Raw genomic sequence first — 55,844 nt, 5'->3', positions numbered from 1 at the left:
GGAACCCACGCCGCCGCTTTGTCCGCTGCGTCCCAGGTGAGCCCAAACGCGTTTGAGCCCTCGATAAGATCCAGGGCAAGGAGTGCGTTCTCCTCGTACTGGTCGCTCGCGCCCAACACATCATTCTGCGCTCGCGACCTCTCGATGTGAACGACGAGATCGGTCTTCGACAACCCTCGACGCTGTAGCGCGCGCAGAATGACCGCCGCTTCTCGAGGGTCGAGCGGCGTTTCGGACGAGACCAGGTTGCGGAGCTTCGCTAAGGCAGTGGGAATCAGAAGCTCACTCATGAGCAATAGCCCAATGCGACACGGTTGCGTGAATGCGCGCAATGTAGACGCCGAGGGTCACTTTCTCGTCCGCTTCCACAATCTCGTGATTTGGCTTATCGCGGCGACTGCCCAAGCCCAACCCGGGAAGCATCGTCTGCTCGATCATCCAAACCGGGTGCTTGCCTGTTCCGCCAAGGGACTCCGGCCGGCGATGCCGTTGGAGGAGGCGCGGGTTGTCAGGAGCCGTGCTGAGTCCACCCGATCCCGGTCCGACGATTTCGTCATCCGCGGTCTGCTCCACGTCCAGACCGCGGCGGATATCCAGCCCTCTCGCGCCACCACCGACCATCGGCGACGACCCCGCTCTCTCCATCGCCCGAAATAGCCCCACCTGATGAACGTACCGGAGCACCGGTGAACGCGTACGCGAAACGCATATGAACGGTGCTCTCGGGCATCGTCATCAATGCCCGCACGGTGGGCGCCTAGCGCGGTCGCGGTTCGTTCGTAACGACGTCACCCACGAGTGCGCGCTGGTCATTCGAGAGTGCATCTCGAACGATACTGCGGAGAGCATATGCCGGCGGCCGTTGATAGCTACTTGCTCGCGCCCTCTCCCTCTGGGCCTCCGCTACGACCTCCCCTCAGTCCGCGACGAATACAGCTGGCGGGAGCTAGATCAACGCACGGCCGACAGCCCGCGAGCGATGCCACAAAAGGAGGGCGGGTGCGCGTACGGCCGCGCCCAACAGGGCCGTCACGCGCCAAGACTTGTCATGACCTCGACGTCCACTGCGAAAGGCGAGGCTGCCGCAGCCTCGCCGATGAGGTGTCTGACATCTGTTTCATTCCAGTGGTCCTGAGAAGTAGCCAACACGACTTTGTCAGCGCGTAGCACGGTCGCCACTTTCATCAACTTCTTGCTCTGCCGACCCCGTTCACCAGACTTGTAGGCGCCCGCCACCTTCGCTTCAGCGACCACCACCTCTCCGTCCACACTGGCGACAAGGTCGATCTCGGCAACGTTCTTCCCTGACACCCGGTCGTAGAACTCCAGTTCCGATGCGTCTGCGTACGAGTGTGATCCCTCGCGGAGCCGCGCGGCCGCCAACAACGGCACGTCACCATGGCGTAGGAGTAGCTCCCGGAATGTCGCGAAGAGGTCGTAGAACCACCTAGGTTCGGCCCCGCGCCGCCACCGCTCGGAGCTGAGAGTGTTCGGTGTTGCACACTGCGGGCATTCATAACGCTGCCCCAAGCGGTCCGCGTCGATGAAAGACGGTCGCTCACACTCCTGGCAACTCAGAACCAGCCCGCGACGCAGAAGCCTGGCCACCGCGAGCTCGTCGACCATCTGTATGGCCTCATCCTCCGTCAGCGCCAGCAAACCGTTCATAGCATCGAAAGAAAGGTACGGGTCAAGTCCGAGAACCACTACTTCGGGGTCCCGCAGTTTCGGCGCCTTGTCCCGCGGGATGAACGCGCGCAACAGAGGAAGCGCCGGACCCGACACGAGGTCCAGCAATGCTCGACGCGAGCCCAGCCTCCGTTGCACAAGCTCCGCTTGACGCCCGGGTCTTGAGAGACGAACGCCGAGACCTTGCGCTTCAGCCATGCCCTCAGCCCACGCCCGGATCGACAGCGCGCGCAGCCGCGGCCGGCCGATGCGACCGGGCAGGAGGGTTCCGCCACCGACGAACCCCATCGACGACGCGTCGTAGGACAGTCCGTCTCTGCTTGCTCGAAGGTTCACCTCGGGAAGGAGGTCGCCCTCAGTCGCGAGCAGCGCTGAAGCGGGCAGGTCCCGCGCGCGGGGGGCGGTGTCGTGGCCTAGAGACACGTCCACATACCAGTAGGGCAGCTTGCCCAAGTCCGAGTACAACAGGTCCGACGGTATCGGGCTCTCGAGCTTGGTGAGAGACTCCCGAGTGCCATCGTCGTGTTGCGTGACAGGCAATACTACGGACGCGCCTACGTGCTCAGCCACGACGAGCGCTTGAACGGCGTCGCCGAGTTCGGGCGCGCCCGCCACAAGCGTCTCGTGCTCTCGAATTCGCCCGTAGAGTCGCAGGCCACCGGGCAAGCCGTACTCCGAGAGGGAAGCCACGACGTTGTTGACCTCCGCATCGTCACGGGAGGCGGAGGTCACAAGAACTCGACGCCCGGAGTGCTCGGTCTCGGCAACGAGCGACCACACGGCCGGCCGAACAAGATCTTCGAACCCTCCGCCGTCTCGCATCGCGTCCGAGAGCCAAATGCCTCGCCCCACGAGTCGGTCGTAGGCAACCGCGAGGGCGAAGTCAGTTCCCGTGTCGCCAATGATCACCACTGCGCTGTCGCGCAGGTATCCCCTGCTAACTTGAATCAAACCCTGGCTGGCATCGAAGAGGGTGGCGACGCGGTCAAGGTCACTGAGTTGCTCACCAGTACTGCTCCAGAGCAGGGACCGTGGCACATCTCCCGTTGTGGAGATCAACCAGCTAAGAAGCTCATCCCCCGGGTCCGGTCGCTGATCGGGCGCACTTCCGGCGACACCGACGCGATATGCCGCGAACAGCGCCGCGTCTGACCCCCAGGCGGTTGATCCCGCCAACACCTTGGTACGCGCCTCGATGGGTGCAAGAGGGAGCCCGCGCCGGTAGCGATCCTCTCGATTCGGCCGACCGAGCTGTTTCACTAGCTCGTGCTGACGCACGCTGGCCTGTCGTCCCAGGCGAAAAGCCCGCAACGGTGAGCACCAGCTCACGACGCGCTCGCGCGCCCATTGCGCTTGGTTCTCGGTAATACCTCCAGAGATGGCGTTGACGAGCTCTATGCGGTGAGCCTCATCCCTGGCGCCTTGCACGGTCAGGGCACCGGGGTACAGCGCCTCGTAGTCAGAAGCAGGCATCTCGAGGGTCACGACGTGGTCGGGGTCGTACGCGCGCACGATCTCCGCGAACCGGTCTGCGGGCTCGGCCGTGTCACGAGAGTAGGTAACGAGAATGAAACCGCCTCCACCCCAGTACTCCGAAGCGACGGCAAGCGCGTGGCTGGCCCAGGTGCGCCAGTGCTCGTCGTCCGGTACGAGAATTGCTACGCGCGGTGGTCGCAACGCAAGTGTCGCGGGTAAGAAGGCGACGTCGCGGGAACTCATAACCGTATTGAACCTCACTGTATCCGCCGCCCAGCAAGGCGGACTACCGCACCCGCCAGTTTGTTCCAGAGACGGCCGAGAGCCGCGCGGCCGAGGAAAAGGCAGTTGAGGACGCGCTCATCCGACCGTATCGAGCACGCGAGGTCAGCCGTCACGACGTTGATAATGAATTGTGTCCTCGACCCCGCCCGACATTGACTTCGCACGCATACGACCTCACGGGCAGCCGGCCTCTCGAGCGAACGCGTTCGAGGAACTCGCTTCGCTGCTTATTCGAGTTGACGTGGTCAAGTGGCCGGTGGGCACCCGTTTCGCGAGGTTCGGAACTCCCGACGGCGGCCGAGAAGGCAGAGGAGTCGTCCCCGGCGGTGACGTCTGGGCCTGGCAAGCGAAATACGTGAGGTCCTATGACTCATCCACGGCCGCCCAGGTTAGAGAGTCCTTCCTGCGGACCTTAGAGACCGAGCCCAAACTCCGGCGCTACTTCGTGACGATGCCACTCGACCTCCCCGCCGGCGACACGCACAAGACGAAGTCTGCCTTCACCCGCTGGGAAGAAGAGGCTCGTAAGTTGGAGGAGGCTGCAGACGATCTGGACCGCGCTGTGAAAGTCGAGTTCATCTCTGCCCACGACCTCACGAACGCGCTCACCCTCGATCACAACGCCGGACGGGTCCGCTATTGGTTCGACGCGGGTGCGTTGTCGCAGACTCAACAACAGGAGCGAATCGACGACGTCGCCGCCAAGCTGGGCCGGCGGTACAGTCCTCAGCTGCACGTCGATGTCGACGTGGTGCAGGTAGTCGAGGGCGCGGGGCGCACTGCGGCCTACATCGCTCGGTGGCAACGGCTGTCAGCAGATCTGAGGTCAGCTCGCAGATGGTCATGGAGGGCACCCGAGGGCGATGAAGCTGCCTTTCATGAGGCACTTAAAATCTGTGAGTCGGCTCTCGACGCGGTGGATGCGGTGTTCGAAGGCATCGTTGCACAGCTGCGTACCCTCTATGCCGTCAATGTTGCAACTGAGCAGATAGACGCGGCCGTCGCTGCACTCGAAGGCGTGGAAAAATCCTTCGCCAGCGATCACGAACAGACGACGGTTTCTACGTCGGCGACGCTGGAACGCTATACGGGAACGTGCGCGAGGTAAACGCCGCACTATACGACGCCCAACGGCTATCGGCGTCCCCGGCGACCGCAGCCGCCATCCGGGGAGAGCTTCTCCTGACTGGACGCGCGGGCGTCGGAAAGTCGCACCTGTTGTGCGATGTCGCCATGCAACGGATCGCTGAGGGGCGTCCGACTGTCATGGTGTTGGGTCAGGACTTTGATGCGCGGAACTTGCTGACTCAGTTGCCGGAACTCGCGGAGACGCCCGAGAACGTCGACGGGTTGCTCGGGTTGCTCAACGCCGCAGCCGAAGCCTCGGGCCATCAAGCTCTCCTCATCATCGATGCCGTCAACGAGAGCGACCAGCCCGACCGGTGGTCGTCGGCCCTGCGAGCGATGAGGTCGAAGGCTTCGCGATACCCCGGTGTGGGCCTGATCGTTTCTTGCAGGACAGAGTTCGTCGAAGCGGTGGTCGGGGATCATGGCCTTCCCGCCTCGGAACACTACGGATTCGAGGAATCAACTGAGGCCGCCGTGCGGCGCTTCGCCGACGAATACGGCCTCGATGTCCCAACCTTCCCCCTGTTCAATCCCGAGTTCGGGAACCCCCTTTTCCTGCGGTTGACCTGCGAAGCGCTGACAACGCTGGGTGCGGGTCGTTTCACCCTCGGATCGGCTGGGCTCACAACGGTGTGCGAGGCGTTCATCGAAGCTGCCAACCTTCGCCTCTCGATGGGTAGCCGGTGCGACTTTGACACGCGCACGGACCTAGTCGGCGCGGCGGTCCGACAGCTAGCAGAGATCGAAGGCGGCAGAGTTCCGCGGTCCACCGCGGAGGACCTGTGTTCGGCGTTGCTGCCCAACCGGCTCTGGTCGACGAGCCTGCTGAAGGGGATGCTCGACGAGGGAGTCCTGGTGGAAGCGGGCAGAGACCACGTCAGCTTCGGATATCAGCGCCTCGGTGATGTCGCGCGCGCGAAGACTATCTCTAGTAAGACACCCGCAGAGGTCACGGAGTGGATGCGTTCCCTCGGCAACCGACTGTGGATCGAGCGAGGAGTCCTCGGCGCACTGTCAGTGCTGATGCCCGAAGTGCATAGCGTCGAGCTGGTGGATTGCACAGACCCCACGAAGCCTGCGCCTCACGAACTGGTGGACGCCTTCCTCGAAAGCATTTCACTGCGCCACCCAACAGCAACGGGCGACCGGGCCGAGGAACTTGTCCGAGCGCTACTGACCTCGGACCGCCACAGGGACGAGACATGGCGCCAGTTGATCAGAGTGGCCTGCGTGCCGGGTCACCCCCTGAACGCTAGGTGGCTCCATGCGCACCTCAGTTCACTCGAGCTTCCCCTTCGAGACAGGCTGTGGTCGCTCTCCCTTGTCGGTGCACTCGACCCCGACGAGCACTCACCCATTCGCACTCTCCTTGAGTGGGCGTGGCCCGTTGGGCAGGGGCAAGGGGCGCGCATCACTGGCGGAACCGCCGAACTGGCACTGCTCGCATTGGGATGGTGTACGAGCACTACTGACCGACGGGTCAGAGACGGAGCCAGCAAGGCTCTTGTCTCCATAGGAGAGCGGGAAGCTGATGCGTTCGCCTCCGCGGTGTCTCTCCTCGTGACCGTCAATGACCCGTACGTCGTGGAGCGTGTAGTTGCGGCGGCGTGCGGCATTGCCCTCCGCCGACAACCCCTTGCGCCACAACTCGCCGTCCCCCTCGCAGCGTGGGTGGCCAACGGCTGGCCCAACCACCTGCTGATCCGCGACTATCTCCGCCGGGTGCTCGAGATAGCCGCTGCAAGTGGATGGGATGGCCCCGCAGGACAGCCGCCCTACGGCGCGTCCTGGCCGATTCAGTCAACGCCGCGTGACGAGATAGAGCGGCTCACCGCGCGGCCTAAGTACGAATACGGCTCAATCTGGCATTCAGTGACGGGCATGGGCGACTTCGGCCGGTACAAGCTCGAACCTGCCCTGCGCAACTTCGTCACAAAAGATCAACGAGGCTTACAAGCGTCTGTTGAAGAGGCCATCTTCGACCGCGTGCGCACACTCGGCTGGACACCCGAAGCCTTCGACGAGATCGACCAACGGCTTTTGCGTGGCCGCTCTGGCGCACCGGTCGAACGAGTCGGGAAGAAGTACCAGTGGATCGCCCTGTACGAAGTGCTTGGAGTCGTCTCTGACAACCTTCCTCTCCGGGAGCGCTAGGGCTCCAATCCTCCGTACGCTTACACCCACGCCGAGCAGTTGATCTGGCGAGACATTGACGTAACGGTGCTGGTCCGAGAGCCAGAGGAACCTTTAAGCGCTGGCGACGCTTCATGGTATTCACCCAGCAGAGCCGCATTCCCGCGGGAGGTGGTGCACGACTATCCCGAAGATCTCGACGGCGTACCGGATCCGCTCGACCTGCTAGCTGTAACCGCCCCCGACACCACTCGATGGATCACTTTGCTTAGCGCTCCAGGCTGGAAACAAGAGCATCCGCCCGAGATCGCAGCCCTCCGCCCGCCTACCCGTGACTCATGGATGCAGCTGCATGCATACCTCATCCCTCTCGGTGCGGCGAGCAAGTGGGCCACATGGGCGCAGGAGAAGGACTGGCACGGGCGGTGGATGCCCGATTGGGCAGACATGGAAAACGTATTGCTGCGCGCACACCCGACAGCACCAGAGTGGAAAGCGGCTGAGGGTGACATCGACGACTGGGATGATCGATCCGGTGGCGAGCAGCCTACCGAGCTCTTCCAGGTCGGGGCGTGGTACGGCGGCACAGGAACAGACGGAGACGCATCCGCGGACGAGGAGACACGGGCCTTCCTGCCCTCTCGGAAGCTGATGGAAACGCTCAGACTCGAATCCCGTGGCGATTTTGAGTGGTGGGACGACGCGGGTGTCGCAGTGTTCGATCCGGCGCCTAAATCTGGTGCACCCAACGCGCTACTTCTGCGACGCGATCTTCTCCACCGCATCGAAGACGCGGGGTACGAACTGTTCTGGACCGCTCTCGTGGGGCACGAGCACTTCGTCCCCGAGCATGGCGCCCCTAGGGGCGACTACCGCTGGATCACTGCAAGCGCGTCCTACCGCGTAGCCGAGAATCAACTTGAACTAGTTCACTCGCTCGCGACGCTCTTCAAGGTCGGGCCGGAAAAGGTACGAACTCTCGCGTGGAACATCAAGACCCGAGAGAGCGACGTCCGCGGCTGACTTGCGAGGCTAGAACCGACCGCGACAACCACAAGCAGATGAGCCGACTACGGTCTGTTCATGACTGTCCCGCAGTTCTACCTAGTCGAAGCCATACCGATGAGGAAGCGAACACGCTGGCACGTGTTCGCAGCATCAGATCAGTTTCAAGCACCGAAATGGGCGCCCGAAGCGTCGGTCGACGACTCCGAGCACTGGGTCTCTGCGCAGCACGAAGGCGTGGAGCTTGGACGCTGCAAGTTCGTGCTCGACGTGCGACCCCAGCATCACCCAACGCTCGGTGCGATGCCACACGGCCAGCTAGACATTCTCGCCCTCGAGGTGGCGCGATGGGTAAGGAACTCTGGGGTCGGGCGAGAGATGCTTCGCGCGATACGAAACAGGTACCTCCTGCCGCGTCTGACGGCTTTGAATGACAGTGACGAGTCGCGCGGGTTCTGGGACAGAGTCGGCTGGATCAGGCACGAGCACCCGAGCCCGATGCTTCGCTCTGAGCGTGTCACCTATTCCGAACGATAATCAGAGGAGCGCTGCCCCTCACGCGTACGAGCGTTGTCCGCATAAACCCGCTGGCCAGGGGTTTATTTTCCCAGGTGTCTGAAGTAGCTTTGCACCCAAAGTCGTCACCGTCCGCGCAATTTAGCGGAATGACCAGTCTGGTGTTGCGCGCTCGAGTGGCAAACAGTCTGGTCTAGCGCTGGAAGTGACACAAAAGCCCTCACGGGTGGCCATCGGCCGCCCGGGAGGGCCTTCTTGTTGCCGTGCAGCGAACCCTTGGGTGGGCCCACGTCGCCGGAGGCTCTGCACACGCCCATGTCCGCCCTGCGGTGGATGCGAACACCCCGGCCGTCTGCTTACCGTGGGGCATGATGAAAACCGAGAATCCCTCGCAGGTCGCCGTCTGGCTCTTCATCGCCGCGACCTTCGCGTTCGCGTCCTCGTCGCTGTTCGGGCTCGAAGGGCTCTGGCGATGGAACCTCGGCGCGCTGGGGTTCCTGCTCGTCATCGTGGGGGGAGCGCGCCTCGGCGTCGAGATGCGCGGGCGCCGCCCGAACGCTCCTCCGAAGGAGTGAGCGCCGACCCTCAGCTTGCCCCGCTCGCGGGCGTCGGTCGCGATCCTCGATCTAAGGTCCGCCCGGCGGGGAGCGTCAGGTCCGGTCAGAGGCTGATGCGGCGCAGCAGAGGGACGGTGGCGAGAGTCGGGAGGCGAGCAGCCCTCCGAAGAGGAGTGACACCATCATCGCCACGATGACCGAGTTGAAGGCGAAGTCGAAGAGGACGTTGAGACGGACGAGGGTCCACGCCCGTCGGCTCGTCACGCGAGCGGACACCGTCGCGGCCATCGTCGACACCAGGACCGCGAACGTCAGGAAGTCCGCGAAGATCGGTCGCTCGCTCATCAGCGCCCAGGAGCACGACACGCACAGCAAGCCCAGAGCGACGAGGATGCCGTTGCCGCGGAACTCTGCAGTCTGGGCGAGGTAGATCGTCACTCCCACCGCGACGAACGCCCCCGTCATGGTCCACGTCGACGCCCCTCCGTGACCGAACAGGCGCCGCCAGAAGCTTCGGAGAAAGCGCGTCTCGCGTTGGGCGGCTGAGCGCATGCCCCGCGGACCTTGACGCGCGTAGGAGATGTGCGTCCATGCGAGGTACACCCCGACGAACACCGGCCAGGCCACCAGGAATCCGAGGAGGAGCGGGCTCTGCTCACCCGCGAACGCGCGACCGCTGTCCGGCAGCGCGACGAGCACGGCGACGCCGGCTGCGATCGCCACCGCCATGCTCACGTTCGCTCGCAGGAAGTCGCTGACGTACCGGCCGGCCATCCGCGTATCGTCTCATGCCCGACGAACGTCACCCGTCGCGCGGACACCCGTCGAGCGTCCGGGCGGCGACGCGAAACGGCGACGCCACCCGGACTGTCCGGGGCTCACACGTCGGGGTGATGAACCGGTCACGTCCGCCGTGGAGCCCTCACGCTACGTCGCCGTGCGCGGACGGCAGCCCGCTTGACGAGCTCCCCGGTCGTTGTGCATCCCTCGATGAGGCCTCACAACCGTTCGGGGCGGATGCCTCTTTTCGGGGCGGGAATCCGACGCCCCGACGGGCAGAACCTGCCCCGAACCGGATAGCAGGTCAGGCGCGGGTGAAGCCGTCGAGGTCGGGGTCCCAGAAGGCGTCGGGGTTGTCGGTGTCGGCAGCCTGCTCGACCGCGATGGCGGGAGCGTGCGGGAAGCGCTTGTGCTGACGGAGCTCCTCGGCCGCCCAGCCGAAGTCCGGCTCGTCGCCCGTCCAGTCGTGCGCGGGCGCACTCAGCACGTCGTTTCCGACACCGATGACCAGCTCGGCCTGCTCGGTGTCGCCGGCCCCGGTGACGATCGGGATGCTGACCGCCTCCGCCTGCCCGTCGGAGGCGATGGATGCCGTCAGCTGCACGAGCGCCTCCGCGACGTCGTCGGTCGTGGTCACGGTCTCGCCGGCGTACGTCACACATCGCATTCCCCTATCGTGGTCGCCGCCCTGCTCGAGAGAGGGACGCTTGCCTATCGGGCCGTCGTTCCTATATGGGCGGATGTCGGAGGGTCGCGCTACCGTCTCAGACACGACACGAGGAGGGCGATTCATGGCCGATATCCCCGAGCTCACCGTCGCCGACGTGGGGCGGTGGCGGGCGTGGCTCGACGACAATGAGAGCGTGAGCGACGGCGTGCGCCTCGTGCTCGCGAAGAAGGGCACCACCACCCCCACCACGCTCACGTACGCCGAAGCGCTCGACGAAGCGCTGTGCAGTGGATGGATCGACGGCCGTCGACAGTCGCGGGATGCCACGACCTTCTGGCAGCACTTCACCCCGCGCCGCTCCCGATCACTGTGGTCCACGCGCAACGTCGACATCGTCGCCCGCTTGGCTGACGAAGGACGCATGCGCCCGCGCGGCGCGGACGAGATCGCGAGAGCGCAGGCGGACGGACGGTGGGAGCGGGCCTACGCCGGTCCCGCGACGATCGAGGTCCCGCCCGACCTGCAGGCGGCCCTGGATGCCGCGCCCGCCGCCGCTCGCGCCTTCGCCGCCCTGAACAAGACCCAGCGGTACTCGGTGCTGCACCCCGTGGTGACGGCCGCGAACGCGACCGTGCGGGCCGCGCGCATCGCGCGTCAGATTGCGCGGCTGGAGGCGGTCGGCGAAGAGCCGCACGCGTGACGTCCCGGGCTCCTACCGACCACGGTTCCGAGCCGGGGGGCCGTCCACCGCTGAGACGGGGACGCGTGCCGGGCGTCGCTCGGGCCCTCCCGGTCGACCACGGAGCGAGAATGGGCACATGCGCGCGCGACGATTGCTGGGCCTGGGAGCCGTGGCATCCCTTCTTACGAGCCTCGTCGCGTGTTCCACCCCGAGCTCCGAAGCTCCCTCCTCGACACCCGTCCTCAACGCCGATGCGCCGGTCGTCGCGTTCTACGGCGATTCGTATACGCGGGGAACGGGCGCGAGCTCGCCCGAGAAGCGCTGGTCGACGATCGTGTCGGCCGAGCGCGGGTGGCGCGAGATCAACCGGTCGGAGAACGGTCTGGGCTTCGTCAATCGCCGGACGTCGATGGGGCCGGGACTCGACGACATCCCCACCCTGATCATCGACGACGACCCCGACATCGTGTTCGTCACGATGGGCTTGAACGATAACTTCAGCTACGACCGCGCCGCGGATGAGATCCACACCGCCATCGACAGCGACCTCGATCGCCTGCGCGACGGACTGCCGGAGGCGCGCATCATCGTCGTCGAACCGTTCTGGTACACCGACGACCGGCCCGCCTCGGTCGACGTCATCGCCGGCTGGGTCGAGGCCGCCGCCGAGCGCATCGACGCGGACCACATCGACGGCGCGAGCCACTGGCTCGACGGGCACGACGCCGACTCGTCCGACAGCTGGATGGCCTCCGACGGCCTGCACCCGGACGACACCGGTTACGCGGACATGGCGAAGCGGATGGATGCCGCGCTCCGCGCCCTCGACCCGCCCCTGTGACGGCTGGGCAGGGAGTCGTCGAGCTCGCTCGCAGGATGCACGGGAGCGGTCGGCTGGTCGAGAACCGACCGATGATCACCTCCCGGCGAGCAATGCGCTTGCGACCGTCCGCGCCCTCAAGGCGAAGCCCGGCCTCGGAATCTACCTCTGCGGGGGAGGCTCGCTGGCCGGCAGCCTTCTGCCCGCGATCGATCGCCTGATCATCAAGAGCAACCCGGTCGTCCTCGGTGGCGGCATCCCGCTTTTCGACGGGGTGACCGGTGCCGCCACGAGATTCACCCCGCTGAGTGCGGCGACCTTCGGATCTGGCGTCACGATCACCGAGTATGTGCGGCCGACCGCCGCGACGTCCGCCGGCTGAGCGCCCAGACCGCCGCCGCCGCGAGTATCAACAGCGTCAGGATGCCGACGACGTGCAGCGCAAGTGACGGCAGACCCCGCTCGGGCAGGAGGAAGCCGTAGGGCACCCACCCATCGGTCGCGCCCCGCAGCAGCACGACCGTGATCCACACGAGGGGGTAGGGCAGCACCCACCACACCTGCGTCCACGCGAGCCGCGGCCGGTCGGGCGAGAAGGCGATGTCGATGACCACCAGCACCGGGAAGACGACGTGCAGCACGACGCTGACCCACGCCGGCGCGGAACCTGTGCCCGGCACCAACGCGTTGTAGACCACGGCGACGACGATCAGGCACGCCGCTCCCACGCCCCAGGCCACCGAGAGCCACAGGGGAAGGCGGCGACCGTTGAGGGCGAGCGCACCCAGGGCGATGAGCACGAGCGCGGTGAGCGAGCTCGTCTGGTTCGTGAAGTAACCGAAGAAGTCGAACGGATTCACATCGCCCACCGCGATCCGCAGAACGTACGCGTACAGCACGACGAGCAGAACAGCGGATCCCCCGACGACGCGCACGAGCGGACGGGTGCGACCGGCCGAGCGGAGTGGCTCGGGGACAGCAACGGATGCGAGGGGCACCGGGCGACGCTATCGCGCGCGGGTCACCGAACGCCCGTTCGCGGTGCCGACCCGGCGGAATCGGTGAGATCGGGCACGCCGACGCGCTCGTCCCCCATCGCTCGCTCCGGGCACCGCCCGTGTTCGAGCCGCTCGGTCGACAGCATCCGCGGGTCACTCCCCCGCGGGACCCGCGTCAGGAGGTCGCGGCGTCGACGCGGCGCACCGTCTCGGCGATGGCATCCGCCACCGCGTCGGGGTGCGACACGTGCGGGGAGTGACCGGATGCCACCGACACCTGCGCATCGGCGGCGTCAGCCCACTGTCGCTGCTGCTCAGGCGGGAGCGCCTTGTCTTCGCTGGCGACGACGTAGGTCACCGTCACGTCGGGCCCGGGCTCGGCCGGGGCGGGCTGCGTGAAGGATGTGACGCTCTGCCACCCCACGCGGGTCAGCGCGGTCTCGACGACGGCCGGGTCGACACCCGAGTAGATGGTCTCGGCGACGTTGCCGATCTTCACGGCCTTGCCGTCGGCGGAACGCTCGTAGCCGGGCGGGAACTCGCCACCCTGCGCATCGAGCAGGGAAGCGCCGACCGGCAGAGAGAACGCGGCGATCATCACCAGTCCGCGCACGGAATCGACTGCCGCGGCTGCCGCGCGGGCCGGGACGCCGCCGTAGGAGTGCGCCGCGAGCACCACCGGACCGTCGATGTCGGCGAGAGCCGAGCGGATGGCCTCGACATCGTCGGTCAGCGAACCGATCTCGGCGGTGTCTGCGGAGCTGCTCGGCAGGTCGAGCGCGGTGGCCGACAGCCCGCGAGCGGCGAGCGCGGCGATGAGCGGCTCGAAGACCCAGGCGCCGTGCATCGCGCCGGGGATGAGGACGATGGTGGACATGGTGCTCCTCAGGTGGTGAAGGCTCAGGCGCCGACGCTGGAGCGGGCGCGGAACCACACCGTCAGCTCGCGGACGGCGCGGATACTGGCGTCGTCGTCGTCGGCCTCGAGGTCGGCGAACGTGTCGCGGAAGCCCTCGGGCGGCGGGGACGCCGGGACGCCGATGGGTTCGTAGCCCATCGTCCACTCCGAGAACCGGCGCTCGTCGACCTGCTCGGTCAACAGCACCCGTACGTCGGTGTGGCGCGGATCACGCCTGATCTTCGCCATGAGGTGTTCGACCGGGTCTCGGGGACCCTCGAGCACTTGGAAGAAGCGTCCGCGCCGGTACAGCAGCATCCCGGTGAGGTCGTGGTCGTGGTTGGACGCCCGGCTCTGCGCGAGCAGGTCGGCGAGCGCTGTGTCATCGAACGACTCCGCCGCCGAGCTGACGTAGGAGACGGAGACCAGGGGCGTGCTCACGCGACCGCACTTTCGTCGTCGACCGAACGGGGCGCGGGAACGCGCACCTGTTCGAGGGTGATCTGCGCGTCGAGCGGGGGCTGGCCGTTCGTGACCGCGGCCATCGCCGCCGTCAGGGCCTCGAACCGGCCGACGATACGGGAATGACCGTCGTGGGCCAGGAAGACGCCGTCGGGCTGACGGTCGATGTAGCCGAGGAAGACGCCGCTGCGACTGCCGACGTGAAAGCCCTCTTCGACGCGAGCCCAGACGACGCCCGCTCCGGGCCGATCGGGAGACACCATGGCCGCCCTCCTTACACCCGCTATGGAACCGGGCATGAGAGACCGTACCCGGGGCCTCCGACATCGAGCCGCCCTTGACAGATCACGCGGTACAGCGCACTCGTTCAGCCGATCGCCGCGCGGATCTGGGCGGCGTCATCGGTTCCGCTCACCTCGACGACACGACCCCGCTCGACCCGATACATGGCGAAGGAGGCGATGCTCACGCGACGGCGCGTGGCCGCGACGTGCGCGAAGGAGCCGCTGTGGGTGCCGCCGCCGCGCAGGTGCACCGCGAGACGATCGTCCTCGACCAGCAGCTGGATGCGCTTCCACTGCCAGTCGGGGAAACCGTGCAGAAGGTCGGCGTACTCGTCGATCCAGGCGTCGGCACCGGCGGGCAGATGCGCGCGGCGGACGGCGGGATGCAGGAAACCGCGCACATCGTCGAGGTCGTGCCGGTTGAGCGCATCGAGGAGGTCGCCGAACCACTCGCGCGTCTCCCAGGGCTCCACTCCCCCATTATCCGTGAGTCCGCATGCGCGGGACGGGACGGGACGAAGCACAGGGGGCCAGCTGCGCCGTTCCTGGAGCACGCGAACCCTCCTCTGTGAGGATCAACGAACGGCCGAGGTGTCCCCCCTCGGCTTCGGCGCCCCGACCGACGACGTCACCAGCCTTTCCTGTCCTCTCGCACGGATGCCGCGGCGCCCTCAGCGCTCCAGCACCACCGCGAGCCCCTGGCCCACCCCGATGCAGATCGCCGCCACCGCGACGCCGCCACCCCGGCGTTTCAGCTCGTGCGCGGCGCGCGCGATGATGCGCCCGCCGGAGGCGCCGAGCGGGTGACCGATCGCGATCGCCCCGCCGTTCTCGTTGAGAGTCGACGGGTCGAGCTCGGTCCACAGCTTCGCGCACGCGAGGGTCTGAGAGGCGAAGGCCTCGTTCAACTCGACGAACGACACGTCGGCCCACGTGCGGCCGGCGCGGGCGAGCGCGCGGTTGGCCGCCTCGACGGGGGCGACGCCGAACACGTCGGGGTCGTTGCCGAACGCGGCGCGTCCGGCGATACGCGCGAGGGGCTCGGCATCCATCGCCCCCTCCGCACCCAGCAGCACCGCCGATGCCCCATCGTTGATGGGCGAGGAGTTGCCCGCGGTGACCGAGCCGCCCGCGCGGAACGCCGGACGCAGACCCGCAAGCACCTCGGCGGTGGAGTCGTCGCGAATCCCCTCGTCACGGGCGAGCACGTGCCCCTCGACCTGCACGATCTCGTCGTCGAAGCGTCCCGCGGCCCAGGCTGCCGCGGCGAGGCGGTGGCTGCGCGCGGCGAAGGCGTCCTGCTCCTCGCGCGAGATGTCGTAGATCTCCGCGAGCTTCTCGGCGCTCTCGCCGTTCGAGATCGTCCAGTCCGACCGCAGGCGCGGGTTGGTCATGCGCCAACCGATGGAGGTGTTCCACATCGTCTGATTCGACGCGGGGAAGGGACGCGGGCTCTTCTCGACCACGAACGGCGCGCGCGTCATCGACTCGACACCGCCGGCGAGGATCAGCTCGGCGTCACCGGCCTCGATCGCGCGCGAGCCCTGGATCACGGCATCCAGAGACGAGCCGCACAGGCGGTTGATGGTCGTTCCGGGCACCGACGAGGGGAAGCCGGCGAGCAGGGCCCCGAAACGCGCCACGTTGCGGTTGTCCTCCCCGGCCTGGTTGGCGTCGCCGAAGACGATGTCCTCGATACGCGCGGGGTCGATTCCGGTGCGGTCGACGACGGATGCCATGACGGTGGCCGCGAGATCGTCGGGGCGCACGTCGGCGAAGGCTTTGCCGTGCCGGGCGAAGGGCGTGCGGACGGCGTCGTAGACGAACGAAGCGGGCATGTCAGGCGTCCTTCTCGATCAGGGCGAGGCCGAGCAGGGCCTCGATCTCTTCGTGCGTGTTGTCGCCGAACAGCTCGCGCACGCGGAAGCCGGAGGCGGTGACGTCGAAGACGCCGTGGTCGGTGTAGACGCGGGAGGCACAGCCCACCCCGGTGAGCGGGTAGGTGCACGACGTCACGAGCTTGGGGTCGCCGCCCTTGGTCAGCAGGTCGGTCATGACGTAGACGTCCTTCGCGCCGATGGCGAGGTCCATCGCCCCGCCGACCGCGGGGATCGCCCCGGGCTCGCCCGTCGACCAGTTGGCGAGGTCGCCGCCCGCCGACACCTGGAACGCCCCCAGCACGCAGACGTCGAGGTGACCGCCGCGCATCATCGCGAACGAGTCGGCGTGGTGGAAGTACGCCGCCCCCGCGAGAGCGGTGACCGGCTGCTTGCCGGCGTTGATGAGGTCGGGATCGACGCGTCCGCGCTCGGGCGCCGGCCCCATGCCGAGCATGCCGTTCTCGGTGTGCAGCACGATCTCGAGCCCCTCGGGCAGGAAGTCGGCGACGAGCGTGGGCGCTCCGATCCCGAGGTTGACGACCGCCCCCTCGGGGATGTCGGATGCCACGCGGGCGGCGAGCTCGGCGCGGGAGATGCGGGTGGTCATCGCTGTGCTCCTTCCTCGGCCAACGGCCGGCCTTCGATGTCGACCCCACCGACGAACGCGCCGTCGCGCACCCACGGGCGTTCGCCGACCGCCACGACGCGGTTCACGTAGAGTCCGGGCGTGACGACGGCCTCGGGGTCGAGCCGGCCCAGCGGCACGATCTCGTCGACCTGCACGATGGTCGTGGTCGCCGCAGCGGCCATGATGGGGCCGAAGTTGCGGGCCGTCTCGCGGTAGACGAGGTTGCCCCACCGATCCGCCGCGCGGGCGCTGATGAGGGCGACGTCGGCGCGGATCGGGTACTCGAGCACGTAGTCGCGCCCGTCGATGCGACGCGTCTCCTTGCCCTCTGCCAGCTGGGTGCCGAAGCCTGTGGGGGTGAAGAACCCGCCGATGCCCGCGCCCGCGGCGCGGATGCGCTCGGCGAGGTTGCCCTGCGGCACGAGCTCGAGTTCCACCTCGCCCTCGCGGTACAGCCGGTCGAACACCCACGAGTCGCTCTGGCGCGGAAACGAGCAGATCATCTTGCGCACCTGGCCGGCGGCGAGCAGGGCGGCCAGCCCCGTGTCACCGTTGCCGGCGTTGTTGTTCACGACGGTCAGGTCGCGGGCGCCGTGTGCGATGAGCGCGTCGATGAGTTCGACGGGCTGCCCGGCGCGGCCGAAGCCGCCGATCATCACGGTGGCTCCGTCGGGGATGCCCGCGACGGCGGCCGCGAGGTCGGGAACGGTCTTGTCGATCATGGAGGCTTCCTATGTTCGCTCTGCGAACGCCCGTTCGCAATACGCACACTTTACTCCGGACCGCCAGGATCGGCAAGACCCGCGTTCACCCCAGGTGCGCGTAAGCCGGCAGGTCGATGGCATCCGCCGGAGGGGTGAACAGACCGCCCATGAGACGCGCGACGACAGGAGTGGATGCCACCCGCAGCACCCCGCGGAACACCCCGACGCCGAGCCGCGAGGTGGGGTTGGCCAGCCGCGGAGTGCCCGGGGGCAGATTCTGCGCCTGCGCGACGTACGGCCTCATCACGCGCTCGTACCCGCGGAACGCGTCGCGGTGGTCGACGTGGGCTGCGAGCTCGCCCGCCAGCACGTAGGCCCCGGCCAAGGCGAGGCTCGTCCCCATACCGCTGACCGGCGAGGCGCAGTACGCGGCGTCTCCGACCAGTGCCACCCGGCCGTTCGACCAGCGCGGAGCCCGCACCTGACCGATCGCGTCGGTGTACAGCTCCTCCGCGCGGTCGAAACCGTCGAGCACGCGCTCCGCCTCCCAGCCGGCGTCGGCGAAGGTCTCGCGCAATCGGCGGCGTTGCGCGTCGAGATCGCCGCGGTCCGCCCGCGGGCGCTCGCGATCCGTGACCACCGACATCGTCGCGCGGATCGTGCCGTGCGGATCGGGGCGCAGGGTGATGGAGCGGCCGCCCGGCGCGGAGTACCAGCGCCACCAGTCGTCGTCCGCGGCGGTGCGGGGGATCGTGCCGTACGTCGTCTCGAGGCCGAGCGAGCGGATCTGCGGCTCATCGCCGAAGACGAGCCCGCGCGTTCGCGAACCGATCCCGTCGGCGGCGACGACGAGCGCGAACCGCTCCTCGGGCGCCCGCTCGAAGCGCACGATGACGCCCTCGGCATCCTGTTCCACCCCGGTGACCCGGTCGCCAAAGCGATACTCGGTGCGCCCCGCGGTGCGCTCGACGAGCAGTTCGGCGAGATCGCCGCGCAGGATCTCGAGCTCGGCGGTGGCGCCGTCGGAGTCGCCGCGGCCCGCGGGGAACTCCGCCACGGTCCGCCCGTCGCGTCCGACGAACCGCGTCCCCACCTCGCCCGTGGTCGCCGCGCGCACCGCAGTCTCGAGATCCATCCGCCGCAGCACGTCGCGGCCGGCGCCGCGCACGTCGACGTTCTGTCCGCCCGCGCGGAGGCCTCGGGCGCGCTCGACGACCACCGTCTCGTAGCCGTACCGGTTCAGCCAGTACGCCAGCGCTGGGCCCGCGATGCTCGCCCCGCAGATCAGCACGCGTCCTCGGGAGGTCGTCATATTTTCCCCGTTTCGTTGATTATCAATCTTATTGGCAATCTACACGACTATTGTAAGGACGTGCCCACGCTCGACGACTCCCCCGACGCACGCGACGACCGCCGCGAACGCGAACGTGCGCGCCGCAGCGAAGCCCCGATGGGCGACGACGACATCCGCGCGCGCGTGCAGCGCGTCACCCTGCGTCAGCAGCAGTTCGAGCGTCACGTCGCCGACGTCCTCGCCGTCGACGCCCCCGGACTCGAGGCGATGGACCACCTCATCTCCACCGGCGCCGCCACCCCCACCGAGCTGGCACGGCGTCTGGGCATCTCGACCGCCGCAATGACGCTCGTGCTGCACCGTCTCGAGAAGGCGGGGCACATCCGCCGTGAACGCCATCCCCACGACGGCCGCAAGCTCGTCGTCACGGCCGTCGATCGGTCCCGTGACCGCGCGCGCGACCTCGTCACGCCGTTGATCGACGGCATCGAGCGAGTGGTGGACGAGATGGATGCCGCGGAGCGCGCCACCGTGCAGCACTTCCTCGATCGGCTCATCGGCGTGTACGACCACGCCCTCGACGCCGCCAACCCACCACGGCGCTGAGGGGTCTCAGACCAGGCGGAGCTCCGCATCGATCGCCGTCGCTGCCGCCGTCAGCGGCGGAAGGCACCTGTTGCGCCACTCGTCGACGTCGCCGCGCGCGCTCGCCGACACGTTGACGGCGGCCACGACGCTCCCGTCGCGCCCGTGGACGGGCACCGCGAGCGAGCGCAGCCCCTGCTCGAGCTCCTCGTCGACGAGGGCCCAGCCCTGCTCGCGGATGCGCGCGAGCTCGGCCGTCAGCGAGTCGACGTCGGTCCGTGTGCGTGGAGTCAACGGCTCGGGCCGGGCCGCTCCGATGAGCTCCGCGATGCGCTCCTCGGGTTCGGCAGCCAGCAGCACGCGGCCCATGCTCGTGGCGTACGCCGGGAAGCGCGTGCCGATCGTGATGCCCACGCTCATGATGCGCCGCGTGGGGACGCGGGCGACGTAGACGATGTCGTGGCCGTCTCGCACCGCGGCCGAGACGCTCTCGTCGATGTCCCGCGACAGCCGCTCGAGGTGCGGCTGCGCGATGGCCGGAAGCGACAGCGCCGACAGGTAGCTGAAACCCAGCTCGAGCACCCGCGGGGTGAGGGCGAAGTCGCGCCCGTCGCTGCGGACGTAGCCGAGGGTCTGGAGGGTCTGCAGGAACCGTCGCGCTGCAGCCCGCGGCAGGTCGGCCCGGCGCGACACGTCGCTGAGGGTCAGGGTCGCGTGGTCGGCGTCGAACGCCCGTATCACCGCGAGGCCGCGCGCGAGCGACTGGACGAACTCCGGTCCCGCGCTTTCGCTCACCGGCTCACCCTATCCGCCGGTCACCCGCCGACCTGCGCGCCGCCGCCCTGCCCGTCCCCGCCCGGCACGTCCCCGCCCGGCGTGTCCCCGCCCTGCCCGTCCTGCACGGGCGCGTCCTGTGCGAACACCTCCGACGCGATCCGGAACGCCGTGTTCGCCGCCGGCACGCCCGAGTAGACCGCCGACTGCAGGATCACTTCGCGGATCTCATCGACGCTCAGACCGTTGCGCAGCGCCGCCCGCAGGTGCATCGCGAGCTCCTCGTGGTGCCCGTGCGCGATGAGCGAGCTGAGCACCGCGATCGACCGGGAGCGGCGGTCCAGACCCGGTCGCGACCAGATGTCGCCCCAGGCGACGCGCGTGATGAAGTCCTGCCAGTCGGCGGTGAGCTCGGTGGTCGACGCGAGGGCGCGGTCGACGTGGGCGTCCGACAGCACGGCACGGCGCACGGCCATGCCCTGGTCGAGGCGTTCCTGATCGGTGGGCATCAGGCGTCCTTTCGAGAAGCGGATGCGAAGAACGACCGCAGCAGCGCCGACACGGCCTCGGGCTGTTCGGCGGGCGGCAGATGGCCGGCGTCGTCGATGCGCGCGGTGCGGCCGTCGCGCACGCCCTCGGCGATCTCGACGGCCTTGGCTTCGGGCGCGACGGCGTCGAAGGCACCCCAGGCGGCGAGCACCGGCGGCGCGATCTCGCCCAGCGAGAAGCGCACGTCGTACGCGGCGAGCGCCTCGCAGCAGCGCGCGTAGCTGTCGTCGTCGGCATCCTGCAGCGCGTGCAGCAGACGCCCGGTGAGGTCGGGGCGCCGCGCGATCGAGTCGGGCGCGAACCAGCGCTGGGCCGACGCGACGATGAGGCTCGAGGTGCTCTGCGCCCGCGCCTGCGCGGCACGTTCGGCCCACGCGTCGGGGTCGCCGAGCTGAGCTCCGGATGCCACGATGGCCGCGGCCCGCACCCGGTCGCCGTGTCGCAGGGCGAGCTCCAGCCCCGTCGCTCCGCCGAGCGAGACGCCGGCGTAGAAGAAGGTCTCGTCGGGCACCGCAGCCGCGACGGCATCCGCGAGGTCGGCGACCGAGAACGCCTCCCGCGCGACGGGACCCGTGCCGTGACCCGGGAGGTCCCAGGCGGCGACGCGGTAGTCGTCGGCGAGCAGCGGCACGACGTCGTCCCACAGGATGGTGGAGGTGCCCAGCGACGGCCCGAGCACGACGAGCGGCGCGCCCTCCGGCCCGACCGGCGCCGTCAGCGAGATCAGCGTTGCCGCACTCATTCGTCCACCCCGTGTCCGTTCCTCTCGTATGCCGCGCGGTCTCGGCGGCCGGTTGCGCTTCCGGTGGCGGGTGCCCCGACCTCCGTGGCATCCGGAACCTCGACGGTTCCGCGCGCCGACCCGCGCGCCAACCGCGGCGCGAGCCCGACGTAGCCGGTGGGATCGAGCAGCGCGTCGACATCGAGATCCTCGGGCAGCGCCCGCAAAGCGTCAGCGAGGTCGCCGTCACCGGCGAGCAGGTCGGCGAAGCGCTCGGCGCCGATCAGCGGCACCAGAACGCCGCGCAGGCGCTCGCTCACGAGGCGTCCGCCGGTCGCTCCGGCGTTGCGCGCCGCGGCCGCGGTGTCCACCCGCAGGTGTTCCGCGAGCGAGGAGGCGTGCCACGATGCGCCCAGCGCCAGCCGCAGAAGATCACGCAACGTCGGCCACTCGGCGTGCCACGCCCCGTCGGGGCGTTCGTCGACGGCGAGGGATGCCGCAAGGTGCAGCGTCGCGCCCAGCTGCGGGGCACGGAGGGCGGCGGAACGGATGAGCACCGCCTCGGCGGGGTTCTGCTTCTGCGGCATGGCCGACGAGCCGCCGCCCTTGCCCTCCGACACCTCGGCGATCTCGGTGCGGCTGAGTGTCGCCACGTCGGCCGCGAACTTGCCCAGCGCGTCGAGCGCCTGCACGAGCGCATCACCGAGCTCGGTCACCGGCCAGCGGGTGACGTGCCACGGCGCCTCGGGCACGTCGAGCGACGCTGCCCGGGCGAAGGCCGCGGGGAGGGCCGCCGCGGCATCCGCGGATGCGGTGATCTCCACGAACGAGGCGAGCGTGCCGCCGGCGCCGCCGAGCTGCGCCGGGAAGACGAGCACGTCGAGACGGGACACCGCGCGCTCGATCCCCTGGGCCCACGTCGCCGCCCGTGCACCCACCGTCGTGGGCACCGCGTGCTGCGTGAGCGTGCGCGCGGCCGCGACGTCGTCGGCGTGGCGAAGGGCGAGCCGTCGCAGCCATTCGGCCGCGTCTCCCAGGGAACCGCGCACCTCGCCGACCGCGCGCTGCGCGACCACCATGAGGGCGGTGTCGAGGATGTCCTGACTCGTCGCCCCGCGGTGGACCCAGGCGCGGTGCGCGGCAGGCACCCGTTCCTTCATCATCCCCACGAGCGGGATGACGGGGTTGCCGCCCGCGACCGATGCCGTGACGAGCGCGTCGACGTCGAGCGTCTCCGACGGTGAACCGCCCGTCTCGTCGAGGCCGAAGGCGTGGTCGATCGCGATGCCCGCCTCCCGCGGTGCGACGCCTCCCGCGACGTATGCCGCGACGAGCGCGCACTCCGCCCGCACGAGGGCATCGAGCACCGCGGCGTCGGACACGAGCGCATCGTGGCCGACCGCGACCGGGGTGAGCAGTCCGCGCTCGAAGGGTTCAGAAGGCAAGGAACACCGTTTCTCCCGCGCCCTGCAGCCGGATGTCGTGCCGCAGGTGGCCGTCGGCCGCGCGCGTCGCGATGAGAGTAGCGCGCTCCTCCGACGTCAGCGTCGACAGCAGCGGATCGGCGGCGAGCGCCGCGTCATCCCCCGGCACGTAGATGCGCGTGTGCAGCTTGTCGGGCAGGCCCCGGGCGAACACGATCGCGGCGTAGAAGGCGGCGCGACCCCGGATGCCACCGGGCTCGCGCGTCCAGAACTCGAAGTGCCCCTCGTCGTCGGTGAACGCACGACCGAAGCCGGTGAACGTGTGGTCGTCGCGGCGGAACGCGCCGCGCGCCCGCGGCACCGAGCCGTCGGCATCCGCTCCCCAGATCTCGATCAACGCGTCGGGCACCGGTGCGCCCGCGCCGTCGTACACGGTGCCGCCGAGCACGATCGCCCCGGGCGAGTGCGGGAAGGCGACCTCGTGCTGCTTCGGGTACTCCAGCCCGTAGGCGAAGAACGGCCCGACCGTCTGGCCGGGGGTCGCGCGGTGGGTCTTGGCGGGGATCACTCGTCGCCCTCCTGCTCGCCCTTCGACGGGCTCAGGGACCGGGTCATGCGTCGATGTCGTCGTCATCTCACTCGCCCTCGGCTTCGAAGTAGGTGGCATCCGGTCCGTCGACGACGATGTCGAAGCGGTAGCCCGTCGCCCACTCGGGCGAGGTGAGCTCGTGGTCGTATACGCCGACGAGGGCGTCGCGATCCTTCTGCCGGTGGATGGTGTTGTAGATCGGGTCGAGCGCGAACAACGGGTCGCCCGGGAAGTACATCTGCGTGACGAGGCGCTGCGTGAACGACGAGCCGAACACCGAGAAGTGGATGTGCGCCGGCCGCCACGCGTTGCGGTGGTTCTTCCACGGGTAGGGGCCGGGCTTGATGGTGGTGAAGCGGTACTCGCCGTTCTCGTTCGTGACCGCGCGCCCGGCGCCGGTGAAGTTCGGGTCGAGGGGGGCGGGGTGCTGGTCGCGCTGGTGGATGTAGCGCCCGGCGGCGTTGGCCTGCCAGATCTCGATGAGCTGGTTCGCCACCGGTCGCCCCCAGGAGTCGAGCAGGCGACCCTGCACGCTCATGCGCTCGCCCAGCGGCTCGCCCGCGTGCTGGAGGGTGAGATCGGATTCGATCGCGGCGACGTCGCGCTGCCCGAACGCGGGCGAGAACAGCTCGATCGTCTCGGGGTCGACGAGCTTCGGGTTCTTCGTCGGATGCCGCAGCACGCTCGAGCGGTAGGCGGGGAAGTCGTGCGCGGTCGCGGGCACGGACTCACCGGCGGCATCCAGCTCGGCGTGACGCGCGCGGATCTCGTCGACGATCTGACTTTGCGTCGCCTGGTCGGGGGCGGCGAGCAAGGTCTCGGGTGCGGCGGCGGGGTGCGACATGGGGTCTCCTTCGACGATTCCATCGTCCGGCACCGACCACGCGGGCGCCAGACGCTTCCCACTGAATGGGAGTCATGGCATCCTGACCCCATGGCGAACTCCCCCTCGGGCGACTCGGTCACCGACCGATTGGTGCGCATCCTCGAGACCTTCACCCCCACGCGCACCGCCCAGACCACGGCCGACATCGGGCGACGAGCGGGCCTGCCGAGCTCGTCGGCGCATCGCATCGTGGGCGAGCTGGTGGATGCCGGCCTGCTCGAGCGCGACGACGAGCGGCGCGTGCGCGTGGGCATGCGGCTCTGGGAGCTGGCGACGCGGTCGTCGCACGCGCTGCGGCTGCGTCAGGCCGCCGTGCCGTACATGGAGCGCGTGCAGCAGCGCGTGCGCGAGCACACGCAACTCGCGATCCTGGAGCACGACGAAGCGCTTTTCCTCGAGCGGCTCAGCGCGCCCGACTCCGGCGCGAACATCACCCGCGTGGCGGGGCGCCTTCCCGTGCACGCCTCGTCGTCGGGCCTGGTGCTGCTGGCCTTCGCCCCGCACGATCTGCAGGAGCGGGTGCTCGCGGGCTCGCTCGCCGCCGTCACCCCCGAGACCATCGTCGACCCGGTGGTTCTCCGGCGCGAACTCGCCGAGATCCGCACCCGCGGGCGCGCGATCGCCCCCGGCTACGTGGACGAGGTGTCGACGGGCGTGGCCGTGCCCGTGCGCGATGAGACCGGGGCCGTCATCGCCGCCCTGTCGGTCGTGCTGCCGCGAGATGCGGAGACCCAGTTCGCGCTCGTCGAGCTGCACCGCGCGGCCCGCGACACGGAGCGCGCCCTGGGCTATCGCCGCTGATCCCTTTCAGCCGTCGGGCGCGCGAGTCGCCAGGATTTGTCGCCTCGAGGGCTCGAGGGGCGACAAATCCTGGCGACTCACGCGCCAGATGTTGGGGGGAGGGGGGGGAGGGGGGAGAGGGGGGCTGGGTACCGTTCAACGGGATCGGGGGCGCGCGTGACTCGCACTTATCGACCCGCGATCGGGGGCACGGGCGCCGCGCGGGCGCCCGGGGACTCAGTCCTTCGAGCCGGGCGCCTTCGGGAACGGGCTCGGCACCACCGGGTGCGTGCCCGTGTAGCCCTCGCGCTCCGCGGCGAGCGCGGCGATGCGCCCGCGGCAGGCGTACCAGCCGATCACGATGCCGATGACCGCGATGACGGTGGCGACCAGCGTCGCGGGCGAGTCGACGAACACCAGCACCAGCACCCCCGCGAGGAACACCAGCGTCACCCAGTTCGTATGCGGGGCGCCGAAGAGTCGGAACGAGGGCCGCACGAGCTCGCCGCGATCCGCGAGCTGCTTCAGGCGCATCTGGCAGATGATGATGGTCGCCCACGTCGAGATGATGCCGACCGAGGCGACGCTCAACACCGTCTCGAAGGCCTCGGCGGGCACGAAGAAGTTCAGCACCACGCCCAGCAGCGCCACGGCCGCCGTGATCGCGATGCCGCCGTATGGCACGCCCGCCTTGTTCATGCGTGCGGCGAACTGCGGCGCGGAGCCGGCGATGGCCATCGAACGGAGGATGCGGCCCGTGGAGTACAGCCCCGCGTTCAGCGACGACAGCGCCGCGGTCAGCACGACCATGTTCATGATGACGTCCACGCCCGGCACTCCGATCGAGGCGAAGAACGTCACGAACGGGCTCTCGCCGGCCGAGTAGGCGGTGAACGGCAGCAGGAGCGACAGCAGCAGCACCGACCCGACGTAGAACACGGCCACGCGGATCACCACCGAGTTGATGGCCCGGGGCATGACCTTCTCGGGGTTCTTCGTCTCGCCGGCCGCCGTGCCGATCAGTTCGATCGAGGCGTACGCGAAGACCACGCCCTGCATGAGCAAGATGGCGGGCAGGATGCCGTTGGGGAGGAAACCGCCGTTGTCGGCGATGAGGGCGAATCCCACGGGCGCGCCGTTAGGAGTCCCGAACACGACGAAGTAGATGCCCACGAGCAGGAACGCCACGAGGGCGGCGACCTTGATGAGCGCGAACCAGAACTCGAGCTCGCCGAACACCTTGACCGACACCAGGTTGACCGCGAGCACCACGACGAGCGCGATGAGCGCCCACGCCCACTGGGGCACTGCGCCGATCCACGGCACGTACTTGCCGAAGAAGTTCATGTAGACCGCGGCGGCGGTGATGTCGACGATCGTCGTCATCGCCCAGTTGATCCAGTAGAACCAGCCCGAGACGAAGGCGGCCTTCTCCCCGAAGAACTCCCGCGCGTACGACACGAACGACCCCGAGCTCGGCCGGTGCAGCACCAGCTCGCCGAGCGCCCGCAGGATGAAGAACGCGAAGACGCCGCACACGGCGTACGAGACGACGATCGCGGGACCGGCCTGGGCGAGACGGCCGCCGGCGCCGAGGAACAGTCCCGTTCCGATCGCACCGCCGATCGCGATCATCTGCACCTGACGGGACGTGAGCCCCTTGTGGTAGCCGCTGTCCTCGAGCTCGACGGTCGAGGTGTGGGTCGGCTGGGCGGCGTCGCCCGAGCGCGGTGTGGAGTCGTTCACCTTCCCATCATTCGATTCGCGCACCGCCTGTCCAGCAAGCGCGCCGAGATCGGTGGCATCCGGATGCCGCGGCTCAGAGCCACTTCTTCCGCTTGAACGTCAGCCACAGTCCCGCCGACACGGCCACCATGAGCCCCAGCGCCATCGGATAGCCGAACTGCCAGTCGAGCTCGGGCATGTTCTGGAAGTTCATGCCGTAGATCGCGCCGATGAGCGACGGGCCGAACAGGATCGCCGCCCACCCCGAGATCTTCTTGACCTGTTCGTTCTGCTCGAGCGAGGTCTCGGTCTGCCGCTGGGTCACGAGCGTCGCGTTGACGGTGAGGGCGTTATCGAGGATCGCGCGCAGCGCCGTGAGCTTGTCGCACTGGCGCAGCACGTGGTCGAGCACATCGCGGAGCGAGCGCTGCAGCTCGATGTCGACGCCGTACTTCTCGGACCCGCGCAGCAGCGCCTCGAGCATGTCGCGCAGGGGTTCGGTCGCACGTTGGAAGTGGATGACCTCGCGGGCGAGCTCGTAGATGCGCTGGGTCAGCTCGGCGCCGCCCACCCCGAACAGCTGATCCTCGATCTCGTCGACGTCGTTCTGCAGACCCCGCGCCACCGGGTCGTACTGGTCGACCACCTCGTCGAGGATCGCGTACAGCACGGCCTCCGGCCCGCGGGCCAGCAACTCGGGCTGCTGTTCCAGGCGGTGACGCACGCGCGCGAGGTCGGGAACCTCGGCGTGGCGTACCGTCACGACGTAGTCGGGCCCGATGAACACGTGCAGCTCACCGAACTCGATGGTCTCGGTCGCGTCGATGTAGCGAGCGGGACGCAGGACCGCGAAGAGGTTGCCGCCGTAGCGTTCGAGTTTCGCGCGCTGGTGACCGGTCAGGGCATCTTCGACGGCGAGGGGGTGCAACGAGAACTCCGCGGCCACCCGCTCGAGCTCCTCGGGTGAGGGTCGCAGCAGACCGATCCACGCCATTCCGCCGTGGGCTTCCATGTACTCGAACGTCTGGTCGAGGCTCGAGGGGTTCTCGATTCGGTGACCGCCGACGTACACGGCGCTGTCGATGATGGGCATGGTTCCGTTGTACCCCCGTCCGGTGACCGCGAGGTGACCGCGGCCTATGCTGCCGCCGCGATCCGCAGGCTCATTTCTTCGGGTCGTTGCCCCAGTTCATGAGCGAGTACCGCCAGTCCGTGTCGGTGATGTCGCCCTCGGGCCGCTGTGCGCTGTGCCGCTTGACGTAGCCGACGACCTTCCTCATGTGGGCGTAGTCGTCGTCGGTGAGGTCGGCCTTCTTCTTCTCGAGGATACGGACGATGTGCCGCCCGCTCTCGTGACCGGTCGACTCTCCGCCGCCGTCCTTCTTCTGACCCACCGATTTCGACTCGTCGGTGTCGAGCCACTTCTTCAGCTCGCTCGCGGTCATGGTGACCGCCTCGTCGAAGTCCTTGCGGGTCTGGTCGTCGTCGTCGCTCATGCCGTCATCCTCGCCACCACCCGGCATCCGCGACGCCCCCTTGCGTGGTGGCCGCCGCGGTGGCATCCGTTCAGCCGACGGGCTCGCTGAGCGGCTCGTCGGCGTCCGGTCCCGGATGCCGTGCGGCCTGGCCGCGGCGGGCGGCGGCGAGCACCGCGCCGATGCTCGCAGCGATGACCAGCACGATGCCCGCGATCTCGAGCCACGACAGGTGCTGACCGAGCAGCAGGAACCCCGCGATCGACGCCGTCGCCGGGCCCAGGCTCATGAGGATCGCGAATGCCGAGGCGGGCAGGCGCCGGAGCGCGACGAGCTCCAGCGCATAGGGGACGGTCGACGACAGCAGGGCGACCGCCGCACCCAGCGCCAGGATGTCGACGCGCAGCAACGCCGGCCCCGCCTGCCACACGCCGAACGGCAGCGCGATGACGGCGCCCACCGTCATCGCCAGAGCGAGTCCGTCGAGCCGGGGGAACTCACGGCCCACGCGTGCGGACGCGAGGATGTACAACGCCCAGCTCACCGCCGCACCCAGGGCGAACACGACGCCGAGCAGGTCGAGCCGGTCCCACCCGCCGGCGCCGAGGGCGACGACACCGGCCAGGGCGAGTCCCGCCCACAGCCAGCGCGCGATCCCCGTCGCGGTCAGGATCGACAGGGTCAGCGGCCCGAGCACCTCGATCGTGACGGTGACCCCGAGCGGCAGGCGCGCCAGCGCGAGGTAGAACAGCCCGTTCATGGATGCCAGCACCACACCGAATCCCACGACGGAACGCCACGCATACGCCGTGTGCCCGCTCAGGCGGGGGCGGGCGATGGCGAGCAGCAGCAGCGCCGAGAACAGCAACCGCAGCATGACGATGCCCAGGGGCCCCGTCTTCGGGAACAGCATCACGGCGAACGAGGCGCCGACCTCCTGGCACGCCAACCCCACGAGAACCAGAGCCGCGGCCGACCCCTGTCCGCCGCGTGGGGTCATCCGGCGGGGGCCGAGCAGATCGCGTTGGCGGTGATGTTCTCGCGCATCTGCTCCGCCGTCCAGGGCAGCCCCGCCTCGGGCGCGGTCTGCCCCTGCGCGGCGGGGGCCTTGGATGCGATCGCCGCGAGCTCCCACGCGAGCCAGGCTCCCGTGTTCTCGTTACCGGCCGAGTTGTTCAGCACGACCGCGACCGACATGCCGGTCGTGGGGTCGGCGAAGGCCCCGACGGTGTAGCCGGGAGTCGAGCCGAACTGCCCGATCAACGAACCCGCCTGATAGGCGCCGCCCGCCGCGGTGAACCACGTGGGTTGATCGGAGGCGACCGGCACGGGGCTGGCGAAGCGGTCGCTGCCGTCGGGGAGCAGGGCGTCGGTGGCCAGCGCCTGGGCGTAGCGCCCGAGGTCTCGGATGTTCGTGACGGCACCGGAGGCGGCATCGCCGTAGCTGGCGGACATCGTGGTGAACTCCAGTGGCTGCGCGCAGTCGTAGGCGCCCTCCGCGTTGGGCTGAGACCAGTGACCCGTGAGCGGGGCGCTCCCCGGCGGCGCTGCCGCGGGGGCGGGCATCGAGGTGGCCGTGAGGTCGAGAGGCGTCGTCACGCGCTCGGTGATCACTTCGCCGAGCGACTGCCCGGTGGCTCGCTCGATGGCGAGACCGGCGAGCAAGTAGTTCGTCGGTGACGACGCGAACGCCACTCCGGGGTCGTTCAGCCGCGGCTTCGCGATCCCGTACGCCATCAGCTCGCGTGCGTTCCACACGCGAGCGGGGTTGCTCAGCACCAGGCCGTCGAGGCTCGACGTGTACGAGGCGATCCCCGACGTGCCGTCGCACAGCTGCCGGAGGGTGATGTCCTCGTAGCCGGGCACGTTGCTGACCCACTGGGTGATGGCGTCGTCGAGCGAGAACCGTCCGTCGGCGGCGAGACGGTACAGGACGTCACAGGTCATCGCCCCGGTGACGTCGGCCGCCCGGAACTGCAGGTCGGCGGTCACCTCCGCGCCCCCGGGGGTCTGGGTGCCGACGCCCGACACCCAGGTGCCACTCCAGGGCGCCCAGACGCCGACGATGGCTCCGGTCGCGCCGGTCGCGGTGATCGCCGAGGTGACCGCGTCGCGCATCTCGGTCACGGTCGCGTCGGGCAGGGTCGCGTCGACCTGCGCGGGGATGTCGATCGAGACCGTCCCCTGGCTCGTGCAGCCGCTGAGCGCGACGGCGAGCACGCTCGCGCCCGCGATCGCGGCGGCCGCGGAACGACGCCAACCCGGCATGTGAACCCCCCACGTTTTCGAGCGCGACGAAGCGCGCTCCGGATGCATTCAAACACACGGCGTCCGGCTGAACCCGCCGCTTGCGCACGCCGAACGTCACGTGTGCATCACGTCTGCCGCGGCGGCGACGTCCCGCAGCACAGAGGGGGTTAGGTAAACCTAACCGTTTGCGTATGATGGCCGCATGAACGTCGTCCTCCCGTTCTCCACGGCCCTGCGCGAGCGCTCCAGCAGCGCGCACTCGCCGCGCGAGTGCGACGGCTTCATGACCGACCTGCTCACCGGCGCCGGCACCCGCGACGACTACATCGCCCTCATCTCCCAGCACTGGTTCTTGTATTCCGCCCTCGAGGCGGCATCGGCGCGCATGCGCACCGATCCGGTGGCATCCGTCTTCCTCAGCGACAAGCTCTCGCGCCTGCCCGCGCTCGAGGCCGATCTCGCTTTCCTCATCGGTGCGCACTGGCGGGATGAGATCCACCCGCTGCCCACCACGCAGGCCTACGTGTCGAGGATCCGCCGGGTCGCCGCGACCTGGCCGGGCGGGTTCGTCGCGCACCACTACACGCGGTTCCTCGGCGACCTGTCGGGCGGACCGTCGATCGGTCGTCTGATGCAGCGCCGCTTCGGATTCGAGACCAACGGCATCGGCTTCCTGCTCTTCGGCGACATCGCCGATCCGAAGGCCTTCAAGAGCGTCTATCGCGAACAGCTGGACGCCGCCCCGTGGGACGACGACGAGAAGGAGCGCGTCATCGCCGAGGTCCTCGTCGCCTACCGCTTCACCACCGAGCTGTTCGCCGACCTGACCCGCGCGAAGGCCGACCAGGTCGCCTGAGCGATCGCGACCGCCGGGCATCGCGCCCCGCGCACGGCGACGCCCGGTGAAGCCCCCGCCGCGTCCTGCCCGGTGCGCCGCGCGGGGCTACGCCCGCCTGGCTGTCGCCGCGCCCTTCCGGGCACTACGCCTGCCGCGCCGCCGCCGCGTCCTGCCCGGTGCGCCGCCCGGGGCTACGCCTGCCGCGCCGCCGCCGTGTCCTGCCGGTTCAGCCACGTCTGCTTCATGAAGCGGCGGACGTCTTCGTCGACCCGGATGTCGCCGGGGCGGAGCGGTCTCGTCAGGTACAGGCCGTCGAGAGAGGTGAGCCGACTGAGCGCCACGTACGTCTGCCCCGGGGCGAAGGCACCCGAGCCGAGGTCGACGACCGCGCGGTCGTAGGTCTTGCCCTGCGACTTGTGGATCGTCACCGCCCACGCCAACCGAAGCGGGAACTGCGTGAACTCCGCAACGATCTCGCGCGAAAGGTTCTTCGTCCCCGGGTCGTAGGCGTAGCGGTACCTCTCCCAGACGGCGGGCTCGACATCGTGCTGGATGCCGTCGACCTCGACCCGCACGCTGTCGCCCGCGATGCGGGTGACCGTGCCGATCGTGCCGTTGACCCAGCGGGGCGCCTCGCCGAACTGCGCCCCGTCGTTGCGGAGGAACATCACCTGCGCCCCGACCTTGAGCGTGAGCTCCATCTCGGCGGGGTAGTTCGCCTCACCGCGGCCGAAGTCGCCCGAGATCTCGGCGGCGGCCGTTTGCGTGCGCCCGATGAGCTCCTCGAGGTGGCGACGGTTGATCGTGTTCACGCGGTCGTTGCGGGTGGCGAGCGTGATGATCGGATGCTCACCGTCGGCCGGATGCGGGGGCGTGCGCGCTCCGGCGGTGTTCAGGATGCCGGCCATCTCGGCCGTGACGCGGCCGTACCGCACCGCGTTGAGCAGTGTCTTGAAGCCGGGGTCGGACTGCCGGTGGATCTCGACGAGCTCGTTGACGTGAAGGTCGGCTCCGTGCCGGCCGATGTCGATGAGTCCGTCGCTCGCGGCCTCACCCGACCAGACCTTCGCGTCGAAGAACCAGAACGAGCGGTAATGGTCGGCGATGTAGCGCGCCTCGTCGCCGCGCGGCGGCACCGGGGCCAGCTGGTACGGATCGCCGAACATCACGATCTGCGTGCCGCCGAACGGCTCCGAACGACGACCGCGGGCCTGGCGGAGCGATCGGTCGATGGCATCCATCAGGTCGGCGTTGACCATCGAGATCTCGTCGATCACCAGGGTGTCGATGGCGTTGAGGAGCTTCCGGGTGGCGTCGTTCTGGTCGATGTCGCCGTTCGCGATCAACCCGATGGGCAGGCGGAAGAGCGAGTGGATCGTCTGCCCCTCGACGTTGAGGGCGGCCACCCCCGTCGGCGCGCACACGGCGATCTGCTTCTTGGTGTTGTACGCCAGGTGCTGCAGCAGCGTGGACTTGCCCGTGCCCGCGCGGCCGGTGACGAAGACGTGCTCGCGGGTGTCCTCGATCAGCCGGAACAGCGCCTGCTGCTCGACGGAAAGGGGCGGCGTGGTCACCGGCCCATGCTAGTTCGCGTGCTCGCCCGCGGGCAGCGTCGCGCCCACGGGCCCGCCCGCCGGCTCGGTGTGCAGGAGCAGCCAACGCGCCTCACCCGAGAGGACGTCGGCGACGTGGCTGCGGAACCGCGGACACTGGGTGATGTCATGCGACCGGCAGCGCAGCGCGTGCTCGGTCATCGCCCGCGCCTGCGCGATGTCTGCGGCACGGCGGTCCAGTTCGGCGACGTGCTCCTCGAGCACCCGGTGCCGGTCGGGGGCGTCGTCGTCGAGCAGCACCCGGATCTGCTCGAGAGAGAGCCCCGCCGCCTTGTTGCGCAGGATCACCGCGATGCGGACGGCGTCGTCGTCGCCGTAGCGACGCCGACCTGCGCCGTCGCGGGCGGGGAGCAGCAGACCCGCATCCTCCCAGTGGCGCAGCACGTGGGTGTCGAGGCCGAACCGCCTGGCCGCCGCGCCGATCGACTCGCCGTCCGAGATCGCACTTGACTTCATGTCGACATGAAGTCACACGATGGACGAGAACACAAGCGGAAGGACTTCATCGTGTACGACGCGATCATCATCGGTGGGGGGCCGGCAGGCCTTCAAGCGGCGCTCACCCTCGGCCGGATGCACCGGCGCACCCTGCTGCTGGACTCCGGCGCCTACCGAAACGGCACCGTCCGCCACGCCCACAACCTGCTGACCAACGACGGTCGTGATCCGGCCGAGCTCCGCCGCCTCGCGCGCGCCGAGATCGCCGCCTACGACACCGTCGAGATCCGGGATGCCGCTGTGTCGACCGTCGAGCGAGAGGAAGACGGCCTCATCGTGACGATCGACGGCGGCCAGCTTCGCGCGCGCGCCGTCATCCTCGCGACCGGCGTCGCCGACGAGCTCCCTCCCATCCCAGGCCTGGCCGAGCACTGGGGCGACACCGTCGCCAACTGCCCGTTCTGCCACGGGCACGAGTTCTCCGGGCGCCCGGTGGCGGTCGTCAACGCGTCGGCGCACGCCGCCGCGCTCGCGGCGATGCTCGAGCCGGTGGCATCCGAGGTCCATGTCGTGGCACCCGCCGACGTGCGCGCGGTCTCGGGCACGGACGACGGGTTGCGCCTGGAACTGACCGACGGCACCGCGCGCGACGTGGCGGGCGCGTTCGTCGCTCCCACGTGGACGGTGCGCGGGGAGATCGTCGACGCGCTCGGCCTCGAACGCCAGGAATCAGGCGCCGTGCGCACCGACCCGTTCGGGCGCACGAGCGTGGAGGGCGTGTACGCGGTGGGCGACATCGCCCAGCCCGACCACCTTCCCGGCCCGATGTTCTCGCTCGCTGCGGCGATCGCGGGCGGCCAGCTCGCCGCCGTCGCCGTCGTGCAATCGCTCGTCGTCGCGTGAGGTCACCGCGCCGTCCCGCGCGATCCGCGGGATTGCGCGGGACTGCGACGTCGCGGGGCGCCGCGCGGCGTCTGCGCAGGTGCGCTTCTTAGACTGGGTACGTGAGCAACGCCGGTGGGGGGCCCGCGACGCCCGAGGGCGTCCGCGGCGTGCGCGTGCGCCGTCGATTCGAGATCCCCGCGATGATCCTCATCGGGGTGCTGCTCGTCGCCGCTCTGGGTGCGGGCGCTGCCTCGCTGTACCGAGAGTTCTACAGTCCCCGCGCTTTCGTCCTGCACTACCTCGAACTGCTCGAGGAGCGCCGCGCCGCCGAGGCGCTCGCCGTGCCCGGCGTCGCCGTCGACTCCACCGAACTCGAGGCCGCGGGCCTGCCCCTCACGGCATCCGAGGCTCTTCTGCGTCCCGAATCTTTGCAGGCGGTGACGGATGCCGTCATCACCGACGAGACCGTCGACGGCGATCGCACGCGCGTCACCGTCCGCTACTCCGTGGGCGGGTACGAGGGCGCGACCACCTTCGACGTGCAGCGCGACACCGGGGGCGCCCTTCTGCCCCGCTGGCGCTTCGCCCGCAGTCCGCTGTCGGTGATCGACCTGTCGGTCCAGGGGTCGATGCGCTTCGCCGTCAACGGGTTCGAGGTCGACAAGCGGCAGGTCTCGCTCCAGGGCGGCGACGTCGATCCCACCGCCGCCCTCCCCCTGCTGGTCTTCTCCCCCGGGCTGTACTCGGTGGCGGTCGACACGGCGATCTCCTCGACCCCCGGCGTGGCCGTGCTCGCCGACGCGCCGCTGGCCGGCATCCCCGTCGATGTGCAGGCGCAGCCGACGGAGGAGTTCCTCGGGATCGTGCAGCAGCGGGTCGAGGACTTCCTCTCGGCCTGCGCCGAGCAGAAAGTTCTGCAACCCACGGGCTGCCCGTTCGGCTTCACGGTGCGCAACCGCATCGACGACGCCCCCTCGTGGTCGATCGTCGAGCAGCCCACGGTCACGGTCGAGCCCGACGGCGCGGGCTGGCGCATCCCCTCGGCGAAGGCGGTCGCGCACATCGAGGTCGACATCCGCTCGATCTTCGACGGCAGCGTCCGCACGGTCGAGGACGATGTCGACTTCACCGTCGACGGTCAGATCACCGTGCAGCCCGACGGCTCGGCATCCATCCTCGTCGGCGGCTCCTCCGACTGACGCCCCGGACGGATGCCGCGGGCACGCCGCCCCCGGTGCCCAACCGCGGACCGCTCGCGCGCCCGCCGTCCGATGCGCCTTCGGCCCGGCACATCACCCGAACACCCCGCCGTTGCGCGCCGCGCGGCACGTCCAGGCACGGCCCGGCACCACCCGGCACGCCCGGGGACCACACGCGGCCGCTCCGAGCACCGCCCGAGGACGGATCCGCTCAGCTGCCGCCGCGGGCGGCGACGCGGGCATCGCGGTCGGCCAAGCGCGCCAGCTCTTGGTTGTAGGCGTCGAGCTCGAGGTCGCCCACCCGGTCGACATGACGGTCGCGGCGCTTCTGCTGACGCTCGTCGCTCCGGCTCCACTGGATCGCCACCGTGATCGCGAGGATCAGGGTCGGGATCTCACCGACCGACCAGGCCACACCGCCGCCCACGTACTGGTCCTGTAGGGGTGTCGCCCCCCAGGTGCGTCCCATTGCTCCGAACCACTCCGACACCATCAGGCCGGCGTTCATCATGATGGCGATGCCGAAGAAGGCGTGCATCGCCATGATCGCGATGAGCACCAGCAGGCGCATCGGGTAGGCGAGGCGGAAGGGCACCGGATCGATGCCGACGAGGCTGAGCACGAACAGGTAGCCCGTGACCAGGAAGTGCGCGACCATCCAGACGTGGCCGACGTGGTCGTACAGCGACCACCGGAAGAGGTCGGTGTAGTAGAAGGCCCAGAGGGATCCGATGAACAGGCCCGCTGCGACGTAGGGATTGGTCAGCACCTTCGCGACCGGGTTGTGCACGGCCCACAGGATCCACTCGCGTCCGCCGCGCGTGCCGTCGTCGCGCTTGCGGATCGCGCGCGCCGCGAGCGACACCGGCGCCCCCGATACGAGCAGCAAGGGGATCGCCATCGAGAGCAGCATGTGCCCGATCATGTGCATGCTGAAGAGGTAGTCCTGGTAGACGTTGATCGGCCCCGACGTGACCCAGAACACTCCGAAGAGACCGAGGCACCACAGCACGGTGCGGTGGATCGGCCAGGTGTCGCCGCGACGGAGCAACCGCCAGACGCCGGCGAGGTAGAAGAAGAGGCCGAAGGCGACGACGAACGTCCAGAGCAGGTCGACGTTCCACGCCGTGAACCAGCGCTCCAGGGTGAGCTCCGGTGGCAGCGGCGCTCCGGTGAGCACCTCGGCCGGGGTCGTGCCCACCAGGGGCGCCTCAGCGGGCGGGGGCGTCCGCGCGAGCGCCGCCGCGACACCACTGGCGATGCCCATGAACACCAGCTCGAGCGTGATGACGCCCCAGAACCGCGCGGAGCCCGTCTCGTCGGCCATGCGCGAGATGAGGCGGCGGCGGTACCAGGCGCCGAGGACGCCCATGGCGACCAGGGCGACGACCTTGACCAGCACCAGTGCGCCATAGGGCGACCAGAGGTTCTCGAGGCCGAGCAGGCTGATCGACGCGCGCACGGTGCCCGAGACCGCGACCACGATGAAAGCCACGAGCGCGATCGAGGAGTATCGCATCAGGGTGGTCTGCAGCTGCCCCCGCGACATGGCCGGGCGCACCACCACCAGCAGGATGAGACCGCCCAGCCAGGCCGCCGCGGCCATGATGTGCAGGACGAGGGAGACGACCGCCGCGTCGTGGCTGGCCTCGGTGCCGGCGTGACCCTGGGTCCCCATCGGGACGAGTGACGCCAGAGCGAGGATCGCCACGATCAGCGTCGGGATCCAGGATCGCACCGCGAAGGTGAGCACGGTGAGCACGGCTCCGGCGATCGTGGTGATCAACCAGGCCTGTCCGGGCGGACTCTCGACGAGGAAGCGTCCGAGTTGCTGGCCGAAGACGGCGTCGAGCGTCGGGGTGGCGTTGAGCACGTTGAGGAACGTCATGTACCCCGTGACCGCCGCCGCGACCGTGAAGAGGGCGGCGCCGATCGAGGCCGTGTCGAGGGCGATCTCGAAAGACCGCTCCCCCGCCGGCAGGGCGAACAGCGCGAGCACCAGCGATCCGACCATGGTGGCCGCCGCGAGGTTGACCACGACCGTGGCGATCGGCAGACCCCAGCGCACCACGGGGCCTGCGTCCGCCAGACGCCCGGGGGCCGCTCCGCCACCGAACGCCAGCCCGGCGACGACGGCGACGATCGAGACCGCAATCAGGATGACGGGCCCCGCGACGCGCAGAAGTCGGGGATTCACCCGTCCAGCCTACGTCGCCCGGGCGCACCGAAGGGGGGATGCCGCGGCATCCCCCCTTCGTCGCACGCGAGACGTCGTCTTACTTGACGGCGGCCTTGAGCTTGGAGCCCGCGGTGACCTTGACGCGCTTGCCGGCGGGGATGGAGATCTCCTCACCCGTCTGCGGGTTGCGGCCCGTGCGAGCGGACGTCGCGACCTGCTCGAAGGCGATCCAGCCGGGGATCGAAACCTTGCTGCCCTTGGCGACCGCCTCGGAGACGGTGGAGAAGAGGGAGTCGAGCACGCCCGACACGGCGGACTGGCTCTGCCCGGTCGCGCTGGCGATGCTCGCGACGAGCTCGGTCTTGGTGATGGACTTGTCGGCCATGTGGTTGTCCTCCAGACGGCGGCGAAAGCCGTCTCTCGTTACTCGGACGAGGAGGGATCCTCCTCGGTGGTCGGGAGACCGCCTCGACAGTATCAACCGAACCGCGGAATCACGCGGATTCTGACCTATTTCGACCCGTTCTCCGCCGCGTGTCGCGGTGCGGAAGGTGAGGAGGGGGCCGAATCGACCCCCTGGTCCCCCGCGAGCGTCGGCGCCACGGCTGCGGGCCACACGGGGCGGATACTCGGCCTCGGGCGCACCGATCGGGTTAAGTCAGCGGGGTCGGCGGGCGATTCTGGACGGAGTACGCCGGGCGTTCTCCACACCTCCGCTCTCACCCGCTTTTGACGTACCACGGCGGAAGTATGATGTGCCGCATGAGTTCGCGGGCACCCGAAGCCCGGAAAGAACTCACCCGCTGACGGTACTCACCTAGGAGGGACGATGCCGGGAACGCCCGCCTCGATAGAGGCACGCGCCGCCCTCCGCGCCGCCGCCGCGACGACGGCTCTGCGCCTCCTCCCCGGCCACGGCGTCCCCACCGCACGCCACCTCGCCCTGCTCTCCGAGGCGGAACTCCCCGACCCGCCCGCCCTCTGGACGGACACGACGGCCCGCTCCCTCGCGGCACGTCTGGCCGCTCGCGCGCGGCGCGATGCACTGTCCGACGGGGCGGCCGTCATCGCGCGCTACTTCGACGACGTCCGGCTGAACCGACCCGCCTCACTGTCATCCGGGGCGCGATCACAGTTGTGCGCGAGTGTGGGCGAATACTGCAACGCGATCGGCTGGCCCCAGGTGGGTGCGCGGTTCGGCGCCGAGGCGCTCCTGTTCGCCGACACCGACGAGACGCGCTATCGAGCCCTCTCGGTGAGCGCCCTCGGCCACGCCCTCAACGGCGAATACGTGACGGGTGAGGCCGCCCGCGCCGCGGCCACCGAGCTGTTCGTCGCCCGGGAGTGGGCTGCACCCGAGACGGCCTACCTGCTCCTGCTCGCGGAGGCTCTCATCGCGTCTTCCCTGCTGGATATCGGACGTCTGCTCGACGCCGCGTCGGAGATGAGGCGCGTGCAACCCGACGACCCGTACTGGGGATACTCCGCGCGGGCGATCGAGGTGATGGCGATGATGTTCCGTCGCGATCTCGGGGCGGGTCGCGCCGAAGCCCGCCGGCTCCTGCACGGGAGCCGACGGCTCAGCAGCCACCGCATGATGCGGCACTTCCTGGTCAGCGTCCTTTCCGACATCCTGGTCGCGCAGGGTGAGTACCGCGAAGCACTGTCGACCCTCGAAACGTGCGAGACGCCGGAGGGCCACGGCATCTGCTTCTCGATGCAACGCTCCGCTGCGCTCCTGCGTCTCGGGCGCGACCGTGAGCTGCTGATCGAGACCGACGCGTGCGTGGCATCCGAGGCGGACCACTGCCTGCGCACCCTGACTCCCCTCCTCGTGCGACGCGCGTTGGCACTCAACCGCCTCGGTTTCACCCGACGAGCGCACCAGAGCATGGAGACCGCTCTCCGTCTCATCGTGCGCACGGGCTCTTCGGCGACGCCGTTCCTCATGCTCCCCCACGAAGAGACACGGGCACTGATGGACGCCGTCGCCCTCGAAGACCCCGAGCTCGCCGACGTCCTGCCGTACCTGCACGCGGCGCTGGCGCGCGTGGCGACCCCGGACGCCGAGACGCACTCCCCGCTCTCCGCGGCCAAGCTCACTCCGATCGAGACCGCCACCGCCGAACTGCTGCTGCGGTCGCTGAGCCTCACGGACATCGCGCGCGAGCGGGGTGTCTCGCTCAACACCGTCAAGACCCAGGTGCGCTCCATCTACCAGAAGCTCGGAGTCGCCGGCCGCGCCGAGGCCGTGGAGATGCTCAGCGCCTGAGGCCGGCGGGGAACGACGAAGGGCGAGGGCTCCTCTCGGAACCCCCGCCCTCTCTACGGGTGTCTGGTGCTTACCAGCTCGACTTGGTCACACCGGGCAGCTCGCCACGGTGGGCCATGTCACGGAAGCGGACGCGCGAGACGCCGAACTTCGTGAGGACGCCGCGGGGGCGCCCGTCGATGACGTCGCGGCTGCGCACGCGGGCGGGCGAGGCGTTGCGGGGGAGCTTCTGCAGTCCCACGCGGGCGGCCTCGCGGGCCTCGTCGGTGGCGGTCGGGTCGACCAGGGTCTTCTTCAGCTCGGCGCGCTTCGTCGCCCAGCGCTCGACGACGACCTTGCGCTGCTCGTTGCGCGCGATCTTGCTCTTCTTGGCCATGTGCTTAGCGCTCCTCTCGGAAGTCGACGTGCTTACGGACCACGGGGTCGTACTTCTTCAGCACGATGCGGTCGGGGTTGTTGCGGCGGTTCTTGCGCGTCACGTAGGTGTACCCCGTGCCGGCGGTCGAACGCAGCTTGATGATCGGACGGACGTCCTGAGCCTTCTTCGCCATTACAGCTTCACGCCCTTCGACTGCAGGTCACGGACGACGGACTCGATGCCGCGGACGTCGATGACCTTGATGCCCTTCGCCGAAACGTTGAGCTTGATGTTGCGACCCAGCGACGGAACGAAGTAGGTCTTCTTCTGCACGTTCGGGTCGAAGCGGCGCTTCGTCCGGCGGTGCGAGTGCGAGATGTTGTGACCGAAGCCGGGAACCGCTCCAGTCACCTGGCACACTGCTGCCATGGTGATGTCTCCTTCTGTACCGTGACACCGGACGGTGCCACCCAAGATCCCTTGTCTGCACCCCGTCCGAGCACGGCGAAAAGCCACGATCGGGAGAAGGGATGCGAACTGCGTGCTGGAGTGCGCGCAGACAAGGGGTCAGTCTAGCACGGGCGGCTTGCCTACCCCGAGCCCGTCGAAGGGTCGCCTCGACCGATCAGGTCATCGAATCGAGGCCCCTGAGGCTATCGAGGGGACCGGCCCCCCGCAGCCACCGGTGGCTTCGACAGGCTCAGCCACCTCACGCCGCGCGCCCTGCGCCCTGCGCCCTGCGCCCCGCGCCCCGCGCCCCGCGCCCTGCGCCCTGCGCCCTGCGCCCTGCGCCCTGCGACAGCACAATGTCGGCAATCTGCACACACTCGGTCACCTCACGCCGGATGCGACTGACATCACGCAGATCACCGAGATTACGCCGCGGCGGCCGACGTCGGTGAGCCGTCGAAGGCACCGGAACCCTCAGCGCCCCGCCACCTCCGCGGCACCGCGGCCCCAGCGGAACACCGACACCGTGGCGTCCCCCTCGATCCAGAAGCGCCACGGGAACGCGTCGGTCCCCGCGACCCCGGCGACGCCGACGCGCGGTCCCGCCGCCACGACCGCGACCGGCTCGGCCGGCAGCAGCAGCCGCGCCCGAGCGCCCGACTGCTCCTCCCCCGTGATCGCATCGATCCCGTCGTGCACCGGATGCCGAAGGCCCACGGCGTCGCCGAGGCGCCCCGGCCCCCGGGCCAGGTCTCGGGGCGATCGCACGGCGCCGCGCCGCTCGAGACGTCGCCGCTCGGCCACCTCGGCCCCCTCGGTCACCTCCGCGCCGCGCAGCAGCACCCCGCCGGCGATCCCGTCGGGCCCGCAGACGACGTTGACGCACGAATGGATGCCGTGACTCAGGTACACGTAGAGGTGCCCGGGTTCGCCCCACATGGTGGCGTTGCGTGCGGTCGGCCCCATCCGCGCGTGCGAGCCCGGGTCGGGCCGGTCACCCGTGCCGCGCCCGTGATACGCCTCGACCTCCGTGAGACGCACGACCACGCGCTCCCCTCCGACGACCGTCTCCAGGAGAGCGCCGAGCAGCCGGGGCGCCACCTCGACGGGCAGCGCGGACAGGTCGTCGCGCGTCGCCGGGCGCGTCACTGCGGAGGCACCTGGCACCACGACAGGTCGAAGCCCTGGAGCGCCACGACCTCCTGACCGGTGTCCACCTCCACCAGGTGGGTGAGAAGACGCTCGGGCAGGGGCAGCTGGTAGCGGTCGAACGGATTGTCGACGGCCCGGGGGGCGACGAGCACCGCCGTGTAGCGGCCGCTCGGAGAGACGCACGTCTGCAGCACCGTGTCCGCGCCGGGCACCTCCAGGAGCGGTCGCACCGCACCGGCCGCGTCGACATGGGCGACGGTCGTCGAGCGCGAGACCCCGTCGGCGCTGATGTCGGCAAACGAGCGGATCGTGCCGGCATCCGTCCCCGGAACGGGGGTGGCGCGACCGGTCAGGCCCGGCGGATCGACGGGCTGCACGAGGGCCCGCTCCGACCCGTCGGTGAGGTCGACCTCGCGGATCCCCTCGAGTCGCTCGACGACAGCGACCGAGGAACCGCGGGCGATCCCGTCGATCGAGACCGCGCTGCCCAGGGGAGCGGCGTTGCCGCCCTCTGCGTCGGTCAGCAGCAGGCGTGAATCGAAGGTCAGGACGAGCATGCTGTCGGTGTCGGGCACGAACCGGTAGTCGGCGATGCGCACATCCCCGCCGTTCAACCCCACCTCGGTGGGGGGCGCGTCGTCGGCGGCCGACATCGTGAACAGACGACTCTCGCGACCCCCGGCGGCGCTCAGGTCGGCATCCGAGAAGGTGAAGCCGATGCGTTCGCCCCGGTCGGCCGACTGCAGGTTGCTGACGAAGCCCGGTCCGGGGAGGGCGACGTCACGGGCGTTCTGGCCGTCGGCGTCGGTGACGATCACCCGCGCGGTGTCGCCGTCGCGCACCGAGATGACGAGATGGTTCGCCGTGGCGCGATAGTCCTCGATGTGCGGGTGCACGAAGATCGGCAACCCCGCCTCGCCCTTCAGATCGGTGCGGAAGATCGTGTCACCCTCGGGGGTTCCGCGCTGCATCAGGTACGCCTGCAGCGAGGGCGTGCGGAACGTCTCGGTGAGCGTCGACGACGGGCCCGCGCCCAGACCGCTCACCCCGTTCACGGTGATGCGGTAGTCGGTGTCGTCGCGCAGCGGCAGGGCGAAACGCACGCCGACGCTCCGGCCCGCCGTGTCGACGGTGAACGGCATCGCCGGCTCCACCGAGACCTGCGCGGCGTCCACGGTCTGCAGCGATTGCGTCGTGGTGAGGATGACGCGCGATCCGGATGCCGCCACCGCGGCCGCGGGATCGACCTGCACGTCGGTGACCCGGGGTCCCTGCGCCACCGCGACGACGCCCCCGACACCGCCGACGACGGCGAGGGCTGCGAGGACCGCGACGAAGGCGACCGCGAACCCGCGTCCGCGCCTCTTCCGGGCGCGCGATCGGCGCGAGTCAGTATTCATACGGGTCCGCCGGTTCGTCGATGGACGCCACCTGCTCGGCGTGCACCTCCAGCGCGCCGTCGCCGCTCGATCGCACCGTACCGGTGACCGTGACCCACTGCCCGGTCGCCGGAACGGTGCCCGCCGCGGCGATGGGAAGACGAGCGGTCTGCGCGTCGATGACGCAGTGCGTGATGACCAGACGCGTGAGGTCGAAGCTCGCGCCCCCGGCACCCGGGGTGATGAACCCCGTCAGGGTGACGGGCTTGCCGTCGAAGGTCTCCGGGTTGGTCGCGTGGGCGAACACGGCCGACCAGTCGCCGATGCCGAACTGCGCGGTGTCGCTCGAAGCCGCAAGAGTGATGACGTCGGAGCCCGCGAACAGCGGAGGCGCCCCCACGTCGCGCGAGACGGCGAGCTCGGTCGAGAGCGACGCCGCCGGCGTCAGCAGCACGGCGATCACCGCACCCGAGGCGAGCACCCCGCCGGTGAAGGCGGCGATCCCCGACGGAGTCAGGCGGGGACGGGCGGCGAGGTGGTCGTGCGCCGCGTGGTCGTGGTCGTCGACGGGATCGGTGTGGTCGTGGTCGGCATGGGCGAACGCCTCGCGGCGGGCGGATGCCGCGGCCGGGGCGTGACCGTGCTCGTGGTCGTGTCCGTGGTCGGCCTCGGCCCCGAGGGGCAGCGCGAACGAGGCGACCGCCCCGACGAGCAGGACGACCGACATTCCGACGGCGAACCACGCCGAGTCGGGGTTGATGTACAGCGACATGCGTCCGCTGACCCACAACGCGATCGTGGTGATCGACAGGCAGGCCGCGAGGCCGACGCCGAGCCACCGCGTGGCGAGGGCACCCGATCTAGACAAGGAGGTTCACCACCGTTCCGAGGGCGAAGGCGAACAACACCACGACCACCGTCATCCCCGCGAGGACGCGGGTGGTGAAGGTCGTGCGCAGCAGCGCCATCATCTTGAGGTCGATGATCGGCCCGACGACGAGGAAGGCGACGATCGACCCCGGCGTGAAGGTCGAGGCGAAGGAGAGGGCGAAGAACGCGTCGACGTTCGAGCACAGCGACACCACGATCGCCAGCAGCATCATCGCGGCGATCGAGAGCGCCGGGTCGGACCCGATCGCCAGCAGGGCGCTGCGGGGCACGAGCACCTGCACCGCACCCGCCAGCAGCGAGCCGATGATGAGCGCCGGCATGACCGAGCGCAGCTCGACGACGAACTGGGCCAGGGTGCGCCGACCGCGGTTGCCGCGCTCCTGCACGACGATCTCGCAGGTGGCCAGGAAGCGCTCGGTGAGCAGCTTGTCGGGATCGGGATGCCGGCTGTACAGCCAGCCGATGAGGTTGGCGACGAGGTAGCCGCCGATCAGGCGCGCGACCAGGATGCCGTCGCTGAACCCGAACGCCGCGTGCGTGGAGATGATGACGATCGGGTTGACGATCGGGGCAGCGACCAGGAAGGTCAGCGTGTCGGAGACGCCGAAACCGCGCATGAGCAGACCACGGGCGAACGGCACGTTGCCGCACTCGCAGACGGGGATGAACATGCCCAGCAGCGACAGCACCGCCCGGCGCGCCCACGGCGCGCGCGGCATCCATCTCTCGATCGCCCCGGGTGGCACCCAGACCTGCACGATGATCGACAGCACCACACCCAGCACGACGAACGGCAGCGACTCGATGAGGACGCTCAGCGACAGCGTCAGACCGTCTTGGGCTCGGGTCGGCAGGGACTCCGCGAAGAACGTGGGCGCGAACGCGTCGATCAGGAACAGGCCCGTGACGACGGCGACCCCCAGGCCGAGCGCGCCGATCGTGCGGGAGGCGCCGGTACGCGGCGGCGACGGCGTCGCGGTGCGACTACTCGTCGCCACGCTCGCGAGCCCGGGCCTGGGCGCAATCGGTGCAGATGCCGAAGATGTCGACGACGTGCTCGGCTTCGCTGAAGCCGTGCTGGGCGGCGGTGCGCTTCGCCCAGTCCTCGACGTCTGTCGCGGCGATCTCGACCGCCTTGCCGCACGAGCGACAGATCAAGTGGTGGTGGTGTCCGCGGGTCTCGCACGCGCGGAAGAGGTTCTCACCCTCGGGGCTCTGCAGGGAGTCGGCGTCGCCCTTGGCCGCGAGGCCGGCGAGCGTGCGGTACACGGTGGCCAGGCCGATGCCGGTGTTCTCGTCGCGCAGGGTGGCGTGCAGGGCCTGCGCACTGACGAAGCCGCCGGCTCCCGACAGGGCTTCGCGCACGCGCTCGCGCTGCCACGTGTTGCGCTGGACCATGTCGGCGAGTCTATCGAGGCGATCGGTGAATCGGCTGGGCGTCATGCGAGGCGTTCCCCGCGGTGGCCGCCCCGATCGGACCGTCCGGCACGCCGCCGCCGGGCCCCGTCAGAGCGCCCGGGTGGTACGATCGCGCCGCGCACCGACGAGCCGGCAGACGAGGTAGATCGCGAACGAGATGGTGGTGATGTACGGGCTCACCGGCAGCGTGCCGGCGACGGCGAGCAGTACGCCGCCGACGGCGGACACGAAGCCGAACAGCGCTGCCAGCAGCGGCACCGACAGCGGGCCGGAGGCCACCCGCATCGCCGCCGCCGCGGGGGTCACGAGCAGAGCCATCACCAGGAGTGCGCCGATGATGTGCACCGCGACGGCGACGATGAGCCCGAGCAGCAGCATGAACGCCAGCGACACCGCCGTCGTGGGCACACCCCGAGCGGCCGCGGACTGCGGGTCGAGCGAATCGAAGCGCAGCGGACGCCAGATCAGCAGGAGGGCGGCGAGGACCGCCACGCCGATGACGACCAGCCAGCCGAGCTGCTCGCTCTGCACCGACACGATCTGACCGGTCAGCAGGCTGAAACGGGTGGCGCTGCGGCCGTTGTACAGCGACAGGCACAGGATGCCGACACCCAGACCGAAGGGCATGAGCACGCCGATGATCGAGTTGCGGTCGCGCGCGCGGGCGCCGAGCAGGCCGATGAGCGCCGCCGCGATCAGCGAACCGACGATCGAGCCCGAGACCACGTCGACGCCGATGAGCAGGGCGACCGCGGCCCCCGCGAACGACAGCTCGCTGATGCCGTGTACGGCGAAGGCCATGTCGCGCTGCATGACGAAGACGCCGATGAGTCCGCCGACCAGGCCCAGCACGGCTCCGGCGTAGACGGAGTTCTGCACGAGCTCGAGGATGGCGCCGTACTGGCTCACCCCGCCGAAGAGGGCGTCGCCGACGTCGGACCAGTTCATGCGTCGTCCTCGTCGTGGTGATGGTGGTGGGCCTCATCGGCATCCGGAGCACCGACGACGATGAGCTGACCGCCCGCGCGCACGACGTAGACGGGGGCGCCGTAGAGGGCGCTCAACGTCTCTGTCGTCAGCACCTCGTCGGGGGTGCCCAGGGTGAAACGGCCGTGGGCGATGTAGAGGATGCGGTTCACGCGCGAGAGCACGGGGTTGATGTCGTGCGTCACGAGCAGCACCGCGGCGTCGCGTTCGCGCCGGTGACGGTCGATCAGGCGGACGACGGCCTGCTGGTTGGCCAGGTCGAGGCTCGTCAGCGGCTCGTCGCACAGCAGCAGGGCGGGGTCGTCGGCGAGGGCCTGGCCCACGCGGAGCCGCTGCTGCTCCCCGCCCGAGAGCAGTCCGACCGGCCGGTCGCCGAACTCCGTGGCGCCCACGGCCTCGAGGAGTTCGTCGATGCGCGCGCGGTCCTTCCTACGTGACAGCGGCAGGCCGAGGCGGTGCCCGTCGACGCCGAGACCGACGATGTCGCGTCCGCGCAGCGGCGTCTCTCGCGGCAGCGGGCGCTGCTGGGGGATGTAGCCGATCCGGCGATTGCCCGCACGACGCACGGGCGTGCCGAGCGCCTCGATCGACCCGGCGCTGAGGCGCTCGAGACCGAGGATGGCGCGCAGCAGAGTGGTCTTGCCCGAGCCGCTGGGCCCGAGGATCGCGACGAGCTCGCCGGGGGCGACCTCGAAGTCGAGTCCCGACCACAGCTCTTCACCGCCCCGCTCGAGGGCGGCACCGCGGATGCGCAGCGGTGCCGCGGCGTTCACGCTGCCAGGGCGTCGGACAGCGCCGAGATGTTGCTCTGCATCCACGAGATGTAAGTCTGACCCTCGGGCAGCGTTTCGGTGAACTCGATCACCGGAATGTTCTTGGCCGTGGCCTCGTCTTCGACCTGCGTGGTCTCGGCGCCGCCGGTCTGCGGGTTGACGATCATGAGGCGGATCTCGCCCGAGTCCAGAAGCTGCAGCGACTCCAGCAGGGTGGCGGGCGGCACGTCCTGGCCCTCCTCGACCGACTCGCTGAACTCGTTCGGGGTCGCGTTCTCGAGTCCGGCCGCGTCGATCAGGTACACGGGCACCGGCTCCGTCACGAACACCTTCGCCCCGGCATCCGTCGCCTCGATCTGGCCGAGGGAGTCTTCGAGGCCGGCGATCTGTTCCACGAACGCGTCGGCGTTGGCCGTGAAGTCGGCCGCGTGGTCCGGAGCGAGCTCGCCGAGGTGCTCGGCGATGTCCTTCGCGAGGTCTTCGACGGTGTGCGGGTCGTACCAGACGTGCTCGTTGAAGCCCTCGATGTGGTCGTGCCCATCGCCCTCGGCGTGGGTTTCACCCTCGGCGTGCGCGTCGGCGCTCTCACTGGCCGCCGGGCTCGCCTCATCGGCGTGCGCCTCATCGTGCGACGCCGCACCCGGATAGTCGTGGTTGAACTCCACGGCCGTGATGACGGGGGCGGTCGTGCCGCTGGCCTCGATCAGCGACTCCATGAACGAGTCGTAGCCGCCGCCGTTCTCGATCACGAGGCCGGCGTTCTTCAGGGTGAGCTGGTCCTGCGCACTGGCTTCGTACTCGTGCGGGTCCTGCGACGCCGACGTGATGACCGAGGTGACGTCGACGAAGTCGCCTCCGATCGCCTCGGCGATCGAGCCGTAGACGTCGGTGGATGCCACGACCGCGACCCGGTCGCCGTCGGCGGAGCCGGAGCCGGTCGCGGCGGGTGCACCACCGGCACAACCGGCGAGCGCGAGAACGGAGGCGGCTCCGAGGACGACGGGGGCGAGAAGGCGACGGGTCATGGGTACACGGTATCGCCGTTGATAATCGTTCTCAAACTCAGGATGCCTCGCACAAGAGCTTCCCAGGGACGACTCCCGGGCCCCCGACCTCGCCGAGCCGTCCCCTCTCCTACGCCGCACTCACGCGTTCGACCGGACCGTCGGCCGGGTGGGCGATCCGACGTGGCGCGCTCCCCGACGAGGATGATCAGCCGCTGCGGAGGAAGCCACGTCGCCGACACGGGGGACGGGACCATCACCCGCCTCCGGGGCGGAAGCGATCATCGCGCGCAGGCGCTGTTCGAACCCTTCGAGGTCGAAGAGCCCCGTCTCGTCGCGGACGACGACGTGCAGGCAGCCCCGCACGGGGGCGATCTCCGCCCACACCCCCAGCGGCAGGCGCAGGTGCGCCGCCATGCCGCCGACGAAAGTGTCGTCCTCCACGCGTGGCATCAGTGTCTCGGAGACGGCGACCTCGGTCGTCGTCAGCGAGACGTGGATCTCGAGGGGCACCCGCGGCGTCACGCCCCGCGAGCGCCGGGCGGCAACGGGGTGACGCACGGTGTTCTTCAGCGTGCTCAGCGCGGTGGCGAGCAACCAGGCGACGGGCGTGCCCGCCTTGCTCACCGCCGAGATGCGCTCGGCCAGGGCCGTCGCGCTCCAGTCGTCGACCCGCAGGCGCCCCATGGGCAAGGAGGGCGCGAAGTTCCCCTCGACGGCGAATCCCTTCGCCACCCAGCGACGGGCGTCGACGGGGACCACGACACGGAAGTCGGTCTCCTCCCGGAGGCTGTCGCGCAGGCACCGCAGAACGAGGCTCGCGGATTTCACCGACAGCGGCGGGCGCGCCGGACGCCGTCCGTCGTCGGCCTTCTCCGGAGTGTTGGCGATCGCCCGCACCGCGTCGGCGGACAGCACCATCGACACCATCCGCGTCCGCTCGATCGACTCGGCCTTGGTCAGCGTGCGGGGCAGCTGATAGCCGGTCTCGGTCTGCGCGTTCAGCGTGCGGAAGGTCTCTCGAGCGGACCGGATGCCGGCCACCCCCTGCAACCCGAACTTCTTCAGCGCCGCGCGCAGGGGCGTCTTCGCCCATGGCAGGGCGGCGCGGGTGTCCGCTCCGGGGGCGCCGAGCTTCTCCAGCACCAGGTTCACGACGGCCGTGGCGCCGGTGCCGTCGAACAGGCTGTGGGGGAACCCCATGGCGAGCATCCCGTCGGCGACGAACAGCCGCACCGGCAGCTCCCCGGGCTGGAACTGTCTCTCCAGGACGTGGGTGGTCACGGCCGAGCGGTCGAGCGCCGCTTCGACCCGCTCGACGCTACGCCCCGCGGCCGCGAGAGCGGTGCGTTGGTCGACGCGCCGCCACCGCCGCCCGCGGGTGCGCACGCGAAGCAGCGTCGCCCCACGAGGAGAACGCACCACGTCCTCCAGGGCGCTGAGCGCCCGCTCGGGGGTGAGGCCGACGAGGGGGCCCACCATGAAGCAATTGAGAAGGTCGTCGTATCCGAGGTTGCGCAGCTCGCTCATGCGCGTCCGCCACGTGATTCGACCTGCACTGCCCGCGCGATGCGGCCCACCACGCGCCTCTTGACCGCCGATTCGAAATACGTCACGCTTGCCCCTCACTTCACTGCCGGATTGCGCTCGGGCGCAACGCGTCAGGACGCAAAACGAAACGGCCTCTGCACCGCCCGAGTCAGCGTCAGCTGAACGATCCGCCCCCCGCGGGATGGTTCTTCTCCGCCGCAACTGACGACGAGTTTTCGTTTCGCGGCTCAGCGAGCGTAAGGCGCCGCGCAGGACGCACCGCGGTTGGCGGACATTCCTTCTCCCGTTTTTCGAGGAAAATTTGGAGAACCTTGAGGATCTCTTCGCCCTGTCGCCTCGCGACGCGTGAGGAAAGGTCTCGGTGTTCGCGCCGTGACGATCTGTCCCGCCGGCAGCGACGGCGACGCCGCATTGTCAGCGGCGCGATCTCGCGAACGGACGTTTACTGGGAGCCATGACCGACAACGACCTCCCCGTCATCGCGCACTGGTTCGACGGCGCCGCCGCCCCGTCGGCATCCGGCCGCACCGCGCCCGTCTACAACCCCGCCACCGGCGCCGTGCAAGCACACGTCGCATTGGCGGACGAGGCGGAGGTCGACGCGGCCATCGCGTCCGCCCAGCGCGGTTTCGAGGTGTGGAGCGAGTACTCCATCGCGCGGAGGCAGGGGGTGTTGTTCGCGTTCCGGGAGTTGCTGAACGCGCGCAAGGGCGAGTTGGCCGAGATCCTCACGTCCGAGCACGGGAAGGTGCGCTCGGATGCCATGGGCGAGATCGCCCGCGGCCAGGAGGTCGTGGAGCTCGCCACCGGATTCCCCCACCTCATCAAGGGCGCGTACAGCGAGAACGCCTCGACCGGCGTCGACGTCTACTCGCTCAAGCAACCGCTGGGGGTCGTCGGCGTCATCAGTCCCTTCAACTTCCCGGCAATGGTGCCGATGTGGTTCTTCCCCATCGCGCTGGCGGCGGGCAACGCCGTCGTGCTCAAGCCCAGCGAGAAGGACCCCTCGGCATCCCTCTGGCTCGCACAGCTGTGGAAGGAGGCGGGTCTTCCCGAGGGGGCGTTCACCGTGCTGCAGGGTGACAAGGTCGCGGTCGACGGACTGCTGAACAGCCCGGTCGTGCAGTCGATCTCGTTCGTGGGCTCGACCCCCATCGCGCGGTACATCTACGAGACGGCCGCGAAGAACGGCAAGCGCGTCCAGGCGCTCGGCGGAGCCAAGAACCACATGCTCGTGCTGCCGGACGCCGACCTCGACCTGGTGGCCGACTCCGCGGTCAACGCCGGCTTCGGCGCGGCCGGCGAGCGCTGCATGGCGATCTCGGTCGTCCTGGCCGTCGAACCCGTCGCCGACGACCTCATCGCGAAGGTCACCGAGCGCATCTCCCGGCTGAGGATCGGCAACGGCGCCGCCGTAGACGAGCCCGACATGGGCCCGCTCATCAGCGGCGAGCACCGAGCCAAGGTCTCGTCCTACGTCGACATCGCCGAGGCCGACGGGGCCAGGGTCGTCGTCGACGGCCGCGGACACGCCGTCGACGGCCACGAGGATGGCTTCTTCTTCGGACCCACCCTGCTGGACGCCGTGCCCACGTCATCCCGCGCCTACACCGAGGAGATCTTCGGCCCCGTGCTCTCGGTCGTGCGCGTGAAGAGCTACGACGAGGGCCTCGCGCTCATCAACAGCGGCGAGTTCGGCAACGGCACCGCCATCTTCACCAACGACGGAGGCGCCGCCCGCCGCTTCCAGAACGAGGTGCAGGTCGGCATGATCGGCATCAACGTGCCCATCCCCGTGCCCGTGGCGTACCACTCGTTCGGCGGCTGGAAGAAGAGCCTCTTCGGCGACGCCAAGGCGTACGGCGTGCACGGCTTCGACTTCTTCACCCGAGAGAAAGCCGTCACCAGTCGCTGGCTCGACCCCGCCACCCACGGCGGCATCAACCTCGGCTTCCCCCAGAACAGCTGACCCCGCTTCCTCCTCGCGTGAGAGGTCACTTTCTGTCGCCTGGATCGCACCACAGCGACAGATTTTCGCTCCTCACGCGAGGCGACCCCGCAGGTGATCACGCGCCGTCGGCGGAGAACTCCAACGCGGCCCAGAGCTCGGCGCGCGCGGCGAAGGTCGACAGGTCGAGCCGGAGCAGCCCCTCGAGCTGCGTGAGCCGCGCCCTCAGCGTGTGGCGGTGGATGCCGAGTGCTCGCGCAGCAGGGTCCCACGCGCCGTTGGCATCCAGCCACACCCTCGCCGACTCCCTCAGGCGCTGGCGCTCTGCGGGAGGAAGGGCATCGAGCGGCGCGAGGAGCGAGCGGGCGAGCACCTCGCCGCCGCGCTCGCGGAGCGCCCCCACCAGCCCTCGACGGGCGAGGTCCGCGTATGCCCGCACGGTGCCGGGCGGGGCATCGCGTGCCGCCTGCGCCGCCCGGCGGAAGTCGGGGGCCAGGTCGTGGCCCTCGCCATGGCGGGCCGTTCCGACGGCCAGACCGCGCCGTTCGGCGAGCGCGGCCAGGGCGTCGCCCGCGCCCTCGGCCACCAGCACGATCACGTCGTCACCGCGTTCGGCCGAGAACAGGCGTCGCGGGTCGCTCGAGACGAGGTCGAGCTCGTCGAGCAGTCCGGGCGTTGCGCTCGCCCCGCGCAGGACGCCGATCAGGTAGGGCTCCGAGGGGAGTCCTCCGAGCGCCGAATCGGCCACGCGGCGAGCGGTGTCGTCGTGGCCGTCGAGCAGCATCTCGACGACTCCCGCGCGCACGCCGCGCAGCGACGTCTGCAGCCCCTTCTGCTGCTCGAGGGCGATACTCGCGAGGGCGACGACGGTCGCGACCAGTTCCTTACCCGCGGGGTCGAGCGGCTCCGCTCCCCCGACCGCCAGCACACCGCGCAGTCGGGAACTCTGCCCGATGGTCTGCAGCAGCGCGTGGCCGGCCGCGGGAACGGTGAGACTCGCCGCGGTGCGGCGTTCCAGCAGGCGCCGCACGTCGCGACCGACCTCGACCTCGACCCCGACGGGCGCGGAGCGAAGGCCCGGCAATGACAGCCGACCGCCGACGGCGTCGTAGAGCTCGACCCATGCCCCGAGCACGTGGGACAGCGTGTGCAGGATCTCGCGCAGACCGTCGTCGCGCACGGCCGCCCGCGCCACCGCCCGCTGCGCCTCGAGAAGCCACGACAGGCGAGCGGCGCGATCCGCGGCGATGATGTCGGCGACGAAGCGGATGATGCGGATGAACGGCGCCCGTGCCGCGATCTCGACGATCGGCAACTCGACGGCCTCCCCCGCCCGCACGACCGCCGGAGGCACGCGGTCGTGGATGATGTCGGTCGCGAACCCGAGGCCGACGACCCCGTGAGCGCGCAGACGCCGGCAGTACTCGGCGGCCTCATCGGCATCCGGTTCGGCGGAGAACTGGGCACCGTTGGTGAGCAGGAGGTTGCCGGGTTCGAGCCACGGGGTCGGATCCCCCAGGTCGGAGCTGTGCACCCACGACACGGGCCGGTCGAGGACCCCGTCGTCGAGCGCCGTCAGCACGCGCAGCGGAAAAGTGTCGTCGTCGAGGAGGACGCGGAGGGTGGCGGGCATGGCTGGCCAAACTGTCGATCGTCACCCGAGATTACCGACAGATCCGCGCTCCCCGCTCGCCCGCGGCCGGACGCAGACTGGTGACATGGCGACTCCCCTCACGACCACCCGCAATGCCGAGATCAGCGAGCGCGACCGCTCGAGCGTCTTCCACTCGTGGTCGGCGCAGGGCGCGCTCGCCCCCCTCCCCCTCGCCGGGGGTTCGGGCGTGGAGGTGTGGGATGCCGACGGCCGCCGCTACCTCGACTTCTCGAGCATGCTGGTCAACGTCAACATCGGGCATCAGCATCCCCGTGTGGTCGCCGCGATCCAGGAGCAGGCAGCTCACCTGACCACGGTCGCCCCCGCCCACGCGCACGAGATGCGCGCCCACGCCGCCGAGCTGGTGCTGAGACGGGCACCCCAGGGCTTCTCGAAGGTCTTCTTCACCAACGGCGGTGCGGATGCCAACGAGAACGCCATCCGCATGGCGCGCCTGACCACCGGCCGCGACAAGGTCGTGTCGCACTACCGCTCGTACCACGGCAACACGGGAGCGGCCATCGTCGCCACGGGCGACTGGCGACGAATGCCGAACGAGTACTCCCGCGGCCACGTCCACGTCTTCGGGCCGTACCTGTACCGCTCCGAGTTCTGGGCCGAGACGCCCGAGCAGGAGTGCGAGCGGGCGCTCCGCCACCTCGAGCGCACCGTGCAGGCAGAAGGACCCGACACCATCGCGGCATTCCTCTTCGAGACGATCCCCGGCACCGCCGGCATCCTCGTCCCCCCGCCCGGCTACCTCGCCGGGGTGCGCGAGATCGCCGACCGCTACGGCATCCTTCTCATCCTCGACGAGGTCATGGCGGGCTTCGCGCGCGCCGGGGAGTGGTTCGCGTTCGACGCCTTCGACGTGCACCCCGACCTCATCACCTTCGCCAAGGGCGTGAACTCGGGCTACGTGCCCGTCGGCGGCGTGGTGATCTCGGATGCCGTCGCCGCGGTGTTCGACGACCGCGTGTTCCCGGGAGGACTGACGTATTCGGGCCACCCGCTCGCCGCGGCGTCGATCGTCGCCGCGCAGGAGGCGATGGCCGACGAGGGTGTGATCGAGAACGCCCGGCGCATCGGCGACGAGGTCATCGGACCGCGGCTGCGCACCCTGGCCGAGGAGTCGCCGCTGGTGGGCGAAGTGCGTGGCCGCGGCGTGTTCTGGGCCGTCGAGCTCGTCGCCGACCCGGCCACCCGCGAACCGGTGGCCACCTCCCGCGTCGGCGCGGTCAAGGCCGCGATGCTCGAGCGGGGCGTGCTCGGCTTCGTCGCCGAGAACCGCGTGCACGTCGTGCCGCCCGCCGTCATCGGCGACGCCGACGCGCACCGCGGCCTCGACGTGCTGGTCGACGTGCTGCAGGCCGAGGCCGCGCGCGGCTGACGCACGCGGCATCCGCCTCCTTCTGCTCGCGGGCAGCGTCGAGTGTCCAAGACAGCCGGACGGTTCGTGATTCCGTCCGGGTTTCGTGGTCACTCACCGAGGTGAGTCCGGCGCGGTCCCCGGGCGGCAGCATACCTCGCGCTCCGCGGCGCAGGACGCGTGCTCGCGCGACGCGGAGGTCAGCCCCCGACCGCGCCTCAGCGGCCGTGGGCTCGTCGCCGCGTTCGCCAGGCCTTCCACGCTCCGGTCGACCACAGGGTCCAGATCACCAGCAGGGGCTGGAAGAGCAGACGGATGCCGCGGGCGAGGTCGGTGTGGAGGCCGAAGGCGTCGGTCCCGCGGACGAACTGCTCGATATTGCCGGGGAAGATCGCGACGAAGAAGGCCGCGACGATCCAGCCGACGGCAACGCGCTGGCGGCGGAGGACGAGAAGGGCGAGCCCGAGCGCGATTTCGACGACCCCGGATGCCACGACCGTGACGTCGACCGGAAGCGGAAGCCATGACGGCACCTGAGCGACGAACTCGTCGCGCGCGAACGTGAGGTGCGCGGTGCCGGTGAAGACGAGCGCCGCACCGAGCAGCCAGCGGGTGAGGGTGCGGGGGAGGCTCATCCTCCGAGGGTAAGCCGGGAGCCCCCGGTCGAGATCGCCCTGACGACCCGGCGTCACCGCCTCCCCGTCGGAAGCGACCCACGCAGCCGGACCACGTTGAGTGTCCACAACATGCCGCATGCTCACGGGTGGTCTCAGGTGGCTAGTGCAACACCGTTGATCAGTTCGGTCAGCATGACATGTGGGCTGCGGAAGTCGAGGGTT

58 protein-coding genes (1 of these 58 running past the window's edge) are annotated in these 55,844 nt (G+C 69.7%); 15 read left to right on the top strand and 43 right to left on the bottom strand.

Translation table 11 applies throughout. The features are described 5' to 3' along the window. The 3 genes from MT347_RS16210 to MT347_RS16200 all read right to left on the bottom strand — a co-directional run. On the bottom strand, positions 1-290 hold the start of the coding sequence (locus tag MT347_RS16210) for an RNA-directed DNA polymerase (RefSeq protein ID WP_243502415.1). It extends 1,564 nt beyond the left edge of the window; 290 of the gene's 1,854 nt are visible here — the first part of the coding sequence; its start codon is at positions 288-290; the stop codon falls past the left edge of the window. After that, the gene (locus MT347_RS16205) at positions 283-573 is read right to left on the bottom strand and encodes a hypothetical protein (RefSeq protein ID WP_243502414.1); all 291 of its coding nucleotides are present in this window, start codon (positions 571-573) and stop codon (positions 283-285) included. The genes MT347_RS16210 and MT347_RS16205 overlap by 8 nt, the downstream gene beginning before the upstream one ends. A gap of 456 nt (positions 574-1,029) precedes the next feature. After that, complete coding sequence (locus tag MT347_RS16200; protein WP_243502412.1) at positions 1,030-3,408, bottom strand: hypothetical protein; 2,379 nt, start codon at positions 3,406-3,408, stop codon at positions 1,030-1,032. Between the two features lie 283 nt (positions 3,409-3,691). Here MT347_RS16200 and MT347_RS16195 point away from each other — a divergent pair, with 283 nt between their 5' ends. The 4 genes from MT347_RS16195 (at position 3,692) to MT347_RS16180 (ending at position 8,807) form a co-directional block, all read left to right on the top strand. Further along, positions 3,692-4,558: a hypothetical protein gene (locus MT347_RS16195; protein WP_243502411.1), complete on the top strand. Its 867-nt coding sequence runs from the start codon at positions 3,692-3,694 to the stop codon at positions 4,556-4,558. Positions 4,559-4,683: 125 nt separating this feature from the next. Further along, on the top strand, positions 4,684-6,732 hold the full coding sequence (locus MT347_RS16190) for a hypothetical protein (protein ID WP_243502410.1): 2,049 nt from the start codon (positions 4,684-4,686) through the stop codon (positions 6,730-6,732). Between the two features lie 153 nt (positions 6,733-6,885). Further along, positions 6,886-7,734, top strand: a complete 849-nt coding sequence (locus tag MT347_RS16185; protein ID WP_243502408.1) for a hypothetical protein — start codon at positions 6,886-6,888, stop codon at positions 7,732-7,734. A gap of 866 nt (positions 7,735-8,600) precedes the next feature. Continuing rightward, the gene (locus MT347_RS16180; protein ID WP_243502407.1) at positions 8,601-8,807 is read left to right on the top strand and encodes a hypothetical protein; all 207 of its coding nucleotides are present in this window, start codon (positions 8,601-8,603) and stop codon (positions 8,805-8,807) included. Between the two features lie 75 nt (positions 8,808-8,882). On the opposite strand, the gene MT347_RS16175 is transcribed toward MT347_RS16180, so the two are convergent. Both MT347_RS16175 and MT347_RS16170 read right to left on the bottom strand, forming a co-directional pair. Continuing rightward, positions 8,883-9,563 (bottom strand): DUF1345 domain-containing protein, encoded by a 681-nt coding sequence (locus MT347_RS16175; RefSeq protein ID WP_243502406.1) that lies wholly within the window; start codon positions 9,561-9,563, stop codon positions 8,883-8,885. 310 nt (positions 9,564-9,873) lie between these two features. Next, complete coding sequence (locus MT347_RS16170) at positions 9,874-10,236, bottom strand: hypothetical protein (RefSeq protein WP_243502405.1); 363 nt, start codon at positions 10,234-10,236, stop codon at positions 9,874-9,876. A gap of 124 nt (positions 10,237-10,360) precedes the next feature. On the opposite strand from MT347_RS16170, the gene MT347_RS16165 reads away from it, so the two are divergent. The 3 genes from MT347_RS16165 (at position 10,361) to MT347_RS16155 (ending at position 12,123) form a co-directional block, all read left to right on the top strand. Beyond that, positions 10,361-10,939, top strand: coding sequence for a YdeI family protein (locus MT347_RS16165; RefSeq protein WP_243502403.1), 579 nt, complete (start codon positions 10,361-10,363; stop codon positions 10,937-10,939). 118 nt (positions 10,940-11,057) lie between these two features. After that, positions 11,058-11,762 carry an SGNH/GDSL hydrolase family protein gene (locus tag MT347_RS16160; RefSeq protein ID WP_243502402.1) on the top strand — a complete coding sequence of 235 codons (705 nt, stop codon included), beginning with the start codon at positions 11,058-11,060 and terminating at the stop codon, positions 11,760-11,762. After that, positions 11,728-12,123: a dihydrofolate reductase family protein gene (locus MT347_RS16155; protein WP_243502400.1), complete on the top strand. Its 396-nt coding sequence runs from the start codon at positions 11,728-11,730 to the stop codon at positions 12,121-12,123. Before MT347_RS16160 ends, MT347_RS16155 begins: the two co-directional genes overlap by 35 nt. On the opposite strand, the gene MT347_RS16150 is transcribed toward MT347_RS16155, so the two are convergent. The 9 genes from MT347_RS16150 to MT347_RS16110 form a co-directional block, all read right to left on the bottom strand. Next, a complete protein-coding gene (locus tag MT347_RS16150) occupies positions 12,080-12,739 on the bottom strand; it encodes a Pr6Pr family membrane protein (RefSeq protein WP_243502399.1) in 660 nt (219 codons plus the stop codon). The two genes, MT347_RS16155 and MT347_RS16150, sit on opposite strands and share 44 nt — an antisense overlap. A 175-nt stretch (positions 12,740-12,914) precedes the next feature. Beyond that, positions 12,915-13,616, bottom strand: a complete 702-nt coding sequence (locus tag MT347_RS16145; protein ID WP_243502398.1) for an alpha/beta fold hydrolase — start codon at positions 13,614-13,616, stop codon at positions 12,915-12,917. 23 nt (positions 13,617-13,639) lie between these two features. Next, positions 13,640-14,077, bottom strand: a complete 438-nt coding sequence (locus tag MT347_RS16140; protein ID WP_243502397.1) for a BLUF domain-containing protein — start codon at positions 14,075-14,077, stop codon at positions 13,640-13,642. After that, the gene (locus MT347_RS16135; RefSeq protein ID WP_243502383.1) at positions 14,074-14,361 is read right to left on the bottom strand and encodes a hypothetical protein; all 288 of its coding nucleotides are present in this window, start codon (positions 14,359-14,361) and stop codon (positions 14,074-14,076) included. The genes MT347_RS16140 and MT347_RS16135 overlap by 4 nt, the downstream gene beginning before the upstream one ends. A 104-nt stretch (positions 14,362-14,465) precedes the next feature. Next, complete coding sequence (locus MT347_RS16130) at positions 14,466-14,855, bottom strand: ester cyclase (protein ID WP_243502382.1); 390 nt, start codon at positions 14,853-14,855, stop codon at positions 14,466-14,468. Between the two features lie 198 nt (positions 14,856-15,053). After that, entirely contained in the window at positions 15,054-16,220 is a 1,167-nt protein-coding gene (locus MT347_RS16125) for a thiolase family protein (protein ID WP_243502380.1), read from the bottom strand. A 1-nt stretch (position 16,221) separates the two neighbouring features. Then, positions 16,222-16,869: a 3-oxoacid CoA-transferase subunit B gene (locus MT347_RS16120; RefSeq protein WP_243502378.1), complete on the bottom strand. Its 648-nt coding sequence runs from the start codon at positions 16,867-16,869 to the stop codon at positions 16,222-16,224. Then, complete coding sequence (locus MT347_RS16115; RefSeq protein WP_243502377.1) at positions 16,866-17,612, bottom strand: 3-oxoacid CoA-transferase subunit A; 747 nt, start codon at positions 17,610-17,612, stop codon at positions 16,866-16,868. The genes MT347_RS16120 and MT347_RS16115 overlap by 4 nt, the downstream gene beginning before the upstream one ends. Before the next feature lie 85 nt (positions 17,613-17,697). Continuing rightward, positions 17,698-18,906 carry an FAD-dependent monooxygenase gene (locus tag MT347_RS16110; RefSeq protein WP_243502375.1) on the bottom strand — a complete coding sequence of 403 codons (1,209 nt, stop codon included), beginning with the start codon at positions 18,904-18,906 and terminating at the stop codon, positions 17,698-17,700. Positions 18,907-18,966: 60 nt separating this feature from the next. Here MT347_RS16110 and MT347_RS18480 point away from each other — a divergent pair, with 60 nt between their 5' ends. After that, complete coding sequence (locus MT347_RS18480) at positions 18,967-19,494, top strand: MarR family transcriptional regulator (RefSeq protein WP_243502374.1); 528 nt, start codon at positions 18,967-18,969, stop codon at positions 19,492-19,494. A 6-nt stretch (positions 19,495-19,500) separates the two neighbouring features. On the opposite strand, the gene MT347_RS16100 is transcribed toward MT347_RS18480, so the two are convergent. The 6 genes from MT347_RS16100 to pcaH form a co-directional block, all read right to left on the bottom strand. Next, complete coding sequence (locus MT347_RS16100) at positions 19,501-20,268, bottom strand: IclR family transcriptional regulator C-terminal domain-containing protein (RefSeq protein WP_243502373.1); 768 nt, start codon at positions 20,266-20,268, stop codon at positions 19,501-19,503. A 20-nt stretch (positions 20,269-20,288) separates the two neighbouring features. Then, positions 20,289-20,756: a 4-carboxymuconolactone decarboxylase gene (gene pcaC / locus MT347_RS16095; RefSeq protein WP_243502372.1), complete on the bottom strand. Its 468-nt coding sequence runs from the start codon at positions 20,754-20,756 to the stop codon at positions 20,289-20,291. Then, positions 20,756-21,538, bottom strand: a complete 783-nt coding sequence (locus MT347_RS16090) for an alpha/beta fold hydrolase (protein ID WP_243502371.1) — start codon at positions 21,536-21,538, stop codon at positions 20,756-20,758. Before MT347_RS16090 ends, pcaC begins: the two co-directional genes overlap by 1 nt. Continuing rightward, positions 21,535-22,962 carry a lyase family protein gene (locus tag MT347_RS16085; RefSeq protein WP_243502370.1) on the bottom strand — a complete coding sequence of 476 codons (1,428 nt, stop codon included), beginning with the start codon at positions 22,960-22,962 and terminating at the stop codon, positions 21,535-21,537. Before MT347_RS16085 ends, MT347_RS16090 begins: the two co-directional genes overlap by 4 nt. After that, entirely contained in the window at positions 22,952-23,509 is a 558-nt protein-coding gene (pcaG, locus tag MT347_RS16080; protein ID WP_243502369.1) for a protocatechuate 3,4-dioxygenase subunit alpha, read from the bottom strand. The genes MT347_RS16085 and pcaG overlap by 11 nt, the downstream gene beginning before the upstream one ends. Before the next feature lie 67 nt (positions 23,510-23,576). Next, the gene (pcaH, locus tag MT347_RS16075) at positions 23,577-24,374 is read right to left on the bottom strand and encodes a protocatechuate 3,4-dioxygenase subunit beta (RefSeq protein ID WP_243502368.1); all 798 of its coding nucleotides are present in this window, start codon (positions 24,372-24,374) and stop codon (positions 23,577-23,579) included. 90 nt (positions 24,375-24,464) lie between these two features. On the opposite strand from pcaH, the gene MT347_RS16070 reads away from it, so the two are divergent. Beyond that, positions 24,465-25,217, top strand: a complete 753-nt coding sequence (locus MT347_RS16070) for an IclR family transcriptional regulator (RefSeq protein WP_243502367.1) — start codon at positions 24,465-24,467, stop codon at positions 25,215-25,217. Between the two features lie 216 nt (positions 25,218-25,433). On the opposite strand, the gene MT347_RS16065 is transcribed toward MT347_RS16070, so the two are convergent. From MT347_RS16065 to MT347_RS16045, 5 genes are all read right to left on the bottom strand, one after another. Further along, positions 25,434-26,942: an amino acid permease gene (locus MT347_RS16065; protein ID WP_243502366.1), complete on the bottom strand. Its 1,509-nt coding sequence runs from the start codon at positions 26,940-26,942 to the stop codon at positions 25,434-25,436. A 73-nt stretch (positions 26,943-27,015) separates the two neighbouring features. Then, entirely contained in the window at positions 27,016-28,014 is a 999-nt protein-coding gene (corA, locus tag MT347_RS16060; protein WP_243502365.1) for a magnesium/cobalt transporter CorA, read from the bottom strand. 70 nt (positions 28,015-28,084) lie between these two features. Then, positions 28,085-28,417, bottom strand: coding sequence for a DUF3140 domain-containing protein (locus tag MT347_RS16055; protein WP_243502364.1), 333 nt, complete (start codon positions 28,415-28,417; stop codon positions 28,085-28,087). 70 nt (positions 28,418-28,487) lie between these two features. Continuing rightward, the gene (locus tag MT347_RS16050) at positions 28,488-29,396 is read right to left on the bottom strand and encodes a DMT family transporter (RefSeq protein ID WP_243502363.1); all 909 of its coding nucleotides are present in this window, start codon (positions 29,394-29,396) and stop codon (positions 28,488-28,490) included. After that, positions 29,393-30,664 carry a serine hydrolase gene (locus MT347_RS16045; RefSeq protein WP_243502362.1) on the bottom strand — a complete coding sequence of 424 codons (1,272 nt, stop codon included), beginning with the start codon at positions 30,662-30,664 and terminating at the stop codon, positions 29,393-29,395. The genes MT347_RS16050 and MT347_RS16045 overlap by 4 nt, the downstream gene beginning before the upstream one ends. A 184-nt stretch (positions 30,665-30,848) precedes the next feature. Between MT347_RS16045 and MT347_RS16040 the strand changes: the two genes are divergently transcribed. Next, positions 30,849-31,502 carry a heme oxygenase (biliverdin-producing) gene (locus tag MT347_RS16040; RefSeq protein ID WP_243502361.1) on the top strand — a complete coding sequence of 218 codons (654 nt, stop codon included), beginning with the start codon at positions 30,849-30,851 and terminating at the stop codon, positions 31,500-31,502. A 173-nt stretch (positions 31,503-31,675) separates the two neighbouring features. Here MT347_RS16040 and MT347_RS16035 read toward each other — a convergent pair whose 3' ends face one another. Further along, on the bottom strand, positions 31,676-33,058 hold the full coding sequence (locus MT347_RS16035; protein ID WP_243502360.1) for an ATP-dependent RecD-like DNA helicase: 1,383 nt from the start codon (positions 33,056-33,058) through the stop codon (positions 31,676-31,678). A gap of 9 nt (positions 33,059-33,067) precedes the next feature. After that, the gene (locus MT347_RS16030) at positions 33,068-33,553 is read right to left on the bottom strand and encodes a MerR family transcriptional regulator (protein WP_243502359.1); all 486 of its coding nucleotides are present in this window, start codon (positions 33,551-33,553) and stop codon (positions 33,068-33,070) included. A gap of 6 nt (positions 33,554-33,559) precedes the next feature. On the opposite strand from MT347_RS16030, the gene MT347_RS16025 reads away from it, so the two are divergent. Together MT347_RS16025 and MT347_RS16020 are read left to right on the top strand one after the other, a co-directional pair. After that, positions 33,560-34,438, top strand: a complete 879-nt coding sequence (locus MT347_RS16025; protein ID WP_243502358.1) for an NAD(P)/FAD-dependent oxidoreductase — start codon at positions 33,560-33,562, stop codon at positions 34,436-34,438. A 101-nt stretch (positions 34,439-34,539) separates the two neighbouring features. Beyond that, the gene (locus MT347_RS16020; RefSeq protein ID WP_243502357.1) at positions 34,540-35,619 is read left to right on the top strand and encodes a hypothetical protein; all 1,080 of its coding nucleotides are present in this window, start codon (positions 34,540-34,542) and stop codon (positions 35,617-35,619) included. 211 nt (positions 35,620-35,830) lie between these two features. On the opposite strand, the gene MT347_RS16015 is transcribed toward MT347_RS16020, so the two are convergent. Next, positions 35,831-37,816 carry a cytochrome c oxidase assembly protein gene (locus MT347_RS16015; RefSeq protein WP_243502356.1) on the bottom strand — a complete coding sequence of 662 codons (1,986 nt, stop codon included), beginning with the start codon at positions 37,814-37,816 and terminating at the stop codon, positions 35,831-35,833. Positions 37,817-37,895: 79 nt separating this feature from the next. Continuing rightward, entirely contained in the window at positions 37,896-38,183 is a 288-nt protein-coding gene (locus MT347_RS16010) for an HU family DNA-binding protein (RefSeq protein WP_013584778.1), read from the bottom strand. 444 nt (positions 38,184-38,627) lie between these two features. On the opposite strand from MT347_RS16010, the gene MT347_RS16005 reads away from it, so the two are divergent. Beyond that, complete coding sequence (locus MT347_RS16005; protein WP_243502355.1) at positions 38,628-40,070, top strand: LuxR family transcriptional regulator; 1,443 nt, start codon at positions 38,628-38,630, stop codon at positions 40,068-40,070. A gap of 70 nt (positions 40,071-40,140) precedes the next feature. On the opposite strand, the gene rpsN is transcribed toward MT347_RS16005, so the two are convergent. The 12 genes from rpsN to MT347_RS15945 all read right to left on the bottom strand — a co-directional run bounded on the left by rpsN (position 40,141) and on the right by MT347_RS15945 (position 50,013). After that, positions 40,141-40,446: a 30S ribosomal protein S14 gene (gene rpsN, locus MT347_RS16000; protein WP_055832510.1), complete on the bottom strand. Its 306-nt coding sequence runs from the start codon at positions 40,444-40,446 to the stop codon at positions 40,141-40,143. Positions 40,447-40,450: 4 nt separating this feature from the next. Continuing rightward, positions 40,451-40,621, bottom strand: a complete 171-nt coding sequence (rpmG, locus tag MT347_RS15995) for a 50S ribosomal protein L33 (protein WP_013584775.1) — start codon at positions 40,619-40,621, stop codon at positions 40,451-40,453. Then, positions 40,621-40,857, bottom strand: a complete 237-nt coding sequence (gene rpmB / locus MT347_RS15990; protein WP_243502354.1) for a 50S ribosomal protein L28 — start codon at positions 40,855-40,857, stop codon at positions 40,621-40,623. Before rpmB ends, rpmG begins: the two co-directional genes overlap by 1 nt. 495 nt (positions 40,858-41,352) lie before the next feature. Next, positions 41,353-42,027 (bottom strand): DNA-3-methyladenine glycosylase, encoded by a 675-nt coding sequence (locus MT347_RS15985; RefSeq protein ID WP_243502352.1) that lies wholly within the window; start codon positions 42,025-42,027, stop codon positions 41,353-41,355. Continuing rightward, positions 42,024-43,430, bottom strand: coding sequence for a hypothetical protein (locus tag MT347_RS15980; protein WP_243502350.1), 1,407 nt, complete (start codon positions 43,428-43,430; stop codon positions 42,024-42,026). Before MT347_RS15980 ends, MT347_RS15985 begins: the two co-directional genes overlap by 4 nt. Further along, positions 43,420-44,277, bottom strand: coding sequence for a DUF1980 domain-containing protein (locus MT347_RS15975; protein WP_243502348.1), 858 nt, complete (start codon positions 44,275-44,277; stop codon positions 43,420-43,422). Before MT347_RS15975 ends, MT347_RS15980 begins: the two co-directional genes overlap by 11 nt. After that, positions 44,270-45,298: a permease gene (locus MT347_RS15970; RefSeq protein ID WP_243502346.1), complete on the bottom strand. Its 1,029-nt coding sequence runs from the start codon at positions 45,296-45,298 to the stop codon at positions 44,270-44,272. The genes MT347_RS15975 and MT347_RS15970 overlap by 8 nt, the downstream gene beginning before the upstream one ends. Next, the gene (locus MT347_RS15965) at positions 45,285-45,698 is read right to left on the bottom strand and encodes a Fur family transcriptional regulator (protein ID WP_243502344.1); all 414 of its coding nucleotides are present in this window, start codon (positions 45,696-45,698) and stop codon (positions 45,285-45,287) included. Before MT347_RS15965 ends, MT347_RS15970 begins: the two co-directional genes overlap by 14 nt. Before the next feature lie 108 nt (positions 45,699-45,806). Next, entirely contained in the window at positions 45,807-46,667 is an 861-nt protein-coding gene (locus tag MT347_RS15960) for a metal ABC transporter permease (RefSeq protein WP_243502342.1), read from the bottom strand. Next, positions 46,664-47,479, bottom strand: coding sequence for a metal ABC transporter ATP-binding protein (locus tag MT347_RS15955; RefSeq protein ID WP_243502341.1), 816 nt, complete (start codon positions 47,477-47,479; stop codon positions 46,664-46,666). The genes MT347_RS15960 and MT347_RS15955 overlap by 4 nt, the downstream gene beginning before the upstream one ends. Next, positions 47,476-48,504 carry a metal ABC transporter solute-binding protein, Zn/Mn family gene (locus MT347_RS15950; protein ID WP_243502339.1) on the bottom strand — a complete coding sequence of 343 codons (1,029 nt, stop codon included), beginning with the start codon at positions 48,502-48,504 and terminating at the stop codon, positions 47,476-47,478. Before MT347_RS15950 ends, MT347_RS15955 begins: the two co-directional genes overlap by 4 nt. A gap of 120 nt (positions 48,505-48,624) precedes the next feature. Then, on the bottom strand, positions 48,625-50,013 hold the full coding sequence (locus MT347_RS15945) for a hypothetical protein (protein WP_243502337.1): 1,389 nt from the start codon (positions 50,011-50,013) through the stop codon (positions 48,625-48,627). Positions 50,014-50,488: 475 nt separating this feature from the next. Here MT347_RS15945 and MT347_RS15940 point away from each other — a divergent pair, with 475 nt between their 5' ends. Continuing rightward, complete coding sequence (locus MT347_RS15940) at positions 50,489-52,003, top strand: CoA-acylating methylmalonate-semialdehyde dehydrogenase (RefSeq protein ID WP_243502336.1); 1,515 nt, start codon at positions 50,489-50,491, stop codon at positions 52,001-52,003. Between the two features lie 97 nt (positions 52,004-52,100). On the opposite strand, the gene MT347_RS15935 is transcribed toward MT347_RS15940, so the two are convergent. Then, entirely contained in the window at positions 52,101-53,615 is a 1,515-nt protein-coding gene (locus tag MT347_RS15935; protein ID WP_243502334.1) for a PucR family transcriptional regulator, read from the bottom strand. Between the two features lie 85 nt (positions 53,616-53,700). On the opposite strand from MT347_RS15935, the gene MT347_RS15930 reads away from it, so the two are divergent. Next, complete coding sequence (locus MT347_RS15930; RefSeq protein WP_243502332.1) at positions 53,701-55,026, top strand: aspartate aminotransferase family protein; 1,326 nt, start codon at positions 53,701-53,703, stop codon at positions 55,024-55,026. A gap of 197 nt (positions 55,027-55,223) precedes the next feature. On the opposite strand, the gene MT347_RS15925 is transcribed toward MT347_RS15930, so the two are convergent. Then, positions 55,224-55,640, bottom strand: a complete 417-nt coding sequence (locus tag MT347_RS15925) for a hypothetical protein (protein ID WP_243502330.1) — start codon at positions 55,638-55,640, stop codon at positions 55,224-55,226. Between the last annotated feature and the right edge of the window lie 204 nt (positions 55,641-55,844).

This window comes from Microbacterium sp. VKM Ac-2923 (assembly GCF_022815605.1).
Taxonomy (GTDB): domain Bacteria; phylum Actinomycetota; class Actinomycetes; order Actinomycetales; family Microbacteriaceae; genus Microbacterium.
This window is presented reverse-complemented; position numbering and strand designations above follow the sequence as displayed.

Excerpts from the sequence above, each read along its gene's own strand:
- MT347_RS16200 (WP_243502412.1), bottom strand. The coding sequence starts at position 3,408 with ATGAGTTCCCGCGACGTCGCCTTCTTACCCGCGACACTTGCGTTGCGA.
- MT347_RS16190 (WP_243502410.1), top strand. The coding sequence starts at position 4,684 with ATGCAACGGATCGCTGAGGGGCGTCCGACTGTCATGGTGTTGGGTCAG.
- MT347_RS16180 (WP_243502407.1), top strand. The coding sequence starts at position 8,601 with ATGATGAAAACCGAGAATCCCTCGCAGGTCGCCGTCTGGCTCTTCATC.
- MT347_RS16175 (WP_243502406.1), bottom strand. The coding sequence starts at position 9,563 with ATGGCCGGCCGGTACGTCAGCGACTTCCTGCGAGCGAACGTGAGCATG.
- MT347_RS16170 (WP_243502405.1), bottom strand. The coding sequence starts at position 10,236 with ATGCGATGTGTGACGTACGCCGGCGAGACCGTGACCACGACCGACGAC.
- MT347_RS16165 (WP_243502403.1), top strand. The coding sequence starts at position 10,361 with ATGGCCGATATCCCCGAGCTCACCGTCGCCGACGTGGGGCGGTGGCGG.
- MT347_RS16160 (WP_243502402.1), top strand. The coding sequence starts at position 11,058 with ATGCGCGCGCGACGATTGCTGGGCCTGGGAGCCGTGGCATCCCTTCTT.
- MT347_RS16155 (WP_243502400.1), top strand. The coding sequence starts at position 11,728 with ATGCCGCGCTCCGCGCCCTCGACCCGCCCCTGTGACGGCTGGGCAGGG.
- MT347_RS16145 (WP_243502398.1), bottom strand. The coding sequence starts at position 13,616 with ATGTCCACCATCGTCCTCATCCCCGGCGCGATGCACGGCGCCTGGGTC.
- MT347_RS16135 (WP_243502383.1), bottom strand. The coding sequence starts at position 14,361 with ATGGTGTCTCCCGATCGGCCCGGAGCGGGCGTCGTCTGGGCTCGCGTC.
- MT347_RS16125 (WP_243502380.1), bottom strand. The coding sequence starts at position 16,220 with ATGCCCGCTTCGTTCGTCTACGACGCCGTCCGCACGCCCTTCGCCCGG.
- MT347_RS16120 (WP_243502378.1), bottom strand. The coding sequence starts at position 16,869 with ATGACCACCCGCATCTCCCGCGCCGAGCTCGCCGCCCGCGTGGCATCC.
- MT347_RS16115 (WP_243502377.1), bottom strand. The coding sequence starts at position 17,612 with ATGATCGACAAGACCGTTCCCGACCTCGCGGCCGCCGTCGCGGGCATC.
- MT347_RS16110 (WP_243502375.1), bottom strand. The coding sequence starts at position 18,906 with ATGACGACCTCCCGAGGACGCGTGCTGATCTGCGGGGCGAGCATCGCG.
- pcaC (WP_243502372.1), bottom strand. The coding sequence starts at position 20,756 with ATGCCCACCGATCAGGAACGCCTCGACCAGGGCATGGCCGTGCGCCGT.
- MT347_RS16090 (WP_243502371.1), bottom strand. The coding sequence starts at position 21,538 with ATGAGTGCGGCAACGCTGATCTCGCTGACGGCGCCGGTCGGGCCGGAG.
- pcaH (WP_243502368.1), bottom strand. The coding sequence starts at position 24,374 with ATGTCGCACCCCGCCGCCGCACCCGAGACCTTGCTCGCCGCCCCCGAC.
- MT347_RS16070 (WP_243502367.1), top strand. The coding sequence starts at position 24,465 with ATGGCGAACTCCCCCTCGGGCGACTCGGTCACCGACCGATTGGTGCGC.
- corA (WP_243502365.1), bottom strand. The coding sequence starts at position 28,014 with ATGCCCATCATCGACAGCGCCGTGTACGTCGGCGGTCACCGAATCGAG.
- MT347_RS16055 (WP_243502364.1), bottom strand. The coding sequence starts at position 28,417 with ATGAGCGACGACGACGACCAGACCCGCAAGGACTTCGACGAGGCGGTC.
- MT347_RS16050 (WP_243502363.1), bottom strand. The coding sequence starts at position 29,396 with ATGACCCCACGCGGCGGACAGGGGTCGGCCGCGGCTCTGGTTCTCGTG.
- MT347_RS16045 (WP_243502362.1), bottom strand. The coding sequence starts at position 30,664 with ATGCCGGGTTGGCGTCGTTCCGCGGCCGCCGCGATCGCGGGCGCGAGC.
- MT347_RS16040 (WP_243502361.1), top strand. The coding sequence starts at position 30,849 with ATGAACGTCGTCCTCCCGTTCTCCACGGCCCTGCGCGAGCGCTCCAGC.
- MT347_RS16030 (WP_243502359.1), bottom strand. The coding sequence starts at position 33,553 with ATGAAGTCAAGTGCGATCTCGGACGGCGAGTCGATCGGCGCGGCGGCC.
- MT347_RS16025 (WP_243502358.1), top strand. The coding sequence starts at position 33,560 with ATGAAGTCACACGATGGACGAGAACACAAGCGGAAGGACTTCATCGTG.
- MT347_RS16010 (WP_013584778.1), bottom strand. The coding sequence starts at position 38,183 with ATGGCCGACAAGTCCATCACCAAGACCGAGCTCGTCGCGAGCATCGCC.
- MT347_RS16005 (WP_243502355.1), top strand. The coding sequence starts at position 38,628 with ATGCCGGGAACGCCCGCCTCGATAGAGGCACGCGCCGCCCTCCGCGCC.
- rpsN (WP_055832510.1), bottom strand. The coding sequence starts at position 40,446 with ATGGCCAAGAAGAGCAAGATCGCGCGCAACGAGCAGCGCAAGGTCGTC.
- rpmG (WP_013584775.1), bottom strand. The coding sequence starts at position 40,621 with ATGGCGAAGAAGGCTCAGGACGTCCGTCCGATCATCAAGCTGCGTTCG.
- rpmB (WP_243502354.1), bottom strand. The coding sequence starts at position 40,857 with ATGGCAGCAGTGTGCCAGGTGACTGGAGCGGTTCCCGGCTTCGGTCAC.
- MT347_RS15980 (WP_243502350.1), bottom strand. The coding sequence starts at position 43,430 with ATGAATACTGACTCGCGCCGATCGCGCGCCCGGAAGAGGCGCGGACGC.
- MT347_RS15965 (WP_243502344.1), bottom strand. The coding sequence starts at position 45,698 with ATGGTCCAGCGCAACACGTGGCAGCGCGAGCGCGTGCGCGAAGCCCTG.
- MT347_RS15960 (WP_243502342.1), bottom strand. The coding sequence starts at position 46,667 with ATGAACTGGTCCGACGTCGGCGACGCCCTCTTCGGCGGGGTGAGCCAG.
- MT347_RS15950 (WP_243502339.1), bottom strand. The coding sequence starts at position 48,504 with ATGACCCGTCGCCTTCTCGCCCCCGTCGTCCTCGGAGCCGCCTCCGTT.
- MT347_RS15945 (WP_243502337.1), bottom strand. The coding sequence starts at position 50,013 with ATGAGCGAGCTGCGCAACCTCGGATACGACGACCTTCTCAATTGCTTC.
- MT347_RS15940 (WP_243502336.1), top strand. The coding sequence starts at position 50,489 with ATGACCGACAACGACCTCCCCGTCATCGCGCACTGGTTCGACGGCGCC.
- MT347_RS15935 (WP_243502334.1), bottom strand. The coding sequence starts at position 53,615 with ATGCCCGCCACCCTCCGCGTCCTCCTCGACGACGACACTTTTCCGCTG.
- MT347_RS15930 (WP_243502332.1), top strand. The coding sequence starts at position 53,701 with ATGGCGACTCCCCTCACGACCACCCGCAATGCCGAGATCAGCGAGCGC.
- MT347_RS15925 (WP_243502330.1), bottom strand. The coding sequence starts at position 55,640 with ATGAGCCTCCCCCGCACCCTCACCCGCTGGCTGCTCGGTGCGGCGCTC.